A 54,700-nucleotide genomic window follows, 5' to 3' on the forward strand; every position below is an offset into this window, starting at 1 on the left:
CCACGCAAGCGGGCGCCTGACCGGGCCCGCCGCAACCCGGCGCAAATCCTTTGCCACTGCGGGTTGGCGCGAATCACGGAAAGGGTGGCACGGTGGTTGCGAAGTGAGCCCTGCAACGAAACACAGCAAGGCGCGCATTCCAGGGAAGTATGCACATCTGCATACCTGCCCGTCACCGCGCCGCTGCCGTCCGCTCAACCTTGCAACGGAGCTTCGCCAAAATGAACGATCGCCTCTCGCGCCTGCAGCTGTCGCCCTCGGTGGCGGTGAAGCAGCAACTCGATTACCCCGTCATCGACACCGACGTGCACGTCAATGACTACACGCCGGACCTGGAGGACTACGTCTCCAACTACGGCGGCGTGCATCTGGTCGACCACCTGCGCAAGGCCAGCGCGGACCGCACTGCGCGCGGCGGCGTCTCCAATGGCAAGAACTGGTACGAGCAGACACCGGAGGAGCGCCAGTACTACCGCACCATCCGCTCGCCCTGGTGGGCGCGCGTCACCAAGAACACGCTGGACGTCGCCACCTACCACCTGCCCGAGCTGTTCGCCGAGCGCCAGGCGGAACAGGGCTCCGACTACTCGGTGCTGTTCCCGAACAACGTGCTGGCGCCGCTGGGCGTGCGCGACAAGGACTCACGCACTGCACTGTCGCGCGCCATCAACCACTACCACGCCGACCTGTGGCGCAAGTACAGCGCCCACCTGACGCCCGTCGCCGGCATCCCGCTGCACACGCCGGAGGAAGGCATCGCCGAACTCGACTTCGCGATCAACACGCTGGGCCTGAAGGCGATCAACATCGCCGGCAGCGTGAGCCGCCCCATCAAGGCGCTGGCCGACAAGTTCCCGCTCGACCAGCATCCGGAACTGCGCAAGTACATCTCCTACCAGGACTTCCTCGCGCTCGACAGCGAGTACGACTACGACCCGTTCTGGGCGCGCGTGGTGGAACTGGGCGTGCCCATCCTCACGCACTACGGCAGCCAGGGCTGGACCGGCCGCAGCTCCATCTCCAACTACATGAACAACCACATCGGCCACTTCGCCGATGGCACCGAGGCCTTCGCCAAGGCGCTGTTTTTCGGCGGCGTGACGAAGCGCTTCCCGAAGCTGCGCGCCGGCTTCCTGGAAGGTGGTGCCGACTGGGGCGCACGCGTCTACATCCACCTGGTGGACCGCTTCGAGAAGCGCAGCCGCCAGGGCCTGGAGAACTACGACCCGCGCGCCACCGACCGCGCGCAGCTCACCGAGCTGTTCAAGCGCTACGGCGGCGACTTCATCGAAGGCCGCGACATCGAAGGTGAAGCGCTGATCCGCGACACGCTGGGCAAGGGCTACACGCACGACGCACGCCGCCCGAAGGACGAAGAGCTGGAAGACTTCGCCGCCTCCGGCGTGCAGAGCGTGGAGGACATCAAGGCGCGCTGGGTGGATAACTTCTTCTTCGGCTCGGAATCCGACGACCGCACCATCGCGCACGCCTTCAACGACAAGGCCAACCCGCTGGGCATCAACATCAACGCCATCTACTCGTCCGACGTCGGCCACTGGGACGTGCCCGACCTCACCCACGCGCTGGCCGAAGCCCATGCGCTGGTGGACGAAGGCGTCATCACCGAAGCCAACTTCAAGGCCTACGTCTTCGAGAACCCCTACCGCCTCTACACCGAAGCCAAGGCTGACTTCTTCAAGGGCACGGCGGTGGAGGAAAAGCTGAAGGGTCTGCAGCCCGCCGCCAGGGCAGCGGCCTGAGACCCACCGCACCGCGTTCATCGGCCTGAGTTTTTCATGCCGCTCGTTCAGGGGCCTTCGGGCCCCTCTTTTTCGTCCCGTGCCGGATCTGACCGGATTTCAACACCTCGCGGACAGTCTGCTTGATACGCAGCAATTGGCTGCCGGCAACGATTTGGTTATCACCGGAAATTCGTTATCGCTGGGCGGGGCGCTCTCTAGACTGCGGCGCATCCAACAACTCATCGCGCAAGACGCGACGCCGCCATGACCCACACCACCCACCTCGGCCGCCTCATCCGCGGCGGTACGGCCTTGCTGGCCGGCCTGCTGCTGTCCGCCAACGCCTTCGCGCAAGGCACGCCGTTGAAGGAACTGAAGCTCGACTACGCCCACTACTCGCCGACCAGCCTGGTGCTGAAGCATCACGGCTGGGTGGAGGAGGAATTCAAGGGCACCGAGGTGAAGTGGGTGCTCAGCCAGGGCAGCAACCGCGCGCTGGAATACCTCAACAGCGGCGCCATCGATGTCGGCTCCACGGCCGGTCTCGCCGCCGTGCTGGCACGCGCGAACGGCAATCCCATCAAGGCGGTGTACATCTACTCGCGCCCGGAATGGACGGCGCTGGTGGTGCCCAAGGATTCGCCGATCAAGTCGATCAAGGATCTCAAGGGCAAGAAGGTCGCCGCGACCAAGGGCACCGACCCCTACCTGTTCCTGCTGCGCGGGCTGCATACCGTCGGCCTGGACCGCAAGGACATCGAGCATGTGAACCTGCAGCACCCGGACGGCCGCGCTGCGCTGGTGAAGGGTGACGTGGATGCGTGGGCCGGCCTCGATCCGCACATGGCCGCCGCCGAACTCGAGAACGGTGCGAAGCTCGTCTACCGCAACGTGGCCTTCAACACCTATGGCTTCCTGAACGCCAGCGAGAACTTCTACAGCAAGAACCCGGACGCCCTGCGCCGCGTCATCAAGGTGTACGAACGCGCCCGCCTGTGGGCCATCGCCAACCCGGATGCGACGGCGAAGATCCTCGCCGACGAAGCGAAGATTCCGCTGGCCGTCGCGCAGCTGCAGCTCAAGCAGCGTACCGACTTCTCCAACCCGCAGCCGGGCACCGAACACGTCGAGGCCCTGAAGGCCGCTGCGCCGATCCTGCTGGAAGAGGAACTCGTGCGTAAAGGCACCGACCTCAACAAGGTGATCACCGACCTGGTCGACACGCGCTTCGCCCAGCCGGTCATCGCTGCGAAGCCCTGATGTCATGAACACCCGGGTGGAATCCGCGGCCACGGCCGCCTGGCCGGCGGCGGCGCAGAACCAGGCGGCCCCGGCTGCCAATGCGGGCGCACGTGAGTTGCGCCTGTGGCAGATCGCCGGCCTCGCGCTGCCGCTGGTGGTCTTCGCCGTGCTGGAAGTCGTGGTGCGCGCGGACCTCGTGCCGCGCAACCTGCTGCCGGCGCCCAGCGAAGTCTTCCAGTCGCTGTGGGACTTGGCCGACGGCGACCTGTGGCGCCACATCGGCGCCAGCGGTGCGCGAGTGCTGGCCGGCTTCGGCATCGGTGCCGCGCTCGCCATCGTGGTCGGCGCAGCAGTCGGCCTGAGCCGGCGCCTGGAGGCCTTGCTGGAGCCCAGCTTCCAGGCCCTGCGTGCCATCCCCTCGCTGGCCTGGGTGCCCCTGCTGCTGCTCTGGCTGGGCATCGACGAGGCACCCAAGATCACCCTGATCGCCATCGGTGCCTTCTTCCCGGTGTATCTCAACCTGGTGTCCGGCATCCACAACGTGGACCGCAAGCTGATCGAGCTGTCCGAGGTGTACCGCCTCGGCCGCGTCGAGCAGGTCCGTCGCATCCTGCTGCCGGCCGCGCTGCCGCAACTCTTCACCGGCCTGCGCAGCGGCCTCAGCCTGGCCTGGATGTTCATGGTGGCGGCCGAACTCATCGCTGCCAGCAAGGGACTCGGCTACCTGCTGACCGATGGCCGCGAAACCAGCCGGCCGGACCTGGTACTGGTCGCCATCCTCGTGCTGGCCATCCTCGGCAAGTTCTCCGACGCGCTGCTCAAGCGCCTGGAAGACCGCTGGTTGGCCTGGCGCGACACGCTGGCGACGCGCGCCTGAAGCAAGGACAAAGACATGGCAGCCCAGATCAACATCCGCGTGCAGGACAAGCGCTTCGGCGACAAGCAGGTGCTGTCGCAGATCGCACTGGACATCGCCCCCGGTGAAGTCGTCAGCCTGCTGGGCCCCAGCGGTTGCGGCAAGAGCACCCTGCTCCGCATCGCCGCCGGCCTCGACACCGATTACCGCGGCTCGCTGCTGCTGGACACGCGCCCCGTCGCCGAGGCACCGCTGGGTGCGGTCGGCGTGGTGTTCCAGGAACCGCGCCTGCTGCCCTGGCTCAGCGTCGCCGACAACGTCGCCTTCGCCAGCGGAAAAGCTGCCGCAAACGTTGCACGCGTCGCTGCGCTGCTCGACGAAGTCGGCCTGCGCGATGCCGGCCCGCTGCTGCCCAAGCAACTCTCCGGCGGCATGGCGCAGCGGGTGGCCATCGCGCGTGCGCTGTACACGCAACCACGCGTGATGCTGCTGGACGAACCCTTCAGCGCGGTGGACGCCTTCACCCGCATGCGCCTGCAGGACCTGCTGCTGAACGTCGCCGCCCACCACGGCACCACGCTGGTCGTCGTCACCCACGACATCGACGAAGCGCTGTACCTCAGCGACCGCATCGTCGTCATGGGCGCGGCCCCGGGGCGCATCCTCGCCGACCTGCGCATCGCGCAGGCCCGCCCGCGCGACCGCCGCGATGCGCAGCTCGCACTGCTGCGCGCAGAGATCCTCGACACGCTGGACGCCGCGCACGCGCTGTAGTCGCTGCGACCCACCCGCTCCGCCATGCCACAGACCATCCATCCCGACTACGCGGCCCGCGTCGAAGCACTGGCCGCCCGACTTGACGCCACCGCCATCGCGCGTGACCGCGCAGGTGGCAGCGCCCTGCACGAGCGCGGCCTGCTGCGTGAATCCGGCCTGCTACCACTGTCGGTGCCACGCGTGTACGGCGGACAGGAAGCACCGTGGCCGTTGCTGCTGCACATCGTGCGGCGCCTCGCCGAGGTGGACAGCTCGCTGGCCCACCTCTACGCCTTCCAGCACCTGCAGGTCGCCACCGTGCTGCTGTTCGCCTGCCCCGCGCAACAGGAGCGCCTGCTGCGCGGCACGCAGGAGCACAACTGGTTCTGGGGCAACGCGATGAACGCGGTGAACAACCAGGCCATCGCCACGCCGGTCGACGGCGGCTTCACGGTCAGCGGCGTCAAGGCCTTCTGCTCCGGCGCCACGGACTCCGACATGCTGATGCTGTCCGCACAACGCGCAGACGGCACGGGATTGATCGTCGCCGGCGTGCCCAGCAGTCGTGCCGGCATCGACATCCGGCAGGACTGGGACAACATGGGCCAGCGCCAGACCGACAGCGGCACGGTGGCCTTCGACAAGCTCTTCATCGCCGACGAGGAAGTGCTCGGCCCGCCGGGTCCGCTGTCCACGCCCCGCTCCACGTTGCGCCCGGTGCTGGCGCAGCTGATCCTGGTGAACCTCTACCTCGGCATCGCCCGCGGCGCACTCGACAGCGCGCTGGCACACACCCGCGACAGCGGCCGCCCCTGGCCGTGGAGCGGCATCGAGCACATCGAGGACGAGCCCTATGTGCTGCAACGCTACGCCGAATACTGGGTGGACCTGAAGGCCGCTGCGCGACTCGGCGACGATGCGGCGGAAGCCTTCCAGCACGCATGGAACGCTGGTGAAGCGCTGACGGAAGCACAGCGTGGCGAGGTGGCCATCCAGGTTGCGGAAGCGAAGATCCTCGCGACGCGCACCGGCCTCGCCATCACCAGCGGCATCTTCGAACAGCTCGGCGCGCGCGCCACCGCCGCGAAGCTGGGCTTCGACCGTTACTGGCGCAACCTGCGTACCCACACCCTGCACGACCCGCTGGACTACAAGAAGCGCGACCTCGGCCGCTGGCTGCTGACCGGCGACGTGCCGAAGCCGAGCTTCTACGCGTAGTTTCTATTCGTAGCCCGGGGTGTTGGGCTTCGCTACGCTCAACCCAACCTACCGCTTCTGCGTGAAGCGACGCTATGGACGTAGGTTGGGTTGAGCGTAGCGAAGCCCAACGGCAACCGACCATCCAGGCACGAACGCAACGCAAGCACTGCAACCAGCACCAAGTCTCGTAGTGCAGCGCGAAGGCCTCAGCGATTCACCGCCAGCAGCGTGACGCCCACCACCAACAGCACCCCGAGGATCGCGCGCTGCGCAGTCGCCGCGTCCAGCCGGTGGTACAGCCGCGCGCCGGCGCGTGCGGGCAGGTACATGGCGGCGAAGGCCAGCGCGGCATAGCCCAGTGTCGGCAGCGTGATGAGCCCGCGCAGCCCGTAGAACGCGATGGTGACGATGTGCACTGCCGTGAAGAAGACCTGCAGTGCCTGCCGGTTCTCTGCGCGTTCGATCGGCTTGTGGCTGCTCCACCATGACGGCAGTGCGCCGACCAGGCCGCACACCCCGCCGAGGAATCCGCCCACCAGGCCGACAAGATAGTCCAGCCGGCTGCGCGCCTGCTTCAGCCTGAACAGGTCACGCCACAGCAGCGACAGGCTGGCGACGACGATCAGCAAGGCGCCGACGCCCAGCTTGAACACGCGCGGGTCCATCCATTGCAGCGTCAGCACGCCCAGCGGCACCGCCGGCAGCCCGCCGACGATGTAGCGCCACGCGATGGGATTGGTGTGCTGCAGGTTGTCCATGCGCATCTGCATGAACTGGCCCGCCAGCGAGCACAGCACCACCAGCGGGCCGGCCAGCGTGGGCTCCAGCGTCCACGCCCAGATCGACATGGCCACCAGGCCGAAGGCGAATCCCGAGAATCCCTGCACGAAACCGGCGAGCACCGCCCCGAGTGCGATGGCGAGATGAAGGTTCAAGCAGTGTCCCTGCCCGGCCGGGAGTGTTCATCGCGCAGCGCGTCTTGCGCCTGCTGCGGCAGTTCGTACACGCCGAACTCCGCGTTGCCGAGCATCGTGCATTGATGGATGTCGGCCTCCGGCAGGTCGTGCAGCAGGAAGTGCACCATGCGCGCGACGAAACCGTGGGCGACCAGCAGCACCGTTTCGCCGGCATGCTCGCGGTGCAGGCGCAGCAGCCCCTGCTCCACGCGGCTGCGCACCGCGCGCATGGTCTCGCCGCCGGGAGGCGCCTCGTCCCACAATCGCACGATGCCGCGCTGCCACAGTTCGGCGTGACGCGTCTCCAGTTCCTGCCGGTTGAGGCCCTCGAACACGCCGTAGTGGCGCTCACGGAACTCCTCGACGAGATGCACCGGCAGGCCGCGCAGGGCGGCCACCGATTCAGCGGTCTGCCGCGCCCGCAGCAGCGGCGATGACACGATGCGCGAGATGTCCGTCGGCAGTTTCTCCGCCAGCAGTACCGCCTGCGCGATACCGGTGTCGTCCAGCGGCGCATCGAGACTGCCCTGGAAACGTTGCTCGCGATTGAGCGCAGTCTGGCCGTGGCGCGCCAGGTAGAGCTTCATCGGAGCAGTCATCGCGCGGGGAATCGGGGTGTCGGGACAGCGATGCTACACCGCGCACCGGGCGCATCGTGGCCGCGACAGCGCGGCGATGCGCAGCTTGCACCGAAGCCAGCACAGCGCCGGCGCAACTGCGCAGATTCCAGCAGCCGCGATGGCGAAGCGCTACGCCGCTCGCCGTCGCCTCCGCCCCTGCGGCACGCGTTCCGCCAGCACAGTGCCCACGCACGCCGCACTGGCGCGAAACCTGCTGAACGCTCCCACGTCTTCATCCGCACACCGGGAGTCCAGCTTGCAATACCGCCCACTCGGCCGCTCCGGCCTGCACGTCTCCGTCGTCGGCCTCGGCTGCAACAACTTCGGCCTGCGCGCCACGCCGGAGAATGCGCGCGCGGTCATCCACAAGGCCATCGATGTCGGCGTCACCTTCTTCGACACCGCCGATGTGTACGGCAACAAGGGCGGCTCGGAAACGCTGATCGGCGAGACGCTGGGCGCGCGTCGGCAGGAGGTGGTGCTGGCCACCAAGTTCGGCATGCCGATGAACGACGGCACCGGCCCGACGCGCAAGAGTGGCGCCTCGCGCCGCTACATCCTCGATGCGGTGGAGGCGAGCCTGAAGCGCCTGCAGACGGACTGGATCGACCTCTACCAGTTGCATCGGCCCGACCACGGCACGCCCTGGGACGAGACGCTGCGTGCGCTGGACCAGCTGGTGCGCGATGGCAAGGTGCGCTACATCGGCGCCTCCAACCTGAGTGCCTGGCAGGTCGTCGAGACCCAGTGGCTGGCGCGCGAACTCGGCACCGAACGCTTCATCTCCGAACAGGACGAGTACAGCCTGCTGAAGCGCGAGGCGGAGCGCGAACTGATCCCCGCCCTCGCCCACCACGGCGTCGGCCTGCTGCCGTACTGGCCGCTCGCCGACGGCCTGCTGACCGGCAAGTACGGCGCCGCCCAGCCGCTGCCGGAAGGTAGTCGCCTGCAGCGCGACCCGCCGCGTGCCGACCGCATCCTCACCGAACGCAACCTGCGCATCGTCGCCGCGCTGGACGGGCTGGCGAAGGCGCACGGCCGCAGCCTGCTGGAACTCGCCTTCAGCTGGCTGGCCGCACAACCGCAGGTCGGCAGCGTCATCGCCGGCGCCACCCGGCCCGAGCAGGTGGAGCAGAACGCCCGCGCCGCCGACTGGGTGCTGGACGCCGCCACGCTGGCGCGCATCGACAGCATCACCCGCGCCTGAACGGCTCGCCGCCCGCCAACGCCACCCACGCCACGGAGCCCACCATGTCCGCAGCCCGCCCACGCCAGATCAAGCTCGGCGCCTTCGTCCCCGCCACCGGTCACCACGTCGCCGCCTGGCGCCACCCCAGCGCCAACCCGAATGGCGGCCATGACTTCGCGCACTACAGGCGCATCGCACAGGCTGCCGAGGCGGCGAAGTTCGACGCCGTGTTCCTCGCCGACAGTGCCGCCGTGTGGGGTGGCGACGCCGACCGCGACACGCTGGCGCACTCCGCACGCGGCGCCAACTTCGAGCCGCTCACCCTGCTCTCCGCGCTGTCCGCCGTCACCGAGCACATCGGCCTGGTCGCCACGGTGACCACCACCTACAACGAGCCCTACCACCTCGCCCGCAAGTTCGCCTCGCTGGACCACCTCTCCGGTGGCCGTGCCGGCTGGAATCTCGTCACCTCGGCCAACCAGTCCGAGGCGAAGAACTTCGGCCTGGACGAGCACGTGGCGCACGCCGAGCGCTACGAGCGCGCCGAGGAGTTCATCGACGTCGTGACCGGCCTGTGGGACAGCTGGGAGGACGACGCCTTCGTGCGCGACCAGGAGAGCGGCGAGTTCTTCCACGCCGACAAGCTGCATGTGCTGCAGCACAAGGGCAAGCACTTCCAGGTGCGCGGTCCGCTCAACATCGCGCGCTCGCCGCAGGGTCATCCGGTGAAGGTGCAGGCGGGCTCGTCGGAGCCCGGCAAGGAACTGGCCGCGCGCACGGCGGAAGTGGTGTTCACCGCGCACCAGACGCTGGATGCCGCGCAGGCCTTCTACAGCGATCTGAAGGGACGCCTCGGCAAGTACGGGCGAGATGCCGACAGCATCAAGATCCTGCCCGGCATCTTTCCGGTGGTGGCAGCCAGCCAGGCCGAGGCGGAAGACAAGTTCGAATCCATCCAGGCGCTCACCCATCCCAGGGTGGGCCTGCAACTGCTGTCGAGCATGCTCGGCGGCTTCGACCTGTCGCCGTACGACATCGACGGCCCGCTGCCCGAGCTGCCCGCCAGCAACGGCGGCAAGAGCCGCCAGGCCCTGCTGTTCGACCTCGCACGACGCGAGAACCTGACCATCCGCCAGCTCTACCTGCGCATCGCCGGTGCGCGCGGCCACAAGCAGATCGTCGGCACGCCGCAGAGCATCGCCGACCTGCTGCAGGAATGGTTCGAACAGGGCGCGGCCGACGGTTTCAACATCATGCCGCCGACATTGCCTGGCGGGCTGGACGACTTCATTGCGCTGGTGTTGCCGGAGCTGCGCCGCCGCGGCCTGTTCCGCACCGAGTACGAAGGCCGCACGCTGCGCGAGAACCTCGGCCTGCCGAGGCCGGCGAACCGTCACACGCTGGCGGCGGGCAGCCAGGCGATCGCCGCCTGACGGCAGGGCAATGGCATACCGGGCGGGAGGCCCTGGCTGCGGACATCATTGACCACGATGTCTGCGCACGTACGCGGCGGGCACGCGTATGACTGAGATGCAAATGCTCCCGCCCGTTCTAAGCAAAGCAGTAATCGGTCGTTCCGCCACGCGCCCGCAGCGTCTTACATTGGCAGCCATGCACCGGAAACACGGTGCGGGAATTCCGGGCGCTTCCGGACGCACGAGCAGTCGCGCCACCAGGCGCACCCACTGCCACGACCGTCAGCGCCCCGGACCAAGCCATCCCTCACAAGACTTCACGCCAATGCGTGGCGCACACCGTTCGCGCCGCGCACCCACACAGTAACGGAGAGCAAGCATGAGCATCCAGGCCATCAACGTCCGCAACCAGTTCCGCGGCAAGGTCAGCAACATCATCCGCGGTGACGTGGTGAGCGAGGTGGACGTGGACACGCCGTCCGGCATCGTCACGTCGGTGATCACCACCCGCTCGGTCGACAACCTTGGCCTGAAGATCGGCAGCGAAGTCGTAGCGCTGGTGAAGTCCACCGAAGTATCGATCGCCACGCTTTGACAACGCAGGTCCCTGCGTAAGCCTCGTACCTTCCGTACGCCCCACCCCGCCGCATTGCGCAGCGAAGGAGATGCCATGAGTCTGTCCCTGTCCGAACGCGACTACGCCGTCGACCGCCCCAACGCGAACGAGCGCGTGGCAAGCTGCGCGAAGCGCGAAGAGGCGGAGGGCTTTCCCTTGCTGTCCTTCCCGGATGCCGCCACCAACGTGCTGTCGATCCGCGCCAAGGCGCTGGTCTTCGCCGACCCGGCCTCGCGCCAGTTGCTGAAGAACATCGACGTCATCGCCGCCAGCACGGCCAGCGTGCTGGTGCAGGGCGAGACCGGCACCGGCAAGGAGCTCGTCGCCCGCTACCTGCACGAGAAGAGCGGCCGGCGCGGCCCCTTCCTCGCGGTGAATTGCGGTGGTTTTTCCGAGAACCTGATCGAAGCCGAGCTCTTCGGCCACGAAGCCGGTGCCTACACCGGTGCGCAGGGCTCCCGCCAGGGCTGGTTCGAGGCGGCCAACGGCGGCACGCTGTTCCTCGACGAGATCGGCGACCTGCCGCTCGCGATGCAGGTCAAGCTGCTGCGCGTGCTGCAGGAACGCGAGGTGGTGCGCCTGGGCTCACGCAAGTCGACCCCGGTCGACGTGCGCCTGGTGGTGGCGACCAACGTGGACCTGTCGCGTGCCGTGGCTTCCGGCCACTTCCGCATGGACCTGTACTACCGCGTGAACGTGGCGAGCATCAACCTGCCGCCGCTGCGCGAACGGCAAGGCGACATCGAGCCGCTGGCCCGCCACTTCGCCCGCGTGTATGCACAGAAGCTGGACGTGGAGGAGCCGCACATCGGCGCACGCACGCTGGACGCGCTGCGCGCCTACCAGTGGCCGGGCAACATCCGCGAACTGGAAAACGTCATCCACTACGCGCTGCTGGTATGCGATGGCCATACGCTCTTGCCGGAGCACCTGCGCTTCGCCGGCGTGGCGACACCCGCCAGCGCAGGCCAGAGTGCGGCGCTGTCACCGGAGGAGGCCCTGGGCCAGGCCATCGACCGCCTGCTCGCCACACCCGGCGACAAGCTGCATGACCTGATCGAGCACACCACGCTGAAGATCGCGATGGACCGCCACCACCACAACCAGGTGCGCACCGCGCAGGCGCTGGGCATCTCGCGCAACGTGCTGCGCACGCTGCTGAAGCGGTATCAGTTCATCGACTGACGATCACTGCGCACTGCGACTTCAAAGAAAACCGCCGGCATTTGCCGGCGGTTTTTCTTTGCGGGGCGTTGTTCGCGGAAGCCACAACCACAACGCCGGAACCGTCCTGTTGCCCTCAGACGAGCTGGCAGATGTCCAGCACCTTCATGTCGGTGTAGTCCAGGTTCTCGCCCCCCATCGCCCAGATGAAGATGTAGTTGCTGGTGCCGGTGCCCATGTGGATGGACCACGGCGGCGACACCACGGCCTCCTCGTTGGCGAGCGACAGGTGGCGCATCTCGCTGGGCTCGCCCATGAAGTGCATGACGCGCTGGTCGGCCGGCAGGTTGTAGTAGAAGTAGACCTCGGAGCGGCGGTCATGCAGGTGCGGCGGGCAGGTGTTCCACACCGAGCCGGTCTTCAGGATGGTCATGCCGAGCAGCAGCTGGCAGCTCTTGGCAGTCGTCGGCACGATGTACTGGTAGATGGTGCGCTCGTTGGACGTCTCCGCCGCGCCGCGCTCCAGCGGCACGGCCTTGTCGATCGGGATGTGCACGACGTCATAGCGGGCATGCGCCGGTGTCGAGGTCAGGTAGAACTTGGCGGGTTTGCCTGCGTCGCTGGACTCGAACACCACTTCGGAACCCATCGGCACGTAGATGCCGTCCTTCGGCGCGAGGTCGTATTTCTTGCCGTCGATGGTCACGACGCCTTTGCCCTCGCCCACGTTCACCGCGCCCAGTTCACGACGCTCCAGGAAGGGCTTGCCGGCGGCGGACGCCGGCTCGGTCTGCGCGGGCAGCGGTACGGGCTTCGACACCGGGAACGCACCGCCGATGACGAAGCGCTCGAAGTGCAGGTAGTTCAGGCGGATCTCGTCGGCCACGAACAGGCCGTCGATCAGGTAGCGGTCGCGCAGTTGCTGGTTGCTGGCGCCATCCATCGAGTCCGGCGCGGTGGCGTAGTAGGTCTTGCTGAAGATCGTCATGGCGGTTCCTTGTACAGAAGCGAGATGGATCCCGGTGGCCCGGCCAGCCTGCGCCGGGGCATCGCATGGAGAAAAGCGAATCCGCATTCTGCGCCCGTACCGTGTCAGCGCGCCACCCGCAAAAACAAACGCCCGCCGGCTTGCGCGCGGCGGGCGTTTGTCCTGTCTGGCTCCCGGCTTCGCCGGGGTCAGGCATCAGTCTGAAGACCGATTACGAAATGCTCTTCAGGTAGGTGGCGATGCCGTCGTCCTTCGCGTTGGCGAAGAAGTACTCCTGGAACTTCGGACCGGCGATGGCGCCCTTCACCAGGTCCTGGTCGACCGACTTCAGCACGGTCAGCATGTCCTTGGTGGAGGCAGCCTTCACGTCCTTCAGGATGCCGCGGTTCTTCGCCATGATGGCAGCGCGCTCCTTCGGGTAGCCCAGGCCGGCTTCGAGTTCGAACAGCTTGCGGTACACGTCTTGCAGGTTCAGTTCAGCGGCCCAGCCGAAACCCTTGGCGTAGGGCATGGAGATGGCGTTGCCGGCATTGATCTGCGAGAACAGGAAAGCGTCGGTCGGGTCGGCCACCAGGCCGCAGAACACGCCCGGCATCGAGTTGCAGGCCAGCATGGCGCCCATGCCGGTGCCGCAACCGGTGACGACGAAGTCGGCAGCGCCGGAGTTCAGCAGGATGCCGGCCAGGATGCCGTTCTGCACGTAGGTGAGCGAGTTGGCATCGTCAGCGCTGTACATGCCGTAGTTGAACACCTGGTGGCCCAGGGGCTCGGCGACGGTCTTCAGCGAGTTGAAGATGATTTCGTTCTTGGCGCACTGGCTGTTCTCGTTGATCAGGGCGATCTTCATCGAATTTTCCTTTCGGTCCGGGGAGGCGACGCGCGAACGTCGGTGGGTAAGTCGGTGGGTGATACGGAAGGATGCCGTCGCTTTGTTTCACCCCGGAGAGGCGAAGCGGACGGGATCCGAGGCCCGTAAGGGTAAACGCGTGGCGGATCAAACGCAAACCGCAGCGCGGCGGTCCGGGGCCGTTTCAGGCTGCTTGAAGCCCGGTAAACGCAGGCTTCCTGACCTGACGCAAAGGCTGGTTGCCGTCCCGGAGGAGCCGAAGCAGGAAGCCTTGAACAAGCGGGTTCTGGCCGGGCGCTCTTTGCTGCCGGTACCAGCAGTACGGCAAGGAGAGGAAACAACGCCTGCGCCCGCTCGTTGTGGCTTCCCGGGGCCTCTCAGCCGGCGTCCTTGATCTCCAGCGCCAGCGCGTAGAGCTGGTTCTTCGGTGCGCCGGTGATCTCGGCGGCCAGCTTCGCCGCGCTCTTGACCGGCAGTTCCGCCAGCAGCAGGCGCAGCACCCGCTCGGCTTCCGGCCCCAGGCCCTCGCCGGCCGGCGCGGCGGACAGCAGCAGCACGAACTCGCCGCGCAGCCGGTTGGCGTCCTCCGCCAGCCAGGCTGCGGCCTCCGGCAACGGCAGGCGGACGATCTGCTCGAAGCGCTTGGTCAGCTCGCGGGCGATGACCAGCTCGCGCACCGGCTCCATCACCGCCGCCAGGTCGGTGACGCATTCCTCGATGCGGTGCGGCGCCTCGTAGAACACCAGGGTGGCGGCGATGCCGCGCAGGGCTTCCAGTTCCGCGCGCCGCGCCGCCTGCTTGGGCGGCAGGAAGCCGACGAAGTGGAAGCGCGCATCCAGCAGGCCGGAGGCCGACAGCGCCGTCACCACCGCGCTGGCGCCCGGCAGCGGCACCACGGCGAAACCGGCGTCCTGCACGCGGCGCACCACGCGCGCGCCGGGGTCGGACACGGCCGGCGTGCCGGCATCGGTGATCAGCGCCACGTGCTGGCCGGCGGTCAGCGCGTCGATCAGCTTCGAGGCGCTTTCCTGCTCGTTGTGTTCGTGCGCAGCGACCAGACGGGTACGTACCCCGATGGCATCGAGCAGGCGCTGCGAGTGGCGGGTATCCTCGGCGGCGATCAGGTCCACCGCCTCCAGTACGGCGCGGGCGCGCTGGGTGATGTCGCCCAGGTTCCCGAGCGGGGTGGCCACTACATACAATGCCGGCGCGTCGGCCAGCACGCGGTCGTTGCTGTGATCCATGAAGGGAAAACCTTGAAGGCCTTGCGGCGGTTTCTGGGCGGTGCGGGTAGTGACAAGGCGGCGGACAAGGCCGGCACGGGCAGCCGCGGCGCGGCGGCCGAGCAGCTGGCGGCGGATTTCCTCGTCGCCCGCGGCGCCCGCATTATCGCCCGCAACGTGCGCTGCCGCGGTGGCGAGGTCGATCTCGTCGCGGAACTGGATGGCAACATGCTGTTCGTGGAGGTACGCCTGCGCGGCAATGCCCGCTTCGGCGGCGCGGCGGCCAGCATCACCCACGCCAAGCAGGCGCGCATCGTCCTCGCCGCCCAGCACTGGCTGGCCGGGGACGGCAGCCGCTACGCCAACCACCCCTGCCGCTTCGACGCGATCCTGCTGGATCGCCTCGACCAGGACGCCATCGAATGGCTGCCCGGCGCGTTTTCGGCGTAACCCCGCTCCGGCTGAGCCTCGCGGCCCTGTCGGCTGCGGTGCTTGCGGCCAATATCCACGCCGAGGGCCGCCATGCCTTGATCCAGCGCGCGCCCCTGGCCGGCTTCACGTACCACGCCGGCCCGGCGCTGTGGCCGCAACTGCGCGAAGGCGACACCCTGGAGCTGGCGCTGGAGCGCGACAACCGCCACGACGCCCAGGCCGTGCTGGTGTTGTGGCAAGGGCAGAAGCTGGGCTACCTGCCGGCGGTGGAGAACGGCGCGGTAGCCCGCGCCCTGGCGGCCGGCACCCCGCTGGCAGCACGCATCGGCCGCCTGCGCCAGCACGCCAATCCGCGGGAGCGGGTACTGGTCGAAGTGCTGAGGCCGTTGCCCGCCCCCTGAGCAGTGTCAATGTCAGGGCTAGCCCGGATAGGCTAAAATCCCGCGCTCGGCTGGCGCTGTACGGTACCGCTGTGCAGTACGAAGGTCAGCCGACCGGATTCCACATCAACCAGCCAGGTTCAAACCGGACCCGCCGCACCCCCTCGGCAGGTTCAAGTCCAACACGGGAGAGTCAAGAGCATGAGCAATCCGTTCGATCTGTCGGGCAAGGTCGCCCTCATTACCGGCGGCGCCCAGGGCATCGGTGCTGCCATCGCCGCCAAGGTCGCTGAAGCCGGCGCCAACGTCATCTGCGCCGACTTCGCGCCGATGGCTGCCGAATCCACCGCCGCCATGGACGCGGCCGTCGCCAAGACCGGCGGCAAGTGGTGGTACCTGAAGGCCAACCTGACCGAGAAGGGTGCCCCTGCCCGCGTGATCGAGGAAGCTGTGAAGCTGGCTGGTCAGGTTGACCTGCTGGGCAACGTGGCCGGCACCATCCGCCGCGCCCCGTTCCTGGAGCACACCGAAGAAGACTTCGACTTCGTCATGCAGATCAACCTGTATGCACCGATGTACCTGTCGCAAGCCTTCTGCCGCCACGTCGTGGGCCGCAACGGCAAGGGCAAGATCATCAACATCTGCTCGATGCTGTCCTACCAGGGCGGCATCCTGGTGCCGGGCTACACGGCGTCCAAGCACGGCATCGCCGGCATCACCAAGCTGATCGCCAACGAAATGGGCACCAAGGGCATCAACTGCAACGGCATCGCCCCGGGCTACATCGCCACCGCCAACACCGCGCCGATCCGCGCCGATGCCGATCGCAACAAGGCCATCCTGGACCGCATCCCGCTGGGTCGCTGGGGCGAGCCGGAAGACCTGGCCGGCACCGCCGTGTTCCTGTTCGCCGAAGCGTCCGACTACCTGAACGGCACCGTCGTGAACGTGGACGGCGGCTGGCAGGCTCGCTGATCGTTCCCTCAGGGTTCATCAGATCGCAAGTACGAAGGGCCGCGCAAGCGGCCCTTTTTCATGGCGCTGCCGCGCGAGGCGCTACAGGCTGGCCCACAGGTGTGCCGCCACCAGCGAGCGCCAGGGCGAGAATTGCTGCAGCCACGCCTCGGTCTCGCCGATGCCTGGCTTCTCGTCCCGCTGCAGCAAATGCTGCAGGGCCTTGCGCAAGGCCACGTCGCCGTGCAGTGACGCATCGGCACAGGCGAAGCCGCGCAGCAGGCAATAATTGACCGTCCACGGCCCGATGCCGCGCAACGCCAGCAGGCGCTGGCGGATATCGTCCGCCGGCAGCGCATCGCCCAGCCATGCGTCCAGCGGCAAGGCCCCGTCCGCCACGCGCTGCGCCACCTCCACCAGGGTCGCCGCCTTGGCGGTGGAAAAACCGACGGCGCGCAGGTCCTCGGCACGCAAGGCGGCGACGTCTTTCGCCGAGGGGTAGCAGTGACGCTGCCCATCCAGTGGCCGGCCGGCGAGGCGGATCAACTTGCGGCGCAGGGAGATCGCCACGGCGAGACTGATCTGCTGCCCGGTGATCGCCCAGCTCAGCGCCTCGAAAGGCGTCGCGCATTGCGGGATGCGCAGGCCGGGTCGTTGCGCGACCAGTGCGGCGAGGTGCGCGTCCGGCGCCACGGCGCGAACGAAGGCCGCCACATCCAGTTGCAGGCCCAGCAGGCCGCGCGCGACCGCCACCAAGCCGGCCGGGTCGGCCACCGCCGGCGTGACGCTCGCATCGCACAGTGCCTCGCCCACGCCGTCCGATGCCCGAAGGCGGATCGCCAGATGCACCGCTGCGCCGCGCCACACGAACGCCTTGTGCAATCCGTCCGGCATCACCTGCTCGGCCACGCACTCCAGGTCGCGGCCGTGAAAACTGCGCGCATCGTCGAACCGGTACACCGCCGGCAAAGCCATGCGCCACGCGACAACCTGCCCGGCCGGCAGCGTCTCGATGCAGAGGTCCGTGTCCTCGCCGCGGGCATCCATCATTCGTCGTCAGATTCGTCGTTACATTCGTCGCTACGGTTGCCGGCGCGCGCATCGATGCCTTCGCGGACGCATTCGTCGCCCTCATGCTGCGCACGCGCAGCAGCTTCCCGCCGCAGCAAATCCGCCTTGCGCGCCAGCCCCCAGCGGTAGCCCGCCAGCTGGCCGTCCCGGCGCAACACGCGGTGGCAGGGAATCAACACCGCCACTTCGTTCGTCGCGCAGGCGCGGGCCACCGCGCGCACGGCTTCCTGCTTGCCCAGCCGTGCCGCCAGTTCGGTGTAGCTCAATGTGGTGCCCGGCGGAATCTGCTGCAGCGCGCGCCATACCTGCTGCTGGAACACCGTGCCGCGAACGTCCAGCGGCAGTGCACCAGCCTGCCCGGGCTCGGCCAGATGCTGCAGGATCTGCTGCACCCATCCGGCGAACTGCGGATCGCCCGCTACCAGCGTCGCCGCACGGTAGCGCTGGCCCAGCCCGCGCAGCAAAGCGTCGGCGGAATCGCCGAACTCCACCGCGCACACGCCACGCGCCGTAGCCGCCACCAGCATCGGGCCGAGCGGGCTGGGCACCACCGCATGGCGGATCGTCTCGCCCGGTGCGCCACGCTGCGCGACGGCAGGCGCCATGCCCAGGCTGTCGGCCGCCCCCTCGTAGAAGCGGCTGGGCGCATTGAAGCCGGCGGCATACAAGGCGTCGGTCACGCTGGCTGCCTCGCTCAGGGCCTGGCCGACACGTTGCTTGCGCAACGCGCGCCCGTAGGCGTGCGGCGTCATGCCGACGATCTCCTTGAAGACGCGGTGGAAGTGATAGCGACTCAGGCCGGCCTGCCGCGCCAGTTCGTCCAGCGAGGGCAGGCTGTCGACTGCCGCGATCGTCTCGCAGGCACGCAGCACCAGTTCGCGGTGCCGCCCCTGCAAGCCGGCGCCGTCGGGGTCGCAACGCCGGCAGGCACGGTAACCAGCCGTACGCGCCGCGGCCACGTCGTCGAAGAACGCGACGTTCTTGCGCAGCGGTCGCCGTGCCGGGCAGGAAGGCCGGCAGTAGATCCCGGTGCTGCGCACCGCGAAGACGAAACTGTCGTCGGGCGCGCGCTCGCAGACGGCGCGCCAGCGCGCCTCGTCCGATATCGAGGCAGCCGTGGTGACAACGGACGGCGGGGATGTGGTGGGATTATTGGCGGGGGTACTCATGGGCGGGAACATTGCAGCACTCCTTTGACGGTGTGTGCAATGTGCGCCTGCGCGGGCCAGCCTGCAGCCCGCGCCTTGCTTTCAAACTGCGCGTCAGCCCGCCTTGCGCGTCACCGCCGGGCCGGTGAGGCCGGCGACGCCCAGCTTGCCCAGCGTCTGCCATTCGGCCTCGGTGACGACGCGCTCGGCAATGACGCTGATGTCCAGGCTGCGCGCCACGTCCACCGCGGCCTTCACGAAGCGCTGGTTGCCGTCGTTCACGTCGATGCCGGCGACGAAGCCGCCGTCGAGTTTCAGGTAATCGACGCTCAGCGCGTACAACTGCGGCATGGCGGCGAAGTGGCGGCCGAAGTGCTCGATGCCGAGTTTGCACTGGTGGCCTGCCAGCACACGCGACAGCGCGGCGATCGATTCCACGCCGTGGGCATCACCAAGGCCGCGTTCGCTGACCTCGAACCACAACCGGCTGGCACGCGGGCCGGCGAAGCCCAGCAGGTCCTTCATCGACACCAGGAAGCTGTCTTTCTCCAGCGACAAGGGCGAGAGGTTCACGGCCATGTCGCCGGGATTGCGCTCCAGCCAGCCGATAGCCAGTTCGATGGCCAGCAGGTCGAGCTGGCCGGTGAGGCCGAAGCGGCTGGCAGCAGGCATGAACTGGCCGGCCGACATCAGCTTGCCGTCCTCGCCCTTCAACCGCAGCATCGCCTCCTGGTGCAGCGGGCTGCCGTCGGTGCGGACCACCGGGTAGGTCGCCAGCTCGAAGCTGCGGGTCTCGATGGCGCGGTCGATCAGCGCACGCCAGGCCAGCGCCCCGCCGCTGACCTGCGAGCCTGCCGCCGGGCCGCCACCGGCCAGCGGCACCGGCAGGGTTTCGGCGCTCATCAGGGCGGCATCGGCACGGGACAGCACGTCGGCCACCGGCTCGCCATTGCGGAAGGTGGTCCAGCCCACCGCCACCACCGGCTTGCGGTCGGTGAATTCGCGGCGGTGCAGGTCGTCCATGGCGTCCAGCAACTTGCGGGCGATGTGTTCGGCATTGGCCGGGTCGCCGTCGGCCAGCAGCAAGGCGAAGTCCGCGCCGTTGAGGCGGGCGGCGACCGAATCCGGATAGCTGCGCGCGGCTTCCCCCAGTTCCTGCCCGCAGGCCTTGATCAGCGCGTCGGTACGTTCGCGGCCCAAGCGGCGGTTCACCCCGGCGAGGTCGAGGATGCGCAGCATGAGGATGGTGCCGCCATTGCTGTCGCCCTCGTCCACCAGGGCTTCGCGCAGGCGGCCCATCAGGTAGTTGCGGTTGGGCAGCTCGGTCAGGCCGTCGCGATTGGCGTCGTCGCGCAACTGGTCGATGCGCGCGGCCTGTTCGGCGAACATGGATTGCACGCGCGCCACCATGGCGTTCATGGCGCGCACGACGATGCGCAGCTCCTTCACGTCCGGCTCGGGCAGGGACACGAAACGGCGCTCGCCGATGGCCTCGGCCTGCTGCACGATGTCGGTGAGCGGACGCTTCACCCAGCGCAGCAGCAGCGTGACCAGGCCGCCGAGCAACAGGCCGATGACGGCCAGCATGCCGGCGGTCTGCAGTGAGCCTTTCCACAGCGCCGAATAGGCGAAGCGCTTGTTGGCGAGCACGCTGACCACGCCGGCCTGCTTCCAGCCGTCGGACACCAGCGCGTTGCCGGCGCGGGCCTGCAGGGGTACCAGCGAAACGAACCAGGCGGGCGCGTCCGGCACCGGCTGGCGATTCGTGCGCTCCACCAGCGCCTTGCCGTCGACGTCGCGATAGACGATGGATTCGAAATGGCCGGAATCGAACAGGGCGCTGACCAGCAATTCGGTCATTGCCGCGTCCTTGCTCTGCTGCGACATCGACAGGGCCAGCGAGGCCGCGCTGTCGTTGGCCTGTGCGTAGAGCTGCTGCTCCAGGTAATTGCGCGCCGACAGGGTGCTGACGACCAGATTGCCGATGAGCGCAAGGCTCATCGCGGCCAGCACGGCCAGCCACAGGCGGGTCAACAAGGACATTTTTTTCTCCACGCCGGAATGCGCGATATTTTCATTTCACACAAAATCATGAATTACGTCCCGCATTTCTCTTCATTCTAATTATTTCAACGGCTCGTAACCTTCGGTTTTCATCCGTAACAGGAGGTCCGTCCAGCGTGCCAGACGGTCGACCGGGCTGGTAGGCCTGTCGGCGCCTGCCATGAATACGCCGTCACTGTTGAAACTGAATACCGGCGAAAGGTCCGGCCGGCGCGAGGCCGGGCGGATTTCGCCGATCAGGTTGTCCAATACCAGCGGCTCCGCGCTGGGGCTGGCGTAATAACTGAGCACCATGTGGGCCTGGGTAATTCCGCTGTCCGGCGCGCCGATGCGGGCCCGCACATAGGTGAATCGCAATTGATTCGGCGGAACGCCCAATTCGATGAGGCTGAAATACTTGGCGATCGTGAAATCCTCGCAATCGCCCGCGGCGCGGCCTATGGTTTCGAGCGGCGTGGCCCAGTAATCGACCTGGCTCCACACCACGGTGTCGTCTGAAAAACGGATACGCCGATTGAAAAAATCGTTCACCCGGCGCAATTTCTCCACGTCGGCCTGCCCGCCGCCCTGTGCCACCAGTTCGCGCCAGTTGCGGTACAGGTTCTGTGCATCATTGCCATAGCGCGTGGTCAGCGTCCGCAGCATGCGGTCGGCGTCCTGGGCCCCTGCAACCAGGATACCCAGTACCGCAACCAGACCGGCCAGCCGCGCGCGCAATCGCATCAGCAGGCGCGCCCTGCAGGCTGTCGGCCTGCGTCATCCGCCACGCGGGAACTGAAATTTGACAAAGGTGCTCGAAAATTCGTCGTTAGAATCCCAGCCACTTTGCCGATATTGGTATCTGTCAATGATCGGCCTTGCGGAAAGCGCATCATTGCGCCGGCCGCCAGATTTGCAGTGCCTCGCGGAGTAATCGTGTGCTGAAAAAAATCCATGTAGCCGTCTTGTTTGCCGTAACCAGCCTGGGCAGCCAGGCGGCCGGTCTCGCCGAAGTCACCGAACGGGCCTTGTCCCGCAATCCGGAAGTCCGCTCCCGCCTTCACGATTACCTGTCCTCCGGTTATGACCAGCAAGCCGCCCGTGGCGGCCTGCGCCCGCGTGTGGATGTCGAGGCCTATTACGGCTACGAGCGACGCGACACCCCGCTGGTCGATTACGGCAACTTCGACCACCCTGGCGCCAGCATCCAGTTGCGGCAGTTGCTGTTCGACGGTTTTGCCACCACCAGCGAGATCCGCCGCCTCGGCCATACCAAGGCCACCCGGTACTACGAGCTGCTCTCCGGCACCGACGACATCGCCGTCGAAGCTGCCCGCGCCTACCTCGATGTACAGCGTTATCGGCAGCTTTCCGGTTTGGCGCAGGACAACTGGGCGGTTCACCGCGAGTTGTACGACCAGATCGACGAACGCACCCGCGCAGGCGTCGGCCGCCGGGTCGACCTGGAGCAGGCCGCCGGCCGCCTGGCGCTCGCCCAGTCCAACTGGCTGACCGAGACCAGCAACCTGCACGACGTGTCGGCACGCTTCGAACGCGTGGTCGGTGAATCCCCGCCGGCCCTGGCCGACGTGCCCGACATCAACCGTCACCTGCCCGCCGAGCGCGACGTCCTGCCCATCGCCCTGCGCGACAACCCGCAGTTCCTGGCGGCGGTGTCCAACCTGCGGGCCGCCCGCGCCCAGACCGACGTGCGCCGGGCCGCCAACATGCCCAACCTGGAGTTCCGCGCCTCCTACGGCGCCGAGCGCAACCGCCAGGGCGTGAACGGTCCCTACTCCGACGCCGTGGCCCAGCTGGTGATGAACTACAACCTGTACCGCGGCGGCAGCGACGATGCCCGCATCCGCGCCTCGCAGGAGCAGTACTACGCCGCCGTGGAACTGCGCGACCGCGCCTGCCGCGACATCCGCCAGAACACCGTCATCGCCTGGAACGACTCGCGTCGCCTGCGCGACCAGCTGCAGTTCCTGGAGCAGCACGCCCTGTCCACCGAGAAGGCGCGGGATGCCTACCGCCAGCAGTTCGACATCGGCCAGCGCACCCTGCTCGACTTGCTGGATACCGAGAACGAACTCTTCGAAGCACGTCGCGCCGTGGTGCGCGCACGTTATGACCTGCGCATCGCCGAGTTCCGCGTGCTGGGCCAGACCCACCGCCTGCTGACCGCGCTGGAGCTGGCGCCCACCACCAGCGACGGCCCGCCGCAGGAGGACGACAAGGTGCAGGCGGACGACAACCTGGCCCGCTGCAACACCGAAATGCCGGCACTGACCGCACTGGACACCCGCGCCGCGATGGCCGGGCGCACCACCAGCAGCAATGCCCAGCTGGCCCTGGCGCCGGCCGCCGCCCAGCCGGTCGCCCCGCCGCCGGCCCCGGTCCCGCAGGCCGCCCCGGTCGATCCGCTGGACAAGGACATCGCCGCCCAGGTGCAGGCCTGGGCCGCGGCCTGGTCTGCACGCGACCTGGATACCTACCTGGGCTTCTATTCCGACGCCTTCAAGCCGGCGACCCTGCCCGACCGCGACAACTGGCGGGCCCTGCGTGCCAAGCGCCTGGCCAAGTCCAGCATCGACGTGAAGGTCGAGAACGTGCGCGTGCAGCGCACCGGCCCGGACAGCGCCACCGCGACCTTCCTGCAGCATTACCGCTCGCCGGACCTCAGTGACGACGTCACCAAGACGCTGCACTTCCGTCGCGAGGGCAACCGCTGGAAGATCGAACGCGAAGTCGCGCCGCCGGCCGGCACCAACTGACGCCGATTCCGCTGACCGACAGGGCCTGCACATGCAGGCCCTGTTTCTTTGCGGGCAAGGCCGGCGTGCGTCCGGCGGCCCGGCGCAAGGCGGGGCCGCCGCATTTGCTATCTTTCGTCCGGCCCCCTGCCCGGCACGCACGCCCCGCACGCAATCCACCTCCACGCGGAAAACCATGTCATGCACCTTGCCCGCCCCCTCGTTCCCACACGCTCCCCAACACTCTCTGCCGCCCTGCTGTGCCTGGGCCTCGCCCTGCTGTCGGGCTGCGCGAGCATGATGGGTGGATTCGGCAGCGACGCGGTGGTGGACGCCGCCCACAAGGGTGCGCAGGGCGAATCCATCGGTGGCAGCAAGACCTACAGCCGCCTGCAGGCGGCGCTGGATGCCGCACCGGCGGACGGCAGGCGGCCGTGGCGCATTTTCGTCCGCAACGGCCACTACAAGGAGAAGCTGACGGTCAGCCGGCCGAACGTCAGCCTGCGCGGTGAAAGCCGCGACGCCACCGTGCTGGTCTTCGATGCGACCGCCAGCACCGTCGGCCCCGACCAGCGCGAGTACGGCACCGCTGGCAGCGCCACGCTCACCGTGCGCGCGCCGGATTTCTCGGCGGAGAACCTGAGCGTCGAGAACGCCTTCGACTACCCGAAGAATCTCGCCAAGGACCCGCAGGACAAGACCCGCCTGCGCAACCCGCAGGCGGTGGCGCTGCTGCTGGACCAGGGCGCCGACCGCAGCCGCCTGAAGCAGGTGCGCCTGATCGGCTACCAAGACACCTTCTTCGCCAACGCCGGCCGTGCCTACGTCTACCAGAGCGAGGTGCTCGGCCATGTCGATTTCATTTTCGGCGCCGGCACCGTGGTGTTCGAGGACAGCGACATCGTCAGCCGCCCGCGCATCGGCCAGCAACCCAGCGGCTACGTCACCGCGCCGAGCACGCAACGCAGCACCAGCCACGGCTTCGTGTTTCTCGACAGCCGCCTGAAGCGGGAGAACGCCGACGTCGGCCCGCAATCGGTGCCGCTGGGCCGTCCCTGGCATCCCACCACCGCCTTCCCCGACGGTCGCTACGCCGATCCGGCCGCCATCGGCAGCGCGGTGTTCGTGCGCTGCTGGATGGACGATCACATCACCCCCGATGCCTGGGACGAGATGGGCGGCACGGCGAAGGATGGCAGCCGGGTGTTCTTCCAGCCGGAGGACGCGCGATTTTTCGAGTACCGGAGCACCGGTCCGGGCGCAGGCAAGCCGGGCAAGCGCCGTCGCCAGCTGAGCGACGCGCAGGCGGCTGGCTACGTCACCGACAAGCTGCTGGGCGACTGGCGGCCGGCGCGCTGAGAGCGCCGCCGGTGCGGTGCCGGCGGGCAGACTACCGGGAAGTCAGCGCGCGGCAGCGCGGCGATCGCGCAGCACCAGCGCTCCCAGCACGATCGCAGCCGCCAGGCTGGTATGGCCGGAATACAGCACCAGCCCCAGGCCCCAGCCCTCGCGGGCGACGACAAAGGCCAAGGCCAGCAGCAGGCAGACCCAGCCCGCCACCCGCCAACGACGGCTGGCCATGGCGCCCAGCGCCTTGCCGAACACTTCGCGCTGGTGGCGCGACATCGCCAGCGCCAGCGCGGCGAAGCCCGCCAGGCTCAACAGGAAGGTGAACAGGTGACTCATGCCCGTGCTCCCTCGACGTCCGCCGCATCGGGTGCCACCTTGCGCGGCGGCTTCGCCACCGCGCCGCGATGCCGGCTCACGCGCCAGGCCAGCAGCGCGTGCAGGCCGGCCAGCGCCAGCAGCATGAAATCGGTGCCGATGAATACCCAGTCGGCATTCATCAGGCTGGCCCACAACGGCCGGTCGGTGGTGAAGGCATTGAGGATCGGCAGCAAGGCCAGCAGGGCTGCCGCGGCGTAGAACTGCTCCACCCAGGCCGCACGCGCCGGCCGCAGCATCGCGTGGGCCAGCGTCGCCGCCCAGGCGATGAAGAACACGTGGATCTCCCAGTCGGCGCGACCGGCAGTGCCGACCGGCAGCAAGCGGTTGGCCCACAGGAAGACGGTCATCGCCACCGACAGGCCTGCCACGCCGGCAATGTTCAGCCGCTCGACGACGCGGAAGCCGAAGTACGGCCGCTGCGGGTCGGGCAGGCGGGTTCGCCGCTTGACGGTCCACATCACCAGGCCCGTGCCCACCATGGCGGTACCTGCAAGACTCACCAGGAAATACAGCCAGCGCGTCACGGCATCGCTGAAGCGCCCGAGGTGCAGGGCGTACAGCACCCCACGCGTCTCGGCCGCCGCGCCCACGCTGTCGTGCACCTCCAGCAGCTTGCCGCTGCCGCCTTCGAACAACAGGTATTGCGGGCTCATCGAGACGCGGCTCGCCTCGCCACGCGTCACCGCCACGCGCGAGGCGGCATCGCCTGGATGGGTGATGGTCACCCGGCTGACGTTGTAGTGCCCCCAGCGCTGCTGCGCCTGTCGCACCATGTCCTCCACCGAGGCCAGTGGCAATGCGTCGCCGCTCGGCTTGCCCGGCTGGATGAAGGCACTGAGCTGGGCGGACATTTCCTGGCGCTGTTCCGGCGTGCGGAAGACCTCGCGTTCGCCCCAGGGCATGTACATCGCCATCAGCGTCACCAGGCCGGTGTAGGTGATCATCAGGTGGAACGGCAGGCCGAACACGGCCAGCGCGTTGTGGGCGTCCAGCCAGGAGCGCTGGCCCTTGCCCCAGCGGAACGTGAAGAAGTCGGCGAAGATCTTCTTGTGGGTAATCACGCCGCTGACGATCGCCACCAGCATGAACATCGCGCAGAACCCCGCCAGCCACCGCCCCCACATCGCCGGCATGTAGTGGAACTGGAAGTGGAAGCGGTAGAAGAAGTCGCCACCGGTGGTGTCGCGTGCGCTCAGCTCCTCGCCGGTGCGCGGATCGAAGTTGGCTTCCGCGAAAGCGCGACGGCCCTTCTCGTTGGGCTTGCGCCAGAACACGTTGACCGAGTTGTTGCGCGCATCGCTCAGCCGCATGCTCATCTGCGAGGTGCCGGGCGCCATGGCCTGCACCTGCGTGGCAATGCGCTGCGCCACCACGGCGGGGTCCGGCACTTCGGTCTGCCGGGGCAGCTCCGGCCGCATCCATTGCGACAGTTCATCCTTGAAGTAGGACACGGTGCCGGTCAGGAACATGGCATACAGGAACCAGCCGACCAGCAGGCCCGTCCAGATATGCAGGTCGGACATCGTCTGGCGGATGCCGGGCGCATTGCTGTTCGCGGCTTTGTTGTTCACGGCCTTCTCGCCCGTAGCCTTGTCGCTCACCATCTTCGCCGGCTTCACGCTGCACCTCCGCGCGACCACACCGACCATGCCATCAGCAACAGCGGCAAGGCAGCCACGAGCAGGCCGAGCCAGGCTCGCGTGGCGCTGCGCACCGCGAACACCCAGATCACCGCGCAGGTGTAGACGATGAAGCTGGCCAGCATGCCGGTGAGCACGCCCTGCACGTCGGTCATCGGCAGGGCCAGGGTGGCCACGCTGGTCAGCGCGGCCAGCGCATAGCCACCGAACAGGGCGGCCACGATGCGCGACAGCAGCGCACCGGTGCGGAGGATGTGGTGTGGAATGGCAATCATGTCGGAACGCGAACGGGAAATACCTTGCCGGGCCTCGGTGAGCCTGGACGACCCTTAACGGAAAATGCCACGACGCGCTGGCGCGTCGTGGCACTCACACTGCACTCGTACTGCATGCGGCGCACGAGGCGCCTCGCCTCAGAAGTCGAAGGACGCGGACAGCACGTAGGTGCGCGGCGCACCGACCGTCACGTAGTTGCCCGCCGTCAGCCAGTACTCCTTGTCGAGCAGGTTCTCGATGTTGGCGCGCAGCACCACCGGCTTGCCACCCAGCAGCGTGGTGTAGCGGGCACCGATGTCCCAGCGGGTCCAGGAGTCGAACTTCAGCGTGTTGGTGGCGTTCATGTACGCGCCGGAGGTGTAGATGACGCGGGTGTTCAGCGCGAGGCCTTGTGCCCACGGCGTATCCCAGTCCAGCGATCCGGAGGCGGTCATGTCCGGCACGCCGGCAGCAGTCTTGCCGTCGGTGGCGCCACCTGGCGTCTTGGTCTGCTCGGCATCGACGAAGGCCATGCTCAGCAAGCCGCGCAGGCCACGCTGGATTTCGCCGTAGCCGGAGAGCTCCAGGCCGCGGTTGCGCTGCTCGCCGAAGTAGCCGTACACCTGGTTCGGCGCGGTGCCCAGCGCCATGCCGTTCGGGCGGGAGATCTGGTAGATCGCCGCGGTGGTGGTCAGGCGGCCCCAGTCCACCTTCAAGCCGGTTTCGTACTGGGTGGACTTGTAGGGTTCCAGCACTTCGCCACGGTTGAGGTACTGCGCACCGACGATGGTGCCGCTCGACAGGCCTTCGGTGTAGTTGGCATAGACCGACACGTTCGTCAGCGGCTTGACCACCACGCCCACCACCGGCGACACGGCGCTGGAGTCATAGTTGGTGGTCGGTGCGCCGGTGGTCGTGTTGAAGCCCTGCTGCTCGACCTTCTGGTTGCGCGCGCCCAGGGTGACCAGCACGCGGTCCTGCGCGAAGGACAGGGTGTCGGCAATCGCGAAGCTGGTCAACGTGGTCTCGGCCGACTTGTTGGCAGGCGTACGCGCCGCGGTGATGACCGGCAGCGGCGAGGGGTTGTAGATGTTGGAATTCGTGCTGCCTGCGGACTGGATGTAGGCATTGCCTTCTTCGCGGTCCAGCAGCGTCGCGCCGAGATTCAGCGTGTGCACCACACCGAATGTGTCGAACTTCCAGCGCACGCCGGCGCTGCCGCTGGTGGTCTTGGTGTACGAGTCGTAGTACGAATTGCGCACCGAGAAATTGCCGGTCTGATTCAGGCCGCTGCTCACCGGGAATATCTGCGAGGTCTCGCCATCGCGATAGCCGATGGCCGCATAGGCGGTCAGCGCGTTGGTGAAGTCGTACTCGACGCGGGTCGCCACCGTGGTGTCGCGCTGCTGCAGGTTGGTGCCGGGATACCAGTTGGAGCGTGAATCCGGCGGCTCGGGGATGTAGGTGGTGGTGTTCGCAAAACTGATCTGCGGGCGGAATTCCTTGGTGTCATCGCGCTGGACGACGGCATCCAGCAACCAGCGCAGCTTGCTGCCGCGATAGTCCACCGCAAGGGCACCAACGCCGTTGGTCACGTTGCCGTTGTCGATGGTGGCTTCGCCATCACGCGCGACGCCGTTGAAGCGAATGCCCCACTCCTTGTGGTCGCCAAAGCGCGCGCCGCTGTCGAGGTGCGCACCGAAGTTGGACGCGCTCTGCCCGAGGAAAGTCAGTCGCGTCAGCGGAGTGTCGCCGGCACGCTTGCTGACGATGTTGATGCCCCCACCGATGCTGCCACCGGGCGCCATGCCATTGACGAGCGTATTCGGGCCCTTCAGTAGCTCCACGCGCTCGGTGATCTGCGGCGGCACGCGGCTGGGGGAGATCAGGCCGTAGAGGCCGTTGAAGCCGACGTCCTGGCCCGGCACCTGGAAGCCACGAATCTGGTAGGTGTCGTCGAAACCGTTGGCACCGGTGGTCAGGCGCACCGACGCGTCGTTGATCAGCGCCTCGGCCACCGTGCGGGCCTGCTGGTCCTGCAGCAGTTCGGAGGTGTAGCTGGTGACGCTGAAGGGGACGTCCATGTTGTCTTCGGTGCCCAGCAGGCCGAGCGATGCGCCGCGTGCCTGCTGGCCGCCGGCGTGCGGCCCGTCCGCCTGCGAATTGGCGGTGACGGTCACGACCGGCAGCGTGGCGTCCGCGCGCGGAGCGGTGGTGGCGGTCTGCGCCATGGCGACTGCAGGCACGACGGCGCCGGCCAGCGCGAGGCCGACGAGGGCGCCATGGATGGCGAGGGCCAGCCGGGTCGGTTGCTGCGGAGAGCCGGACAGCGTGTCAGCGGCAGGGGCGGCGGAACGAAGACTGCGGACGCTACTGATATTCATGATTATTGCGATTTTTGCAAGTTAATAAGACTGATTCTCATTGTACTTCAAGACCTGCCCCTTCGGGCAAACCCGTAGCCACAAAAAGTCCGGGGCAAGAAAAAACCGGGCGGTTTGCACCGCCCGGTCCGGGTTGCTTCAGCGACGCCCTGCCATGACAGCAGGCAGGGCAAGCATCGATATCAGGTACCGATGCGGCCGCCGTCGTCCTTGGTGATGACCACGGTGGCCGAGCGCGGACGCTGGCCTGCACCGTAGCCGGCGTTGGACGGCCAGCGGCTGCCGTACTTGGCCGGGTCGGACAGGTCCGCCGCGGTGGTGTTCTCGCCCGGGTGCTGGACGTTCACGAAGATCGTCTTGCCATCGGGTGACTCGCAGATGCCGGTGATTTCCTGCTGCTTCGGACCGACCAGGAAGCGCTTCAGGGTGGCGTCGCTGGCTTCCTTGCCGACGTAGGTGTTCAGCGTCGTCGCACCACTGATGACCGTCTTGGTGCTGCCGTCGCCGACCTTGCCCGGCAATGCCGCCAGCATCATGCAGTTGGTGACGTCGGTGTAGGCGCCGTCATCGGTCTGGATCCAGCAGATGCCGGTGCTGGGCGTGAAGGCCAGGCCGTCGGGGCTGGAGAAGTCGTTGATGGCGGTGAGGCCCGACAGGTTCACACCCGCCGGCGAGGTTTCCTCGGCACCGAACAGGAAGACGTCCCACTTGAAGCTGGTCGCGGCCGGATCGTCACCGGTCTCGGCCATGCGGATGATGTGGCCGTGCACGTTGCCGCTCTGCGTGGCCGCACCCTTGCTGTCGGTGTAGGAGCGCGGGTTGGCGGTGTCGACCGTCGCCGTGGTGCGGCTGCTGTTGTTGGTCATGGTGAAGTACACCTCGCCGGTGGTCGGGCTGGTGGCGCACCACTCGGGGCGGTCCATCTTGGTGGCACCGACGGCATCGGCAGCCAGGCGGGCGTTCACCGCCACATCGGCCTGATCAGCGAAGGCATAGCTGGCGTAGCCGGCGATGGCCGGGTTGGTGATGGACAACTCGATCCACTCACCCGAGCCGTCCGGCTTGTACTTGGCGACGTAGAGCTTGCCGGTATCCAGGTACTTGTCGCCGGTGGCGACGCGGTTGGCGGCGGTGGCATCCGATGCGATCCAGGTCGCGGTGGACACCCACTTGTAGACGTATTCGCCCTGCGAGTCGTCACCCATGTACACCGCCAGCGGCTTGCCGACGACGGGGCGCGAGAAGGCGGCGCCTTCGTGCGCGAAGCGGCCCAGGGAGGTGCGCTTCTTGATGGCGACGGACTTGTTGTACGGGTCGATCTCGGTCAGGTAGCCCTGGCCGTTCATCTCGTTGCGGTAGTCGTCGGTGCCATCGGTGGACGCGCCGGTCTTGCTGTTGACCCAGCGGACGAAGCGGTCGTCGGCGCCCGCGGTCTGCCAGCCGTAGCGGCTGGCGGCACCCTGTGCGCGGCCGTAGCGGTTGAGCGAGGCGACGGTCTTGTCATTGCCGCGCGCAGCATTGTCGGCAGCACCGCGGGTGAAGTAGCCGGCCCAGTTCTCTTCGCCGGTCAGCAGCGTTCCCCACGGCGTCTTGCCGGTGCCGCAGTTGTTCAGCGTGCCGCGGGTCTTCTCGCCGGTGGTGGAGAACTTCGTCTTCAGCAGCGCATTGCCACGCGCCACGCCGGACAGCTCGATCTCGGTGTTGGGGGTGATGCGGCGATTGAAGGTGGAGTCCTGCACCACCGCGAACTTGCCGGCGGTCTTCTTCACCTCGACGATGGCCACGCCGTGGCAGTCGATTTCCTTGTCGGCCTCGCCGATCGGCCGCGGGTTGGCGCTCGGGCCGCTGGCGTGCAGGAACACCGGGGTGATGTACTCGTGGTTGATGCCCAGCAGCGCACGGTCGCTGGCGTTGGCATCCGGTGCGCCGGCCGCGGACAGGCCGAAGTACTCCATGCCGTCGTGGCAGTCGCCACTGCGCTGGTCGTAGCCGGTGTCGGTGCCGTCGTTCTTCGCGGCAGCGACGCCGGCGAACAGCGGGTCGCCACAGGCGTAGATGACGCTGGCGGTGTAACCGGCCGGCACGCTGAACGCGTCGGCCAGGCTCTTGGCGACCGGGTTGAAACCCAGCAGCTTCTCGGTCGGGGTCGTCGGGGTGGTGGGCGTAGCCGGCGCCGGGTCGTCACTACCACCGCAGGCAGCCAGGCCGAAGCTGCCGAAGAAGGCCAGGCCGGCACTGCCGACGCCGCCACGCAGCAGGCTGCGACGCGACATGCGGGCATTCAGCACGTCCTGGATGGATTCGTTGGGCGAAGTATTGTTGCCGATGTCGTCCGGGTCGATGCCCCCGTCGAACGGCACGAAGTTGTTTTTGCTCACTGCTGCTCCTTCACTGAAAAGTCGCTGGCAGTCTAGGAACCCAGTGTGAAACCCTTATTGCAGTCAGGTTAATCCGGACCAGTCGCGCGCTAACGCTGGTGCGCGATGCGCCGCGACAGCACGATCACCGGCAGCAGGCCCACCACCACGATGGTGAGCGCCGCCGTGGAGGCCTCGGCAAGACGCTCGTCCGACGCCAGGATGTAGGCCTGCGTCGCCAGCGTATCGAAGTTGAAGGGGCGCATCACCAGGGTGGCCGGCAGTTCCTTCATCACATCCACGAACACCAGCAGGGCGGCGGTCAGCAGGCTGCCGGACAACAACGGCCAGTGCACCCGGCGCAAGGTCTCGCCGCGCCCCGCGCCCAGGCTGCGCGCGGCCTCGTCCATGCTGGGCGTGATGCGCGCCAGGCCGGACTCGATGCTCTGCAGGGCAACGGTGAGATAGCGCACGAGGTAGGCGTACACCAGCGCCGCGATGCCACCGGTGAGCAGCAGGCCGGGGTTGTTGCCGGTGAGGCGCGCGATGGCTTCGGCCAGCGCGTTGTCCAGCCGCGCCACGGGAATCAGCACCCCCACCGCGATCACCGCGCCCGGCACCGCGTAGCCGAGGCCCACCACGCGGTTCGCAACGGATGGCCACGGCGAGCGTGCCAGCCGGGCGGCGTAGGCCAGCAACACGCCGAGCAAGACCGCGCAGGCGGCAGTGACGGCGGAGATCAGCGCACTGTTGTGCACCAGCTCGAAATAGCGTTCGCCGAACTGGGCGTCGCCCTCGACGATCGCCATGCGCAGCAACAGCCCGCCGGGCAGCAGGAAGCCGAAGACGATGGGCAGCACGCAGGACGCGGTCGCCAGCCAGGCCATCGCCCCCTGCAGCGGACGGCGATGCAGCACCCGCCCGCGTGCACCGGCGGCGTAGCGCGCACGGCCACGCGAGGCACGTTCCAGCAACAATACCAGGGCGACGACCGACAGCAAGGCAGTGGCGAGTTGGGCGGCGGCGATGCGGTCACCCAGCGAGAACCAGGCGCGGTAGATGCCGGTGGTGAAGGTCTGCACGGCGAAGTACTGCACCGTGCCGAAGTCGGCCAGCGTCTCCATCAGCGCCAGCGCCACGCCACCGACCACCGCCGGACGCGCAAGCGGCAGGGACACACGCCAGAAGTTCTGCCACGGCGTCAGCCCCAGCGAGCGGCCCGCCTCCACCAGCGAACCGGCGCGTTCCAGGAAGGCGCTGCGCGCCAGCATGTACACGTACGGGTAGAGCACGAACATGAACATCGCGCAGGCGCCGCCCAGCGAGCGTACGTCCGGAAACCAGTAGTCGGCGCGCGTCCAGTGGAAGGTCTCGCGCAGCCAGGTCTGCAGGGGCCCGACGAACTGCAGGAAGTCGGTATACACATAGGCCAGCACATAGGCCGGACAGGCCAGCGGCAAGACCAGCGCCCACTCCAGCGTGCAGCGGCCGGGGAACTCCAGCATGGTCGTGAGCCAGGCGGTGGTCACGCCCATGCTCGCCACGCCCAGCGCCACCACGATGCACAGCACCAGGGTGTTGAGCAGGTACTCGCCAAGCACGGTGTCGAGGAGATGGCGCCAGGTCTCACCGGTGCTCCAGTCCATCAGGCTCAGCGCGACGGCGAGCACCGGCATCATCACCAGCACGGCGACCGTCATCGCGGCCAGGGCCAGCGGATGCTCCTGCAACATGCGCAGGCGGCGGGGTGACGAAGTTGCAGGCGTGGCGTTAGGCACTGAAGGGGGAACGAGGGTGAACGGACGCGGCAGGCGCCGGAACGGGACAGATCCGCCGGCTGCAGGCATGCGAGGGCCGGCCATTATAATTTCGCCCAGCCCGCCGTCTTCCGGCGATTCCGAGCGACCGCCGCCGCATGACCCATCCGTCCGATCCCGCCACCTCATCCCCGCCCCTGCTCGACGCGCGCCAGTTGCGCCTCGGCTACGGCACCACGGAGGTCGTGCATGACGTGTCCTTCCAGTTGCAGGCCGGCAGCATCGCCTGCCTGCTGGGGCCGTCGGGTTGCGGCAAGACGACCATCCTGCGCTCGATCGCCGGCTTCGAGCGGCTGTGGGGCGGCAGCCTGCAGTTCGACGGCAAGGCGCTGGCCGGCGACGGCCTGCACGTGCCGGCCGAACGCCGCCGCATCGGCATGGTGTTCCAGGACTACGCGCTGTTCCCGCACCTGAGCATCACAGACAACCTGCGCTTCGGCCTGCGCGGGCTGGGCGCACGCGACCGCGCAGCCCGCGTACAGGACATGCTGCGGCTGGTCGGCCTGCTCGGCCAGGGTGACAAGTACCCGCACGAGCTGTCCGGCGGCCAGCAACAGCGCGTGGCACTGGCCCGCGCGCTGGCGCCGCAGCCACAACTGATCCTGCTCGACGAGCCCTTCTCCAACCTCGACGTGGACCTGCGCGAGCGCCTGTCCGCCGAGGTCCGCGACATCCTGAAAACGGCCGGCACCAGCGCCATCCTGGTGACACACGACCAGCACGAGGCCTTCGCGATGGCCGACGAGATCGGCGTGATGCACGCCGGCCGCATCCAGCAATGGGACAGCGCCTACCGCCTGTACCACCTGCCGGCCAACCGCTTCGTCGCCGACTTCGTGGGCCAGGGCGTCTTCGTGCCGGGCACCCCGCGTGGCCAGGACAGCGTGGAGATCGAGCTGGGCCTGTTGCGCTCCCGCCTGCCGGTGGAAGGTGACGGCACCCGGACGCTGGACGTACTGCTGCGCCCCGACGACGTGGTGCACGACGACGCCAGCCCGCTGCGTGCCGAGGTGCTGCACAAGGCCTTCCGCGGCGCGCAGATCCTCTACACCCTGCGACTGGCCAGCGGCACGCGGGTGCTGTCGCTGGTGCCCAGCCATCACAACCACGCCCTGGGCGAGCGCATCGGCATCCGCCTGGACGTGGACCACGTGGTGACGTTCAGCCACACGGCAGCCCGGCCCGTTGCCGCATGATTCCCTGGCTGGGCGACGAACCCCTGTTCCCGCCCGTGCGCCGCGCGCTGCGCGAGCCCAACGGCCTGCTCGCCGCCGGCGGCGCCCTCGACCCCGACTGGCTGCTGGCGGCCTACCGGCAGGGCATCTTCCCGTGGTTCTCGGCAGGTGAACCCATCCTGTGGTGGAGCCCGGACCCGCGCATGGTGGTCGTGCCGGCCGAGCTGCGCGTCACCCGCTCCCTGCGCAAGACCATCCGCAGCGGCCGCTTCCAGGTGCGCTGCGATACGAGTTTTCCCGCAGTCATGGCCGCCTGCGCCGCCCCGCGCAGCTACGCGCAAGGCACCTGGATCACCCCCGCCATGCAGGCGGCCTATTGCCGCATGCATGAACTGGGCTGGGCGCACAGCGTCGAAACCTGGGACGGCGACGAACTGGTCGGCGGCCTCTACGGCATGGCCCTGGGGCGGGTGTTCTACGGCGAATCCATGTTCCACCGCGCCACCGATGCCTCCAAGGTGGCGTTCGCCCACCTCGCCCGGTGGCTTGAAGAGCAGGGTTTCGTCGTCATAGACTGCCAGATGACGACCGCTCATCTCGCATCACTGGGCGGTCGGGAGCTGGCCCGCGACGACTTCGTCGCCGGCCTGCCAGACTGGACTGCAGAAGGTCGCGCACCCGGCCGCTGGCCGGCCGACGCGATGGCCCACCTGTCCCACCCCGATTTCGCTGCCGACTGGAGCTGAACAACCGCGATGTCACTGCTCAAGGACCTGCCCTATTCCTTCCTGCAGTTCTATGCGACCGCGCCCTACTCCTGCTCCTACCTGCCGGAGCGGACGGCGCGCTCGCAGGTGGCCACGCCCAGCCACATGATCGACAGCGCGCTGTACGGCGAGCTGGTGCGCAGCGGCTTCCGCCGCAGCGGCGTGTTCACCTACCGCCCCTATTGCGACAGTTGCCGCGCCTGCGTGCCGGTGCGCGTGCCGGTCGCGCGCTTCAGCCCCAACCGCACCCAGCAGCGCATCTGGCGCAAGCATTACCAGTTGTCGCCGCGCGAACTGCCGATGAGCTTCGACGAGGAGCACTACAAGCTGTACCAGCGCTACCAGCGCCTGCGCCACAGCGGCGGCGGCATGGACCAGGACAGCCGCGAGCAGTACACCCACTTCCTGCTGCAAAGCCATGTGGACACGCGGCTGGTGGAATTCCGCGAGGGCGACACGCTGCGCATGGTGTCCATCATCGACTGCCTGCCGGACGGGCTGTCCAGCGTCTACACCTTCTACGACCCCGACCAGACCCAGGCCAGCTACGGCACCTACGGCGTGCTGTGGCAGATCGAGGCCTGCCGCCAGATGGGGCGGGACTACGTGTACCTCGGCTACTACATCCGCGACTGCGACAAGATGAACTACAAGCGCCGCTTCCATCCGCTGGAAGGGCGGGTGCAGGGCCAGTGGCGCGAACTGGGCGAAGCCGACCTCGACGCACTGGGCTGAGGCTGCTCGCGCGGCGGTGCAGCACGGCTGCCAGCCTGAATCCTTGAATCTATATCTTCCGTGTCGCATTTCTCCAAGCCGGGGCGTCGCCGTTTTGTAACAATGTCGGCTTCGCCACGCCTGTCCGCCGGATAACGATGTCCAACGACCAGCCGTCCAACGAGGGTCTGCCGCGCCGCGTCCTGCTGACCGGCTGCTCCGGCACGCTTGGCACCGTGCTGCGGCCCTGGCTGCGCACACGCGTGGATCACCTGCGCATCTCCGACCTGGTGCCCCCCAGCCTCGCCCTGGAAGCCAACGAGGAATTCGTCGCCTGCGAACTGAGTGACCGCGACGGCATGCTGCGGTTGCTGGACGGCGTGGACGCCGTCATCCACATGGGCGGCGGCGGCAACGAGTTTTCCGCCGACGTGACGCTGCAGGCCAACGTGATCGGCACCTTCAACCTGTACCACGCCGCCCTTGAAAAGGGCGTCCGGCGCATCGTGCTGGCCAGCACCAACCACGCGACGGGTTACTACCCCGTGGGCGAAGTCGTCAGCCCTGACACGCCGGCCCGCCCCGACAGCCTGTATGCCGTCAGCAAGTGCTTCGGCGAAACCCTGTCACGCTACTTCTTCGATCGCCACGGCATCGAGACCCTGGCGATCCGCCTTGGCAGCGTCCGCCCCCGGCCGACCTTCCGGCGCGAACTGATGACCTGGCTCTCGCATGGCGACTTCACCCACGCGGTGGAACGCGGCCTGGTCGCCGCTCCGCTCGGCCACGCCATCATCTACGGCGTGTCACAAACCGACACCCCCTGGTGGCGCGACGACGACAGCAGGCGCATCGGCTTCACCCCGCGCGACTCGGCGGAAACCTTCCGCGCAGAGATAGAGGCGAGAGAAGATACCCATCCGCCCGGCCACTCGATGCGGGTGTGGCAGGGCGGCACGTTCACCGAGTACGACTACCGCGCGCCGCAAACGCCCAAGCCGCGCCCCTGACGTCGGCCGGGTGGCCCGGCCACCCGTGCCGCCTCAGAAGATGTCCGGCTCGTCCGTCGGCGCATCACCCTCCAGGAAATCGAAATCGCAGCCTTCGTTGGCCTGCGTCACATGCTCGATGAACAGCCTGCCCCAGCCACGCCGGTAGTGCGGCGCCGGGCGCTGCCATGCGGCCCGGCGCGCGGCCAGTTCGTCCTCGTCGACCAACAGGTCCAGACGCCGCGCCTCGACGTCGATGGCAATCAGGTCACCGTCCCGCACCAGGGCGAGCGGTCCGCCGATGTGGGACTCCGGCGCCACGTGCAGCACACAGGCGCCATAGCTGGTGCCACTCATGCGCGCGTCGGAAATCCGCAACATGTCGCGCACGCCGGCGGCCAGCAGTTTCTTCGGGATCGGTAGCTGTCCCCACTCCGGCATGCCCGGTGCGCCTTGCGGCCCGGCGTTGCGCAGCACCAGCACGCTGTCGGCATCGACATCGAGATCCGGGTCATCGATGCGCGCCGCCATGTCGGCACGCGTATCGAACACCAGGGCGCGCCCGGTGTGCCGCAGCAGGTGCGCTTCGGCGGCGGCAGGCTTGATGACTGCGCCATCGGGCGCGAGGCTGCCACGCAATACCGCCAGCCCGTCGCAGGCGACGAGCGGATCGTCACGCCGCCGGATGACTTCGTCATTCACGCAGCTGACGCCGGCGATGGCTTCGCCCAGCGTCACGCCCGCCACCGTCACCGCGTCCAGGTGCAGCAGATCGGGCAGGCGCGACAGCAGTGCGCGCAAACCGCCCGCATAGTAGAAATCTTCCATCAGGAAGCGGCCGGCGGGCCGCAGGTCCGCCAGCACCGGCGTGCGTCGCGCCAGCTCATCGAAGCGGTCCATCGTCAGCGGCACGCCTGCACGCCGCGCCATCGCCACGAGGTGGATCACCGCGTTGGTGGACCCGCCCAGCGCCAGCACGGTGGTGATGGCATTGTCGAAGGACCGCGCGTCCAGCAGGCTGCGTGGCGTGATGTCCTGCCACACCATGTCGACGATGCGCCGGCCGCATGCCACGGCCATGCGTGCATGCCCCGCGTCGGCCGCGGGGATCGATGCGGCACCGGGCAGGCACAGCCCCAGCGCCTCCACCGCGCTGGTCATCGTGGAGGCCGTTCCCATCGTCATGCAGTGGCCGGGCGAACGGGCGATGCCGTTCTCGATTTCCTCCCAGTCCTGCTCACTGATACGGCCACTGCGCAGTTCGTCCCAGTACTTCCAGGTGTCGGAGCCTGAGCCCAGGTGCTCGCCGCGCCAGTGCCCGCGCAACATCGGGCCGGCCGGCATGAAGATGGCGGGCAGGTTCATGGAGAGCGCGCCCATCACCAGCGCGGGCGTGGTCTTGTCGCAGCCCCCCATCAGCACCACGCCGTCCACGGGGTGGGAGCGCAGCAACTCCTCCGTCTCCATCGCCAGGAAATTGCGGTAGAGCATCGTGGACGGCTTCTGGAAGGGTTCGGAGAGCGACATCGCAGGCAACTCCACCGGGAAGCCGCCGGCCTGCCAGATGCCACGCTTCACTTCCTCCGCACGCTGGCGGAAGTGCCCGTGGCAGGGGTTGATCTCGCTCCAGGTGTTAACGACGGCAATCACAGGCTTGCCGGCATAGTCTTCGCGGGCGTATCCCATCTGGGCACTGCGGGAGCGATGGCCGAAGGCACGCAGCGTGGGCACCCCGTACCAGCGGTGACTCCTCAGATCTTCCGGGCGCTTGCGCTGCATAGTTTTTCTCCTGACCTGCGCGTGTTCAACATAGAATGCTTTGCACCCAAGTCCTTGTCATGCAAGGTTTCGGGCCAAAACAAAACAACAAGGTTGCCTGACAATCCGGCAGCACGCCAGCCGGTGGAGCGGGCTCCACAGGAGTCAACACGATGTCCGAGTTACCCATCATCCGACCAGCGCAAACGGTCAACCGGGTCGACACCGTTTATGCCGGCATCATCGAGGCGATGGTTAACGGCGAATATCCGGAAAACAGCCGCCTGCCCACCGAGACGGAACTGGCCCAGCATTACGGCGTATCCCGGCCAACCGTCCGCGAAGCGCTGTCGCGTCTGCGGCTGGACGGCCTCATCGCATCGCGGCGCGGCTCCGGCAGCTACGTACTGCGCCGCCCCGACCGCAACATCAAGCGCTTCGCGCCCATCGAAAGCCTGGCGGATGTGCAGCGTGTGTTCACCTTCCGCATCGCGCTGGAATCGGCAGCCGCAGGCCTCGCCGCCGAGCAGCGTTCGGCGCACGACCTGGAAGAGATCAACGTCGCGCTGGAGCAGCTCAACCGCGTCAGCGTCGAGGAATCCCTCGGCGTGGAAGAGGACCTAGCCTTCCACCTCGCCATCGCGCGTGCGTCACACAACGTCTACTTCGCCACTGCGCTGGAGATGATCGGCGAGCAGATGCGCGTGGGCATGAACCTGTCGCGCAGCCTGTCGCTGGAGAAGAGTCGCGCACGTCGCGAACTGGTGCAGGCCGAGCACCTGGAGATCGTCGCCGCCATCGAGCGCAAATCTTCGTTCGAAGCTGCAGAGGCGATGCGTCTGCACCTGGGCGGAGCCAAGCGGCGACTGTTCGAGGGACCGCAGTAGTCCCCTGCGCAGGACCACGCCTCGCACGGAATTTCCGTTTCCTTCCATTTTCGTATCTATTTCCGTATCCATGTCCACGACAGCGCAACCGCGTGCGCTGTCGCCGTTGCGCAACAGCGGCGTTGCGTAACAGGATTCCACCCCGCCCACAAGGCGTCGCCCAGCGACCTGGACACGACGCCGGCCTGTGGTCACCACGCCCCTCCGCGAGCGCCGCGCCCTCCCCCGTTCCGGGAACACCGCTGAAGGCTGCACGGCACCAGGTCCGTCGCCGTCCCGACCCTCGCCAGAACTGCCTATTGCGGTCTACCCGAACCTTCATCCGTGCATGCACCAAGATGATTCCGACATGAAATGCGACAGCCGGACAGCCGCTGCAAAACCCGTTGTGCGCCATACCTTGAGCGACGGTGGAATGGTGGTATCTTTGCCGGCGGCCTCGGGGTGCAGCAACCACAGCACCCATCGCCGGAGCCCCCGGCACAAAGGTCCTGACCTCATTCCTCCTCCTCGCCGGAGGGGGGTTCACTTGGAAAGTTGTTACTTGTTACACGAGGAGACTCAAAGAATGATGCGTGTTTCGAAAATGGTAGTGGCCATGATGGCAGCCGGTGCGGTCGCCTCAGCTTCGGCAACCGAATTCCGTTCGGCCGACATCCACAACAGTGACGACTATCCGACCGTCACCGCGGTGAAGTTCATCAGCGAGCAGCTTTCCAAGTCTTCCGGCGGCAAGCACTCGATCAAGGTGTTCAACAAGGGTGCCCTGGGTTCCGAAAAGGAAACCATCGACCAGGTCAAGATCGGCGCGCTGGACATGACCCGCGTGAACATCAGCCCGATGAACTCGATCTGCTCCAAGACCAACATCCCGGTGCTGCCGTTCCTGTTCCGCTCGGTCGATCACCTGCACAAGGTGCTGGACGGCGCGATCGGTGACGAAATCGCCAAGGACTGCGAAGCCCAGGGCTTCGTGCTGCTGGCCTTCTACGACTCGGGCGCCCGCTCGATCTACTCGAAGAAGCCGGTCAAGACCGTTGCCGACACCAAGGGCATGAAGCTGCGCGTGCAGCAGTCCGACCTGTGGGTTGCCGTGGCCAACGCCATGGGCGCCAACCCCACCCCGATGCCCGCCGGTGAAGTCGTGACCGCCCTGAAGACCGGCCTGGTCGACGCGGCTGAAAACAACTACCCGTCCTACGGCTCGGGCTTCCGTCACTTCGAAGCAGCCAAGTACTACAACCTGACCGAGCACTCGATGGCTCCGGAAGTCCTGCTGTTCTCGAAGGTCGTCTGGGACAAGCTGCCGAAGGCCGACCAGGACGCCATCCGCGCTGCCGCCAAGGCCTCCGTCCCCTTCAACCGTACCGCCTGGGCGGCTTACGAGAAGAAGGAAAAGGACATGGTCGTCGCCGCTGGCACGATCATCGAAACGGTCGACAAGAAGTCCTTCCAGGACGTCATGGGCCCGGTCTACGACAAGTTCGCCAACACGCCTGACCTGAAGCGTCTGGTGAAGGCCGTCCAAGACACGAAGTAAGCTTCTCCAGCAACTGTCCTACCTTCCGGCCGGGCTCTCCGGCCGGAAGTCCTCCTGCCTCACCGGAGTTCCCCGATGTCATCATCAACCTCGCTGTTCACCCGCATCTGTGCGGGGCTGTCGAAGGCTTGCCTGATACTGGCCGTCATCGGCCTGATCGCCATCATCCTGGCAGTGCAATCACAGGTCTTCGGACGCTACGTCCTCAATGACACACCGACCTGGGCCGAAGCCCTGTCGATGCTGTTGATCCTTTATGTCACGGCTTTCGGCGTTGCCGTCGGCGTGCGCGATGCCGGCCACATCGGCCTGGAATCCCTCGTCGTACTGCTGCCGGAATCACTGCGTCTCAAGATCGAAATCCTCATCCACGTGTGTGTCGGTGTTTTCGGAGCCTTCATGGTCCAGAGCGGCTACATGTGGACCACGCTGAAATGGACTGATATCAAGCCCATGCTCAACGTGCCCTCCGGCATGGACTACCTGCCCCTGGTGATCGCCGGAGCGCTCATCGTCCTGTTCTCCATCGAACACATCATCGCCCTGCTGCAGGGCAAAGAGGTCGAGCCAGCATGGAACTGACAGTTCTCACCCTTAGTTTCATCTTCTTCCTGCTGATCGGCGTCCCGGTTGCGTTCTCGATCGGCCTGTCCTCCATCTGCACCATCATCGCCGCCGGCCTGCCGGTGGCCGTGGTGTTCCAGAAGATGGTGGGCGGCATGCAGGTGTTTTCCTTCCTGGCCATCCCGTTCTTCATCTTCGCCGGTGAGCTGATGCTCTACGGCGGCATCGCCGATCGCATCGTCAAGTTCGCCAACAGCATGGTGGGCCACGTGCGTGGCGGCCTGGGCATGTCGAACGTGCTGGGCTGCACGCTGTTCGGTGGTGTCGCGGGCTCCCCGCTGGCCGACGTGTCGGCGATGGGCTCGGTGATGATCCCGATGATGAAGCGCGAGGGTTACGACGCCGACTACGCGGTCAACGTCACCACCCACGCGGCCCTCGTCGGCGCGCTGATGCCGACCAGCCACAACATCATCATCTACACGCTGGCCACGGCTGGTCTTGCCGCGGTAAGCGTGTTCGACATGATCCTCGGCGCACTGGTCCCGGCCCTGATCCTCACCGTCGCCAACCTGATCGCCGCCTACTACGTGGCCGTCAAGCGCGGCTACAAGACCCACGGCGTGTTCCCCGGCTGGGGCGTGGTGATCTCGACCTTCCTGGGGGCCCTGCCCGGCCTGGCGGTGATCTTCATCATCCTGGGCGGCATCCTGTCCGGCGTGTTCACGGCAACCGAGTCCGCAGCCACCGCCGTATTCTGGGCGCTGCTGGTGACGATCTTCGTGTACCGCTCGCTGAGCTGGGAGAACTTCCTGAAGGCCTGTGCCAAGGCGTGCAAGACCACGGGCGTGGTGCTGCTGCTGATCGGCATCTCGTCGGCCTTCGGCTACTTCCTGGCCCTGTACGACGTGCCGGAAAAGGCGGGTGCCTTCATGCAGTCGATCACCAGCTCGCCGTGGGTGGTGTTCCTGATGATCAACATCATCCTGTTTCTGCTCGGCACCTTCCTGGACATGGCGGCGACCATCCTGATCTGCACGCCGATCTTCCTGCCGATCGCCATGCAGTACGGCATGAACCCGACCCAGTTCGGCATCATGATGCTGATCAACTGCGCGCTGGGCCTGAACACGCCGCCAGTAGGGACGACACAGTTCGTCGGCTGCGCGATCGGGGAGATATCGGTCGGCCAGGTGATGAAGTCCATCCTGCCGTTCTACGGCGCGCTCACCGCCACGATGCTGCTCGTCACCTACGTGCCGGCCTTCTCGCTGTGGCTGCCGGAGACGATGAAGTCGGTCCTGAACTGACCGCTGTCGCTCCGCAAAAGAACCCCCGGCTGCCGCTAGGCGCCGGGGGTTTTTCTTTGGATCTGCAAAATCTTGTTGGAAGACGTCCGCAGCGCTCGCGGACAGTCAGGGCTTGCCGCAACTCCCCTCAAGGATGACGCCCCCGTCGCCGTTAAAACGATCCTGATTAAACGTTTGCACAGGGCCATCGACCCGGTGTGGCACCGGCCAGGAGCCGGAAAGGGAGCAGCATGAAATCGAGCAAATCCGCACGCAGTGCCAATCTCAAGGGCCTGCTGACGCTCAATATCAATCGTCGCATCTGGTTGCTGGTCGGACTGGCCATGCTGACCTTCGCGGCCGCTTCCAGCTTCGCGTTGCTGGGCCTGAAGCGGGTGCAGGCCGGCGTCGACGAACTGGCCAAGGATGCCTACGCACGCGTCAGCCATGTCAATGCGCTGCGCGACGCCTACCAGAACATGCAGCTCACGGTATTCGAGCTGGCCGGCAACGCCGACACCAGCAAGGCAGCGGGCATTACCGCGCGCGTCAACGCCTTGCAGGAACAGGTGTTCAAGGCCGTCAACGACTACGACGCACAGGCCGTGGGCGACACCGACCGCGCACTGATGACCGATGCGAAGACCAGCCTCGTGCCCTACCTCACCAAGCTGGAACAGGTGAAGACGCTGTCGACGATGGGCGAGCCGGCCATGGCGCTGGGCGTGCTGAACGCCCAGGTGCTGCCGCTGCACCTCAAGCTCTCCGCCGCCCTGGACAAGGTGGTGAGCTTCAACAACGAGCATGCGAACGAGGTCGCCCAGTCGGCGGAACGGGCGTATCGCGCCACCGTGGGGTCGCTGATCTCGGCCGTGGTGGTCGGCATGATCGTCATCGCCGTGGTGGGCTTCTTCCTCGGCCGCTCGATCACCAAGCCGCTGAGCACCATGCAGCGCGCCATCACGCGTACCGCCGACGATCTCGACTTCACCGAACAGATTCCGGTGAAGAGCCAGGACGAGATCGGCACCACGCTGACCGCCTACAACCGCCTGATGCAGCGCCTGCGCGAGAGCTTCGGCGAGATCCAGCGTGGCGTTGCCAGCCTCGACCGCTCCAGCAGCGAGATCGACGCCACAGCGCGCAACATCGCCGAGAACTCGTCGGCCGAAAGCGATGCCGCCGCCTCCATGGCCGCTGCGGTGGAGCAGATGACGGTCAGCGTGTCGGTGATCGCCAGCCGCGCCCAGGACGCCGCGCAGTTCACGCAGACCTCCGAACAGACGGCCGACCGCAGCGCCGAGGTGATCCTGTCCACCGTGGAAGGCATCCAGGCCATCTCCGGCTCGGTGGAAGAGGCCTCCGGCCGCATCGCCGCCCTGCAGCAGAGCAGCAGCAACATCTCGGCGGTGGCGCAGATGATCCGCGAGATTGCCGACCAGACCAATCTTCTGGCACTGAACGCTGCCATCGAAGCCGCCCGCGCCGGCGAGCAGGGCCGTGGCTTTGCCGTGGTGGCCGATGAAGTGCGCAAGCTGGCCGAGCGCACCGCCAACTCCACGCAGCAGATCGGCAGCCTGATCGAAGCCATGCAGGCCGGCGCCCGCCAGGCCGTGGAATCCATGGACCGCGCGGTCGACGAGGTGAAGCGCGGCCAGGCCAATGCCGTCACCGCCGGCGACGCGATCCGTGAGATCCAGCAGGGCTCGCGCGAAGTCGCCGCGGCGGTGGACGAGATCACCGTGGCGATCCGCGAGCAGGCCTCCACCAGCACGGCCATCGCGCAGCAGGTCGAACACATCGCCCGCATGAGCGAGCAGAACTCCGCTGCGGCACAGACCTCGGCCTCGTCCGTGCAGCACATGGTGCAGATCAGCCAGGGCATCGCTGGCGCGGTGGCGAAGTACAAGGTGTAGAAGAAAGAGCTCGCGCTCGCGGGTTGCTGCTGAAAAGGCGCCTTGTGGGGCGCCTTTCGTCTTTCAGGCATCGCACTCGGAACCCGACCAGGAGATAGCAGGAGATTTCTTCAGAGTCCGGGGCAAATGGAACTGCTCGGGGCGGTGAGCCACCGGTCAGGGTTGTTTGCCAAACCTGCTCAGGGCCCACGAAAGGTCCGCATCTCCCTCATCAGCGCATGCGTTTCAGGACGAGCCTGTTGACACCACCTCGCGCACCCTACGACCGGGACTATGAGCAGCTCGGTCACACCACAACGCGGGCACTCAGACCGTATCGTTTTTTCTTGAGGCAGGCGGAATCTCCCCGGAACGCCCGCTCGATTTCATTCGCATGCCGTCCCCATCATCGGACTGAGTCCACCTCTGGGGAGAACACCATCCACTCTTCGTCCTTCGGAAAGTACCCCTTGCGTGGGCACTGGTAGGGCGCGTGACTTCCCCAGCCCAGTGCGCGCTTGATGAATCCACCGGAGGAATAGCGGGAATATGCTTCGAGCACCGGCTTTCCGGTTGCAACGTGTGTGTAAACCCGGCGACTCTCCCCGATCGGGATTGGCCATTTCTGCAGGAGACGCCATTGACTCTGGGGGCTATCGATAATGTCGTCCCACGCCCGGCTCTGGCGCTCGATGAGCTCTCCTCGCATGGCAATCTCTTCGGACGTAAGTTTTCGTCTTATTTCAGGCAGCCTGATTGGATTGCCTCTTTCATCGAAGAACGCCCCTGGTCCGACAGGCACGGGCCCGTAGAACTTGATCTCCGGCATCTCCCTGCACAACCTTTTGAAATCCTGTGCGCCGATGATTTCGTCCAGAAACGGTGCCGTCAGCCATATGGGGCACAAAAGCACGGCGACCGCTTCGCGCCCCTTCCAATGACGGATGAGCGGATGGATTGCCTTGCTGAAAATCAGATACCCCAGAAGCATCCAGACAGCCATCGCCACCAGAACAACCAAAGCAATCACACCGTTCTCCTTGGAAACAAGGCCAACCCGACAAGGGCGCCAAGCTTGGTAGCGGCACCGCCCGGATCATCCCGGAGGAATCGGAAATACGTAAGCAGGACTTGATCGCCGCCCCTCTCTGCCTCACGCATCAATCACTGCAGCGCCCCGCCCATCTCCGTGCCGCCAAAGAAAAACGCCCGTCCCGCGCGAGGCGGAACGGGCGTCGAGGTCGCGTGACGCGAGGTCGGACCTGATCAGTGGAACAGGTTCGGCAGGGTCATCGACACGGCGGGGATGAAGGTCACCGCGAACATGGTGGCCGCCAGTGCGAGGTAGAACGGCCAGATGCTGCGCATCACCTTCTCCACCGATATGTCGGCGATGGCGCAGCCGATGAACTGCGTCGTCCCCACCGGTGGCGTGTTCAGGCCCAGCGCGCAGTTCAGCAGGATCATGATGCCGAACTGCGTTGGATGCATGCCGTACTTCATGGCGATCGGCAGGAAGATCGGCGTGCACACAAGGATGGTCGGCGCCATGTCCAGGAAGGTGCCGAGCAGGAACAGGATCAGGTTGATCATCAGGAAGATGACCCACGGCTTCTCCGAGATGGTGGCCAGCGCGGCACCGGTGAGTTCGGCGATCTGGTAGTAGGCGATGAAGTAGCCGAAAGTCGCCGAGATGCCGATCAGCGCCAGCACCACGCCGGTCTTCTTCACCGCGTGCGCCAGTGCCGCCACGAACTGCGGGAAGCTCAGGCTGCGATACACCAGCGTGGTGAGCAGCAGGGCATACAGCACGGCGATCGACGCCGACTCCGTCGCGGTGAATACACCGGACAGGATGCCGGTGACGATGATCACCACCACGAACAGGCCCGGCAATGCCGCCGCCATCGTGCGCCACACCGTCGGCCAGCCCGGGAACACGCCCTTGCCATAGCCGCGCTTGACGGCCATGTAGTAGGCCGCGGCCAGGTTGCACACCATCAGGATCAGCGCCGGCACGATGCCCGCCAGGATCAGCGAAGTCACCGAGGCCATGCCGCCGCAAGCCAGCGTGTAGATGATGATGTTGTGCGAGGTCGGCATCAGCGCGCCGACCAGCGAGGCGTGCGTGGTGACGTTCACCGCGTAGTCGGCGTCGTAGCCTTCGCGCTTCATCGCGGGAATCAGCACGCCGCCCATCGCGGACACGTCGGCCACCGGGGAACCGGACACGCCACCGAACAGCGTGCAGGCCACCACGTTGGTCATGCCCAGGCCACCGCGCCAGTGCCCCACCATCGACTTGGCGAAGTTCACGATGCGGTCGGCGATGCCGCCCAGCAGCATGAGTTCACCCGCGAAGATGAAGAAGGGAATCGCGAGGAAGGTGAAGACCTGCATGCCGCCCGTCATCTTCTGGAAGATCACCGCCATCGGCAGGCCTTCGTACAGGATGGTGGCGACGGCGGAAATGCCGATCGCGAAAACAACGGGCACGCCAATGACCAGCGCCCCCAGGAAAACGCAGCTGAGGATGATCAGTGCCATGACGGTTGCACCTCCACGCCCTTGACCAGCGCGATGATGTGTTCAATGGAGAAAAGCGCGATCAGCACACCGGCGATCGTGATGGGAATGTTGAAGAGGCCCTCGGGAAGCCCGAGCGTGGGAATCTTCTGGTCCATGGCACTGCGCGCCAGGAGCTGACCGTTGTAGGTCATGCACGCGCCGAAGCCCGCGACGATCGCGTGGATGAAGATCTCCAGCCATTTCTTGTAGGGCTGCGGGCAGATCGCCAGCAGCGACTCCATGCCGATGTGGCCGGCGTCGCGAACGCCGACCGCCGTGCCCAGCATGGTCACGTACAGCACCAGCAACAGGGCCAGCGCCTCCGCCCACGTCGGCGTGTCGTTCATGACGTAGCGGCCGAACACCTGGTAGAGCACGCAGAGGATGATCAGACCCAGGCCGAAGGTCGCGATCATCAGGCAGTACCGGGATAGTGTTGCGCAGATCTTTGTGTACATGTCTGCGATGTCCTTCCTGAGAAACCTGAGAAACAAAATGAAGGAACCCGGCCAGGTAGTCCTGCCGGGTTCCGTTTCAACTACTTACTTGACGTCCTGGATGCGCTTGACCAGATCCTTCATGCGCGGCGAGGTGACGAACTTCGCGTACACCGGTGCCATCGCGTCCTGGAAGGGCTTCTTGTCGACATCCACGAAGGTGGCGCCGCCCTTCAGCACGATGGCCTCCGAGGCCTTCTCGCGCTCTGCCCACAGCTTGCGCTGCACGTCGGTCGACTCCCGGGCGGCGTCGGCAATCAGCTTCTGGTCGGCCGGGCTCAGCTTGTCCCAGATCACCTTCGAGAAGATCACCATTTCCGGGCTCATCAGGTGCTCGGTACGGCTGTAGAACTTGGCCGACTCGAAGTGCTTGCCGCTCTCGTACGACGGGACGTTGTTCTCCGCGGCGTCGATCAGGCCGGTGCGCAGGCCCACATAGACTTCACCCATGGGCATCGGCGAGGCATTGGCACCCATCGCGCTGGCCATGGCGACCATCAGGTCGGACTGCTGCACGCGCAGCTTCATGCCCTTGGTGTCGGCCAGGGTCTTGACCGCCTTCTTGGCGTAGATGGAACGGGTGCCGCTGTCGTAGTAGGCCAAGCCGACGTAGCCCTTGGCGTTGCACGAGCTCAGGATTTCCTGGCCGGCGGCGCTGTCCAGCGCCTTGTGCATGTGCTCGGCGGAGCGGAACAGGAAGGGCAGGCTGGGAACGATCGTCTCTTCGCAGATGTTGTTCATCAGGTTGCCCGGCACGCGGGCCATGGCCAGCGCGCCCATCTTCACCTGCTCGACCACTTCCTTCTCGGAGCCCAGGGTGCCGTTCGGATACACCTTCAACTCGATGCGGCCGTTGCTGCGCTTGGCTAGCGTCTCGCTCATGTGACGCAGCGCCTTGGTGTTGGGGTAGTCCTCGCCCCAGATTTCCGACACTTTCAGTTCAACTTTGGACTGCGCGAAGGCGGTCCCCATGAATCCAACTGCCAGTAGTGCAAAAACAAGCTTGGTGGCTCGCATGTTGTTCAGTCTCCAATCATTGATGCCGTCGTACTGTCGGCTTCTCAGCCGGCGCAAGGAACGAGAAATGCTGCGTTGCATCACTACTACTTTGGTGCAACGCGTCCCGTTGTTGGCAGGAAACTATCACGCAGCGAAAACCAAGAAATCGTTTATTGGCGGTTTGGATTTCCTTATCCGGGGAGACCTGATCCCGCTCAAAAACCTTATATAACCATATGAATTTCTGATGATTTATGGCGAATCGCCGCATGCAAAAGGCGTCGCGACGGATTTGTCAAACATTCCGCACGGTTATTGATTGCGCTGCATCAAGCTTTGGTGATGCCGATCGCCAATTAATCCGCCCATGGAACTTATTGTGCATCGCAGCACAAAACCAGCTCCCGCCTGGCGAACTCATGCACAAAAGAGCGGGATGGGCCGTCGAAGGACTCAAATCGCCTCGCCGCAGCTACGGACACGCGTGTCTTGCGGCCCCTCGCAAAGCGGAAGGAACAGGGTGGCCGCCTTATAATGGCGGCCTCATGCCGGTCATCCAGCGCCTCCCCGAAGTCCTCATCAACCAGATCGCCGCCGGCGAGGTCGTCGAACGGCCCGCCTCGGTGCTGAAGGAATTGCTGGAAAACAGCCTGGACGCCGGCAGCCGCGCCATCGAAGTGCAGCTCCAGCAAGGCGGCATCAAGCAGATCCGCGTTGCCGACGACGGTTGCGGCATCGACCGCGAGGATCTGGCGCTGGCGCTGGAACGCCACGCCACCAGCAAGATCACCTCGCTGGAAGACCTCGAGGCAGTCGACACCATGGGCTTCCGTGGCGAGGCACTGGCCGCCATCGCCTCGGTGGCGCGTACCCGCATCCTCAGCCGCGCAGCCGGCAGCAGCCATGCCTGGAAGGTCAGCGAGCACGACCGCAGCCCGGCTCCGGCAGCGCTCAACGGCGGCACGGTGATCGAGGTGGAAGACCTCTATCACAGCACGCCCGCGCGCCGGAAATTCCTCAAGAGCGATGCCACCGAGTTCGGTCACTGCGACGACGTGTTCCGCCGCATCGCCCTGTCGCGCGCCGGTGTCGGCTTCCAGCTCGCCCACAACGGCCGCGTGTCCTTGCGCCTGGCGGCCGGCGGCATGGAGCGCCGCGTCCGTGAATTGCTGGGCGACGAATTCATGCAGCACGTGCGCGAGGTGGACGTGGAGGCCGGCAGCCTCAGGCTCACCGGTTTCGCCGCCCTGCCCGCCTACTCCAAGGCCAGCCGCGACGCCCAGTACTTCTACGTGAACGGCCGCTTCGTGCGCGACAAGCTGATCTCGCACGCGGTGCGCGAGGCCTATGCCGACATCCTGCACGGCAGCCGGCACCCGGCCTTCGTGCTGTTCCTCGACCTGGACCCGGCGACGGTGGACGTGAATGTGCACCCGGCCAAGACCGAAGTGCGCTTCCGCGAATCGCGCGCGGTGCACCAGTTCGTCTATCACGGCCTGCAGCGTGCGCTGGCGGCCTCGGTGCAGGTGGCGCCGCTGCCCGAGCCCATGTCCGTGGTGGCGTACAGCGTGCCGGAGCAACAGCGTCTCGCGGTGGAAGAGCCGGCGCTGGCAGGCTACTTCACCCGTCCGGCGGCGGCACCGGCGTTCGCGACGCCCGGCCCCTCGTTGCGCGACACCAGCTACGCCAGCACGCCGACACTCACGCCGCGGCCCTTCGGCAATCCGGCATCGATCCCGCTGCCGACCACGACGGAGGGTGCGCCGCTGGGCTATGCCGTGGCGCAACTGCATGGCGTCTACGTGCTGGCCCAGAACGCCAGCGGCCTGGTGCTGGTGGACATGCACGCTGCGCACGAGCGCATCCTCTACGAACAACTGAAGCAGGTGGTCGATGGCAGCCCCGCCATCCAGCGCCTGTTGATTCCCGCGGTGTTCGGTGCCAGCGCCGGCGAGATCGCCACGGCCGAAGAACACGGCGACGTCCTGGCGCAGATGGGCTTCGAAGTCGCCGCGGCCGGCCCCAACGAGCTGGCCGTGCGCACGGTGCCCAGCCTGCTGGCGCGCGCCAATGTCGCCGACCTGTTGCGTGCCTTGCTCGCCGACCTGCGCGACCATCCGGCCAGCGCGGTCATCACCGAGCGCCGCAACGAGTTGCTCGCCACCATGGCCTGCCACGGTGCCGTGCGCGCCAACCGGCAGCTCACCATCCCGGAAATGAACGCCCTGCTACGCGACATGGAAGCCACCGAGCGCGCCGACCAGTGCAACCACGGCCGCCCGACCTGGGTACAGCTGTCGATGAACGAGCTGGACAAGCTCTTCATGCGCGGCCAGTAATAAAGACAGACACAACAAACAGAAACGGCCCGCGGACAGCCCACGCCGGCCAATAGCCTCCATCCTTTCCGACATGCAACTCGATCGCATCCTCCAGTCCCAGGGCTTCGGCAGCCGCAAGGAATGTCGCGCCCTCGTGCGCGACGGCCTCGTGAAGATCGCCGGCCAGGTCATGACCGACCCCTTCGTCGAACTCGACACCAGCGGCCTCGTCTTCGAGATCGACGACTGGGAGTGGGAGTACGCCGACCAGGTCTACATCGCGCTCTACAAACCCGTCGGCTACGAGTGCTCGCACAAGCCCAAGCACAACGCCAGCGTCTACACCCTGCTGCCGCCGCCGCTGGTGAACCGCAACGTGCAGAGCGTGGGACGTCTCGATGTCGATACCACCGGCCTGCTGCTGTTCTCCGACGACGGCCAGTTCATCCACGCGATGAGCTCGCCACGCCGCCACATCACCAAGAGCTACCGCGCCACCACCCCGCAGCCCATCGAGCCGGGCCTGATCGAAAAGCTCATGGAGGGCGTGCAGCTGCTGGACGAACCTGAACCGGTGCGCGCGCTCGCCGCCCGCCAGACAGGCGAACAGGAACTGGAGCTGCTGGTCGACCAAGGCAAGTACCACCTGGTCAAACGCATGGTCGCCGCAGCCGGTGGGCACGTGGAAACGCTGCACCGCTTCGCCATGGGCGAGCTGTCGCTGGAAGCCGGTGTGCTGCCCGAACTGGAAGAAGAGGACTGGTGTTACCTGCGCCCGCAACATCTGTCGCTGCTGGGCTTCGTGGACAAGAGCGATCGGGCTGGCGCATGAGCGAAGGCAAGAAACTCTCCCTACCGCGCAAGGCCGCCACGCCGGACACCAGCAAGCAGCGCAGCGTCGGCCCCAGCGGCCCGCGGGCACGCAAGCTGCAGGAGGCACGGCAGCCGGCCAGGACGGCCCCCGCGGCACCGCCCCCTCGCCCCAGCCGACCGGTAGCGGCCGATCCGGACGGCCCGCAACGCCTGTCCAAGCGCATGACCGAACTCGGCCTGTGCTCGCGACGCGAGGCGGACGACTACATCGCCCGAGGCTGGGTGCGTGTCGACGGCGTGGTGATCAGCGAACTGGGCAGCCGGGTGCTGCCGCACCAGCAGATCGAACTGGACCGCGCCGCCCAGGCCATGCAGGCGCAACGCGCCACCGTATTGCTGAACAAGCCGATCGGCTACGTGTCCGGCCAGGCGGAAGACGGCTACGAGCCGGCCGCCGTGCTGGTCACCCCCGACAACCAGTGGGAAGGTGACGTCAGTGGCCGCCAGCTGCACGGCTTCCTGCGCAATCTGGCGCCCGCCGGCCGCCTGGACATCGACTCCACAGGCCTGCTGGTGCTGACTCAGGACGGCCGCATCGCCAAGCAGCTCATCGGCGACGACAGCGAGGTGGACAAGGAATACCTGGTGCGCGTACAGGGGCACCTGGACGACAAGGGGCTGCGCCTGCTCAACCACGGCCTGACGCTGGACGGCGTGAAACTCCGCCCCGCGCAGGTGAGCTGGCAGAACGAAGACCAGTTACGCTTTGTCCTGCGTGAAGGCCGCAAGCGCCAGATCCGCCGCATGTGCGAGCTGGTGGGGCTCACCGTCGTGGGCCTCAAGCGCGTGCGCATCGGCCGCGTGAAGCTCGGTATCCTGCCCCCGGGACAATGGCGCTTCCTCGGCACCGACGAATCTTTCTGACCAGCTTCTGACTCCCGAAAGACCCTACCCCATGAACGTCATTCCCACCGCCCTGCCTGAAGTCCTGATCATCGAGCCCCGTGTCTTCGGGGATTCGCGCGGCTTCTTCATGGAGAGCTTCAACGCGCAACGCCTGCGTGACGCCGCCGGCATCGACCTGCCCTTCGTGCAGGACAACCATTCGCGCTCCGGCCGCGGGGTACTGCGCGGCCTGCACTACCAGATCCAGCAGGCGCAGGGGAAGCTGGTGCGCGTCACGGCCGGCAGCGTGTTCGACGTGGCGGTGGACATGCGCCGCAGCTCGCCGAACTTCGGCAAGTGGGTGGGCGTGGAGCTGACCGGCGAGAACCATCGCCAGCTGTGGGTGCCTGCCGGTTTCGCGCACGGCTTCCTGGTGCTGTCCGAGAGCGCCGACTTCCTCTACAAGACCACCGACTACTACGCGCCCGAGCATGAGCGCAGCCTGGCCTGGAATGACCCCACGGTCGGTGTCGAGTGGCCCCTGCAGGGTCTGGAACCCCAGTTGTCCGCCAAGGACATCGCCGGCAAGCCGCTGGCGGACTGCGAGACCTATCCCTGAGCCGGGCCTGCTCCGCCACGGGCGCTGGCGCCGACTCAAGGGCAGCGCCAGTGCCGGGAACCGGGGTTAAGATTCAGGGGCTTTCCGCCCATCGACTTTCGCGCGATCCACAGCCATGAAACACATCCTTGTCACCGGCGGAGCCGGCTACATCGGCTCCCACACCTGCCTGGAACTGCTGGGCGCCGGCTTCGAGGTCGTCGTCGTCGACAACCTGTGCAACAGCAAGGCAGAATCCCTGCGCCGCGTCGAGGAACTGGCCGGACGCAGGATCGCCGCGTTCCACCGCGTGGATATCCGCGACCGCGCTGCCCTGCGCGAAGTATTCGCGGCCCACACGATCGATGCCGTGATCCACTTCGCCGCGCTCAAGGCCGTCGGTGAATCCGTCGCCCAGCCGCTGCGTTACTACGAGAACAACATCGCCGGCACCGTCGCCCTCACCGAAGTGATGGCGGAAGCCGGGGTGAAGAGCATCGTCTTCTCGTCCTCCGCCACCGTCTACGGCGACCCGGCCAGCGTGCCGATCCGCGAGGACTTCCCGACCGGCCCGACCAATCCGTACGGCCGCACCAAGTGGATGACCGAGTTCGTCCTCGGCGACCTGGCCGTCGCCGACAAGGACTGGCGGGTCGCCCTGC

General features: G+C 66.8%; 48 protein-coding genes. 28 read left to right on the forward strand and 20 right to left on the reverse strand.

Translation table 11 applies throughout. From position 1 onward, the window contains the following. The first annotated feature begins 221 nt into the window (after positions 1 to 221). The 5 genes from VVD47_RS07990 (at position 222) to VVD47_RS08010 (ending at position 5,814) form a co-directional block, all read left to right on the forward strand. Positions 222 to 1,760: an amidohydrolase family protein gene (locus tag VVD47_RS07990; protein ID WP_327602875.1), complete on the forward strand. Its 1,539-nt coding sequence runs from the start codon at positions 222 to 224 to the stop codon at positions 1,758 to 1,760. A 246-nt stretch (positions 1,761 to 2,006) separates the two neighbouring features. After that, positions 2,007 to 3,002: an aliphatic sulfonate ABC transporter substrate-binding protein gene (locus VVD47_RS07995; RefSeq protein WP_327602876.1), complete on the forward strand. Its 996-nt coding sequence runs from the start codon at positions 2,007 to 2,009 to the stop codon at positions 3,000 to 3,002. 4 nt (positions 3,003 to 3,006) lie between these two features. After that, positions 3,007 to 3,861 (forward strand): ABC transporter permease, encoded by an 855-nt coding sequence (locus VVD47_RS08000; protein ID WP_327602877.1) that lies wholly within the window; start codon positions 3,007 to 3,009, stop codon positions 3,859 to 3,861. A gap of 15 nt (positions 3,862 to 3,876) precedes the next feature. Then, on the forward strand, positions 3,877 to 4,614 hold the full coding sequence (locus tag VVD47_RS08005) for an ABC transporter ATP-binding protein (RefSeq protein ID WP_327602878.1): 738 nt from the start codon (positions 3,877 to 3,879) through the stop codon (positions 4,612 to 4,614). 24 nt (positions 4,615 to 4,638) lie between these two features. Continuing rightward, on the forward strand, positions 4,639 to 5,814 hold the full coding sequence (locus VVD47_RS08010) for an acyl-CoA dehydrogenase family protein (protein WP_327602879.1): 1,176 nt from the start codon (positions 4,639 to 4,641) through the stop codon (positions 5,812 to 5,814). A 188-nt stretch (positions 5,815 to 6,002) separates the two neighbouring features. Here VVD47_RS08010 and VVD47_RS08015 read toward each other — a convergent pair whose 3' ends face one another. Together VVD47_RS08015 and VVD47_RS08020 are read right to left on the reverse strand one after the other, a co-directional pair. Beyond that, positions 6,003 to 6,731, reverse strand: a complete 729-nt coding sequence (locus VVD47_RS08015) for a sulfite exporter TauE/SafE family protein (RefSeq protein ID WP_327602880.1) — start codon at positions 6,729 to 6,731, stop codon at positions 6,003 to 6,005. Further along, positions 6,728 to 7,339: a histidine phosphatase family protein gene (locus tag VVD47_RS08020; RefSeq protein ID WP_327602881.1), complete on the reverse strand. Its 612-nt coding sequence runs from the start codon at positions 7,337 to 7,339 to the stop codon at positions 6,728 to 6,730. Before VVD47_RS08020 ends, VVD47_RS08015 begins: the two co-directional genes overlap by 4 nt. 289 nt (positions 7,340 to 7,628) lie before the next feature. On the opposite strand from VVD47_RS08020, the gene VVD47_RS08025 reads away from it, so the two are divergent. From VVD47_RS08025 to VVD47_RS08040, 4 genes are all read left to right on the forward strand, one after another. Continuing rightward, complete coding sequence (locus tag VVD47_RS08025; RefSeq protein ID WP_327602882.1) at positions 7,629 to 8,579, forward strand: aldo/keto reductase; 951 nt, start codon at positions 7,629 to 7,631, stop codon at positions 8,577 to 8,579. Between the two features lie 44 nt (positions 8,580 to 8,623). Beyond that, positions 8,624 to 9,994, forward strand: coding sequence for an LLM class flavin-dependent oxidoreductase (locus tag VVD47_RS08030; RefSeq protein ID WP_327602883.1), 1,371 nt, complete (start codon positions 8,624 to 8,626; stop codon positions 9,992 to 9,994). A gap of 361 nt (positions 9,995 to 10,355) precedes the next feature. Next, positions 10,356 to 10,571: a TOBE domain-containing protein gene (locus tag VVD47_RS08035; RefSeq protein ID WP_327602884.1), complete on the forward strand. Its 216-nt coding sequence runs from the start codon at positions 10,356 to 10,358 to the stop codon at positions 10,569 to 10,571. A gap of 75 nt (positions 10,572 to 10,646) precedes the next feature. After that, positions 10,647 to 11,777 (forward strand): sigma-54 interaction domain-containing protein, encoded by a 1,131-nt coding sequence (locus VVD47_RS08040; RefSeq protein ID WP_327602885.1) that lies wholly within the window; start codon positions 10,647 to 10,649, stop codon positions 11,775 to 11,777. 115 nt (positions 11,778 to 11,892) lie between these two features. Here the strand turns inward: VVD47_RS08040 and kduI are convergent, their stop codons facing one another. The 3 genes from kduI to rsmI form a co-directional block, all read right to left on the reverse strand. Next, entirely contained in the window at positions 11,893 to 12,744 is an 852-nt protein-coding gene (gene kduI, locus VVD47_RS08045; protein WP_327602886.1) for a 5-dehydro-4-deoxy-D-glucuronate isomerase, read from the reverse strand. Between the two features lie 211 nt (positions 12,745 to 12,955). Further along, entirely contained in the window at positions 12,956 to 13,591 is a 636-nt protein-coding gene (locus VVD47_RS08050) for an RpiB/LacA/LacB family sugar-phosphate isomerase (protein WP_327602887.1), read from the reverse strand. A 377-nt stretch (positions 13,592 to 13,968) separates the two neighbouring features. Next, positions 13,969 to 14,835 carry a 16S rRNA (cytidine(1402)-2'-O)-methyltransferase gene (rsmI, locus tag VVD47_RS08055; RefSeq protein WP_327602888.1) on the reverse strand — a complete coding sequence of 289 codons (867 nt, stop codon included), beginning with the start codon at positions 14,833 to 14,835 and terminating at the stop codon, positions 13,969 to 13,971. A 21-nt stretch (positions 14,836 to 14,856) separates the two neighbouring features. Between rsmI and VVD47_RS08060 the strand changes: the two genes are divergently transcribed. The 3 genes from VVD47_RS08060 to VVD47_RS08070 all read left to right on the forward strand — a co-directional run bounded on the left by VVD47_RS08060 (position 14,857) and on the right by VVD47_RS08070 (position 16,601). Beyond that, positions 14,857 to 15,264, forward strand: coding sequence for a YraN family protein (locus tag VVD47_RS08060; RefSeq protein WP_443080962.1), 408 nt, complete (start codon positions 14,857 to 14,859; stop codon positions 15,262 to 15,264). After that, entirely contained in the window at positions 15,237 to 15,647 is a 411-nt protein-coding gene (locus VVD47_RS08065) for an HIRAN domain-containing protein (RefSeq protein ID WP_327602889.1), read from the forward strand. Before VVD47_RS08060 ends, VVD47_RS08065 begins: the two co-directional genes overlap by 28 nt. Positions 15,648 to 15,827: 180 nt before the next feature. Further along, on the forward strand, positions 15,828 to 16,601 hold the full coding sequence (locus tag VVD47_RS08070; RefSeq protein ID WP_327602890.1) for an SDR family oxidoreductase: 774 nt from the start codon (positions 15,828 to 15,830) through the stop codon (positions 16,599 to 16,601). Positions 16,602 to 16,682: 81 nt separating this feature from the next. Here the strand turns inward: VVD47_RS08070 and VVD47_RS08075 are convergent, their stop codons facing one another. The 4 genes from VVD47_RS08075 to VVD47_RS08090 form a co-directional block, all read right to left on the reverse strand. Further along, on the reverse strand, positions 16,683 to 17,630 hold the full coding sequence (locus tag VVD47_RS08075) for a DNA-3-methyladenine glycosylase 2 (protein ID WP_327602891.1): 948 nt from the start codon (positions 17,628 to 17,630) through the stop codon (positions 16,683 to 16,685). Beyond that, positions 17,627 to 18,820: a bifunctional DNA-binding transcriptional regulator/O6-methylguanine-DNA methyltransferase Ada gene (gene ada / locus VVD47_RS08080; RefSeq protein ID WP_327602892.1), complete on the reverse strand. Its 1,194-nt coding sequence runs from the start codon at positions 18,818 to 18,820 to the stop codon at positions 17,627 to 17,629. Before ada ends, VVD47_RS08075 begins: the two co-directional genes overlap by 4 nt. 93 nt (positions 18,821 to 18,913) lie before the next feature. Continuing rightward, complete coding sequence (locus VVD47_RS08085) at positions 18,914 to 20,842, reverse strand: bifunctional diguanylate cyclase/phosphodiesterase (RefSeq protein ID WP_327602893.1); 1,929 nt, start codon at positions 20,840 to 20,842, stop codon at positions 18,914 to 18,916. Between the two features lie 81 nt (positions 20,843 to 20,923). Continuing rightward, entirely contained in the window at positions 20,924 to 21,586 is a 663-nt protein-coding gene (locus VVD47_RS08090) for a transglutaminase-like cysteine peptidase (RefSeq protein ID WP_327602894.1), read from the reverse strand. A gap of 221 nt (positions 21,587 to 21,807) precedes the next feature. Here VVD47_RS08090 and VVD47_RS08095 point away from each other — a divergent pair, with 221 nt between their 5' ends. Both VVD47_RS08095 and VVD47_RS08100 read left to right on the forward strand, forming a co-directional pair. Continuing rightward, on the forward strand, positions 21,808 to 23,619 hold the full coding sequence (locus VVD47_RS08095) for a TolC family outer membrane protein (protein WP_327602895.1): 1,812 nt from the start codon (positions 21,808 to 21,810) through the stop codon (positions 23,617 to 23,619). 180 nt (positions 23,620 to 23,799) lie between these two features. Continuing rightward, the gene (locus VVD47_RS08100; protein ID WP_327602896.1) at positions 23,800 to 24,957 is read left to right on the forward strand and encodes a pectinesterase family protein; all 1,158 of its coding nucleotides are present in this window, start codon (positions 23,800 to 23,802) and stop codon (positions 24,955 to 24,957) included. Positions 24,958 to 24,999: 42 nt separating this feature from the next. On the opposite strand, the gene VVD47_RS08105 is transcribed toward VVD47_RS08100, so the two are convergent. From VVD47_RS08105 to VVD47_RS08130, 6 genes are all read right to left on the reverse strand, one after another. Next, on the reverse strand, positions 25,000 to 25,284 hold the full coding sequence (locus tag VVD47_RS08105) for a DUF3325 domain-containing protein (protein WP_327602897.1): 285 nt from the start codon (positions 25,282 to 25,284) through the stop codon (positions 25,000 to 25,002). Continuing rightward, on the reverse strand, positions 25,281 to 26,945 hold the full coding sequence (locus tag VVD47_RS08110; RefSeq protein ID WP_327602898.1) for a PepSY-associated TM helix domain-containing protein: 1,665 nt from the start codon (positions 26,943 to 26,945) through the stop codon (positions 25,281 to 25,283). Before VVD47_RS08110 ends, VVD47_RS08105 begins: the two co-directional genes overlap by 4 nt. Continuing rightward, positions 26,942 to 27,241, reverse strand: coding sequence for a DUF3649 domain-containing protein (locus VVD47_RS08115; protein WP_327602899.1), 300 nt, complete (start codon positions 27,239 to 27,241; stop codon positions 26,942 to 26,944). The genes VVD47_RS08110 and VVD47_RS08115 overlap by 4 nt, the downstream gene beginning before the upstream one ends. Before the next feature lie 138 nt (positions 27,242 to 27,379). After that, positions 27,380 to 29,605, reverse strand: a complete 2,226-nt coding sequence (locus VVD47_RS08120) for a TonB-dependent receptor (RefSeq protein WP_327602900.1) — start codon at positions 29,603 to 29,605, stop codon at positions 27,380 to 27,382. A 182-nt stretch (positions 29,606 to 29,787) separates the two neighbouring features. After that, positions 29,788 to 31,983, reverse strand: a complete 2,196-nt coding sequence (locus VVD47_RS08125; RefSeq protein WP_327602901.1) for a PhoX family protein — start codon at positions 31,981 to 31,983, stop codon at positions 29,788 to 29,790. Positions 31,984 to 32,072: 89 nt separating this feature from the next. After that, a complete protein-coding gene (locus VVD47_RS08130) occupies positions 32,073 to 33,695 on the reverse strand; it encodes an ABC transporter permease (protein ID WP_327602902.1) in 1,623 nt (540 codons plus the stop codon). Positions 33,696 to 33,877: 182 nt separating this feature from the next. Here VVD47_RS08130 and VVD47_RS08135 point away from each other — a divergent pair, with 182 nt between their 5' ends. The 4 genes from VVD47_RS08135 to VVD47_RS08150 all read left to right on the forward strand — a co-directional run bounded on the left by VVD47_RS08135 (position 33,878) and on the right by VVD47_RS08150 (position 37,445). Further along, on the forward strand, positions 33,878 to 34,975 hold the full coding sequence (locus tag VVD47_RS08135) for an ABC transporter ATP-binding protein (protein WP_327602903.1): 1,098 nt from the start codon (positions 33,878 to 33,880) through the stop codon (positions 34,973 to 34,975). Continuing rightward, on the forward strand, positions 34,972 to 35,700 hold the full coding sequence (gene aat, locus VVD47_RS08140) for a leucyl/phenylalanyl-tRNA--protein transferase (RefSeq protein WP_327602904.1): 729 nt from the start codon (positions 34,972 to 34,974) through the stop codon (positions 35,698 to 35,700). Before VVD47_RS08135 ends, aat begins: the two co-directional genes overlap by 4 nt. Before the next feature lie 15 nt (positions 35,701 to 35,715). Then, a complete protein-coding gene (locus VVD47_RS08145) occupies positions 35,716 to 36,456 on the forward strand; it encodes an arginyltransferase (RefSeq protein ID WP_327603203.1) in 741 nt (246 codons plus the stop codon). Between the two features lie 137 nt (positions 36,457 to 36,593). Beyond that, a complete protein-coding gene (locus tag VVD47_RS08150) occupies positions 36,594 to 37,445 on the forward strand; it encodes an NAD-dependent epimerase/dehydratase family protein (RefSeq protein ID WP_327602905.1) in 852 nt (283 codons plus the stop codon). 33 nt (positions 37,446 to 37,478) lie between these two features. Here the strand turns inward: VVD47_RS08150 and araD are convergent, their stop codons facing one another. Beyond that, a complete protein-coding gene (araD, locus tag VVD47_RS08155; protein ID WP_327602906.1) occupies positions 37,479 to 39,203 on the reverse strand; it encodes an L-arabinonate dehydratase in 1,725 nt (574 codons plus the stop codon). Between the two features lie 152 nt (positions 39,204 to 39,355). Between araD and VVD47_RS08160 the strand changes: the two genes are divergently transcribed. The 5 genes from VVD47_RS08160 (at position 39,356) to VVD47_RS08180 (ending at position 45,378) form a co-directional block, all read left to right on the forward strand. Then, on the forward strand, positions 39,356 to 40,069 hold the full coding sequence (locus VVD47_RS08160; RefSeq protein WP_327602907.1) for a FadR/GntR family transcriptional regulator: 714 nt from the start codon (positions 39,356 to 39,358) through the stop codon (positions 40,067 to 40,069). Between the two features lie 568 nt (positions 40,070 to 40,637). Continuing rightward, positions 40,638 to 41,609, forward strand: a complete 972-nt coding sequence (locus VVD47_RS08165; RefSeq protein ID WP_327602908.1) for a TRAP transporter substrate-binding protein — start codon at positions 40,638 to 40,640, stop codon at positions 41,607 to 41,609. A 75-nt stretch (positions 41,610 to 41,684) separates the two neighbouring features. After that, positions 41,685 to 42,191, forward strand: a complete 507-nt coding sequence (locus VVD47_RS08170; protein ID WP_327602909.1) for a TRAP transporter small permease — start codon at positions 41,685 to 41,687, stop codon at positions 42,189 to 42,191. Further along, entirely contained in the window at positions 42,182 to 43,483 is a 1,302-nt protein-coding gene (locus VVD47_RS08175) for a TRAP transporter large permease (protein ID WP_327602910.1), read from the forward strand. Before VVD47_RS08170 ends, VVD47_RS08175 begins: the two co-directional genes overlap by 10 nt. A gap of 230 nt (positions 43,484 to 43,713) precedes the next feature. Continuing rightward, entirely contained in the window at positions 43,714 to 45,378 is a 1,665-nt protein-coding gene (locus VVD47_RS08180; protein ID WP_327602911.1) for a methyl-accepting chemotaxis protein, read from the forward strand. Between the two features lie 385 nt (positions 45,379 to 45,763). On the opposite strand, the gene VVD47_RS08185 is transcribed toward VVD47_RS08180, so the two are convergent. From VVD47_RS08185 to VVD47_RS08200, 4 genes are all read right to left on the reverse strand, one after another. Next, positions 45,764 to 46,387: a hypothetical protein gene (locus VVD47_RS08185; RefSeq protein WP_327602912.1), complete on the reverse strand. Its 624-nt coding sequence runs from the start codon at positions 46,385 to 46,387 to the stop codon at positions 45,764 to 45,766. Positions 46,388 to 46,623: 236 nt separating this feature from the next. Beyond that, entirely contained in the window at positions 46,624 to 47,904 is a 1,281-nt protein-coding gene (locus VVD47_RS08190; protein ID WP_327602913.1) for a TRAP transporter large permease, read from the reverse strand. After that, positions 47,895 to 48,341 carry a TRAP transporter small permease gene (locus VVD47_RS08195; RefSeq protein ID WP_327602914.1) on the reverse strand — a complete coding sequence of 149 codons (447 nt, stop codon included), beginning with the start codon at positions 48,339 to 48,341 and terminating at the stop codon, positions 47,895 to 47,897. The genes VVD47_RS08190 and VVD47_RS08195 overlap by 10 nt, the downstream gene beginning before the upstream one ends. Before the next feature lie 126 nt (positions 48,342 to 48,467). Continuing rightward, the gene (locus tag VVD47_RS08200; RefSeq protein ID WP_327602915.1) at positions 48,468 to 49,394 is read right to left on the reverse strand and encodes a TRAP transporter substrate-binding protein; all 927 of its coding nucleotides are present in this window, start codon (positions 49,392 to 49,394) and stop codon (positions 48,468 to 48,470) included. Between the two features lie 572 nt (positions 49,395 to 49,966). Here VVD47_RS08200 and mutL point away from each other — a divergent pair. From mutL to VVD47_RS08225, 5 genes are all read left to right on the forward strand, one after another. Beyond that, positions 49,967 to 51,760: a DNA mismatch repair endonuclease MutL gene (gene mutL / locus VVD47_RS08205; protein WP_327602916.1), complete on the forward strand. Its 1,794-nt coding sequence runs from the start codon at positions 49,967 to 49,969 to the stop codon at positions 51,758 to 51,760. Between the two features lie 73 nt (positions 51,761 to 51,833). Continuing rightward, on the forward strand, positions 51,834 to 52,574 hold the full coding sequence (locus VVD47_RS08210; RefSeq protein ID WP_327602917.1) for a pseudouridine synthase: 741 nt from the start codon (positions 51,834 to 51,836) through the stop codon (positions 52,572 to 52,574). Further along, entirely contained in the window at positions 52,571 to 53,479 is a 909-nt protein-coding gene (locus tag VVD47_RS08215; protein WP_327602918.1) for a pseudouridine synthase, read from the forward strand. The genes VVD47_RS08210 and VVD47_RS08215 overlap by 4 nt, the downstream gene beginning before the upstream one ends. A 31-nt stretch (positions 53,480 to 53,510) precedes the next feature. Further along, positions 53,511 to 54,059 carry a dTDP-4-dehydrorhamnose 3,5-epimerase gene (gene rfbC / locus VVD47_RS08220; RefSeq protein ID WP_327602919.1) on the forward strand — a complete coding sequence of 183 codons (549 nt, stop codon included), beginning with the start codon at positions 53,511 to 53,513 and terminating at the stop codon, positions 54,057 to 54,059. Positions 54,060 to 54,174: 115 nt separating this feature from the next. Beyond that, positions 54,175 to 54,700: SDR family NAD(P)-dependent oxidoreductase (locus tag VVD47_RS08225; RefSeq protein WP_327602920.1), on the forward strand; the 526-nt coding region annotated here is incomplete at its 3' end.

The organism is Uliginosibacterium sp. H1 (genome assembly GCF_036017065.1).
Lineage (GTDB): Bacteria > Pseudomonadota > Gammaproteobacteria > Burkholderiales > Rhodocyclaceae > Uliginosibacterium.

Bases quoted from the DNA above. Each gene is read 5' to 3' on its own strand.
- mutL (WP_327602916.1), top strand. From the start codon at position 49,967: ATGCCGGTCATCCAGCGCCTCCCCGAAGTCCTCATCAACCAGATCGCC.
- rfbC (WP_327602919.1), top strand. From the start codon at position 53,511: ATGAACGTCATTCCCACCGCCCTGCCTGAAGTCCTGATCATCGAGCCC.
- VVD47_RS08105 (WP_327602897.1), bottom strand. From the start codon at position 25,284: ATGAGTCACCTGTTCACCTTCCTGTTGAGCCTGGCGGGCTTCGCCGCG.
- araD (WP_327602906.1), bottom strand. From the start codon at position 39,203: ATGCAGCGCAAGCGCCCGGAAGATCTGAGGAGTCACCGCTGGTACGGG.
- rsmI (WP_327602888.1), bottom strand. From the start codon at position 14,835: ATGGATCACAGCAACGACCGCGTGCTGGCCGACGCGCCGGCATTGTAT.
- ada (WP_327602892.1), bottom strand. From the start codon at position 18,820: ATGAGTACCCCCGCCAATAATCCCACCACATCCCCGCCGTCCGTTGTC.
- VVD47_RS08065 (WP_327602889.1), top strand. From the start codon at position 15,237: ATGGCTGCCCGGCGCGTTTTCGGCGTAACCCCGCTCCGGCTGAGCCTC.
- VVD47_RS08050 (WP_327602887.1), bottom strand. From the start codon at position 13,591: ATGAAGATCGCCCTGATCAACGAGAACAGCCAGTGCGCCAAGAACGAA.
- VVD47_RS08020 (WP_327602881.1), bottom strand. From the start codon at position 7,339: ATGAAGCTCTACCTGGCGCGCCACGGCCAGACTGCGCTCAATCGCGAG.
- VVD47_RS08150 (WP_327602905.1), top strand. From the start codon at position 36,594: ATGTCCAACGACCAGCCGTCCAACGAGGGTCTGCCGCGCCGCGTCCTG.
- VVD47_RS08040 (WP_327602885.1), top strand. From the start codon at position 10,647: ATGAGTCTGTCCCTGTCCGAACGCGACTACGCCGTCGACCGCCCCAAC.
- VVD47_RS08030 (WP_327602883.1), top strand. From the start codon at position 8,624: ATGTCCGCAGCCCGCCCACGCCAGATCAAGCTCGGCGCCTTCGTCCCC.
- VVD47_RS08160 (WP_327602907.1), top strand. From the start codon at position 39,356: ATGTCCGAGTTACCCATCATCCGACCAGCGCAAACGGTCAACCGGGTC.
- VVD47_RS08130 (WP_327602902.1), bottom strand. From the start codon at position 33,695: ATGTTGCAGGAGCATCCGCTGGCCCTGGCCGCGATGACGGTCGCCGTG.
- VVD47_RS07995 (WP_327602876.1), top strand. From the start codon at position 2,007: ATGACCCACACCACCCACCTCGGCCGCCTCATCCGCGGCGGTACGGCC.
- kduI (WP_327602886.1), bottom strand. From the start codon at position 12,744: ATGACGATCTTCAGCAAGACCTACTACGCCACCGCGCCGGACTCGATG.
- aat (WP_327602904.1), top strand. From the start codon at position 34,972: ATGATTCCCTGGCTGGGCGACGAACCCCTGTTCCCGCCCGTGCGCCGC.
- VVD47_RS08210 (WP_327602917.1), top strand. From the start codon at position 51,834: ATGCAACTCGATCGCATCCTCCAGTCCCAGGGCTTCGGCAGCCGCAAG.
- VVD47_RS08010 (WP_327602879.1), top strand. From the start codon at position 4,639: ATGCCACAGACCATCCATCCCGACTACGCGGCCCGCGTCGAAGCACTG.
- VVD47_RS08090 (WP_327602894.1), bottom strand. From the start codon at position 21,586: ATGCGATTGCGCGCGCGGCTGGCCGGTCTGGTTGCGGTACTGGGTATC.
- VVD47_RS08200 (WP_327602915.1), bottom strand. From the start codon at position 49,394: ATGGGGACCGCCTTCGCGCAGTCCAAAGTTGAACTGAAAGTGTCGGAA.
- VVD47_RS08165 (WP_327602908.1), top strand. From the start codon at position 40,638: ATGATGCGTGTTTCGAAAATGGTAGTGGCCATGATGGCAGCCGGTGCG.
- VVD47_RS08120 (WP_327602900.1), bottom strand. From the start codon at position 29,605: ATGAATATCAGTAGCGTCCGCAGTCTTCGTTCCGCCGCCCCTGCCGCT.
- VVD47_RS08215 (WP_327602918.1), top strand. From the start codon at position 52,571: ATGAGCGAAGGCAAGAAACTCTCCCTACCGCGCAAGGCCGCCACGCCG.
- VVD47_RS07990 (WP_327602875.1), top strand. From the start codon at position 222: ATGAACGATCGCCTCTCGCGCCTGCAGCTGTCGCCCTCGGTGGCGGTG.
- VVD47_RS08070 (WP_327602890.1), top strand. From the start codon at position 15,828: ATGAGCAATCCGTTCGATCTGTCGGGCAAGGTCGCCCTCATTACCGGC.
- VVD47_RS08000 (WP_327602877.1), top strand. From the start codon at position 3,007: ATGAACACCCGGGTGGAATCCGCGGCCACGGCCGCCTGGCCGGCGGCG.
- VVD47_RS08115 (WP_327602899.1), bottom strand. From the start codon at position 27,241: ATGATTGCCATTCCACACCACATCCTCCGCACCGGTGCGCTGCTGTCG.
- VVD47_RS08075 (WP_327602891.1), bottom strand. From the start codon at position 17,630: ATGATGGATGCCCGCGGCGAGGACACGGACCTCTGCATCGAGACGCTG.
- VVD47_RS08180 (WP_327602911.1), top strand. From the start codon at position 43,714: ATGAAATCGAGCAAATCCGCACGCAGTGCCAATCTCAAGGGCCTGCTG.
- VVD47_RS08135 (WP_327602903.1), top strand. From the start codon at position 33,878: ATGACCCATCCGTCCGATCCCGCCACCTCATCCCCGCCCCTGCTCGAC.
- VVD47_RS08195 (WP_327602914.1), bottom strand. From the start codon at position 48,341: ATGATCGCGACCTTCGGCCTGGGTCTGATCATCCTCTGCGTGCTCTAC.
- VVD47_RS08100 (WP_327602896.1), top strand. From the start codon at position 23,800: ATGCACCTTGCCCGCCCCCTCGTTCCCACACGCTCCCCAACACTCTCT.
- VVD47_RS08005 (WP_327602878.1), top strand. From the start codon at position 3,877: ATGGCAGCCCAGATCAACATCCGCGTGCAGGACAAGCGCTTCGGCGAC.
- VVD47_RS08175 (WP_327602910.1), top strand. From the start codon at position 42,182: ATGGAACTGACAGTTCTCACCCTTAGTTTCATCTTCTTCCTGCTGATC.
- VVD47_RS08035 (WP_327602884.1), top strand. From the start codon at position 10,356: ATGAGCATCCAGGCCATCAACGTCCGCAACCAGTTCCGCGGCAAGGTC.
- VVD47_RS08170 (WP_327602909.1), top strand. From the start codon at position 41,685: ATGTCATCATCAACCTCGCTGTTCACCCGCATCTGTGCGGGGCTGTCG.
- VVD47_RS08190 (WP_327602913.1), bottom strand. From the start codon at position 47,904: ATGGCACTGATCATCCTCAGCTGCGTTTTCCTGGGGGCGCTGGTCATT.
- VVD47_RS08085 (WP_327602893.1), bottom strand. From the start codon at position 20,842: ATGTCCTTGTTGACCCGCCTGTGGCTGGCCGTGCTGGCCGCGATGAGC.